This is a genomic window from Pseudomonas orientalis (assembly GCF_002934065.1).
GTDB classification, from domain to species: domain Bacteria; phylum Pseudomonadota; class Gammaproteobacteria; order Pseudomonadales; family Pseudomonadaceae; genus Aquipseudomonas; species Aquipseudomonas orientalis_A.
The window spans coordinates 2,585,398-2,643,068 of record NZ_CP018049.1 but is presented as its reverse complement, the minus strand read 5'-3'; the positions used below and the strand labels follow the sequence as shown (position 1 = coordinate 2,643,068).

Genomic DNA, 57,671 nt, shown 5'->3' with positions numbered 1-57,671 from the left:
GCCGCGATGGCGGTGGGTCAGGTGACCTGAATGCCAGCAGTGCCGCCGCCATCGCGGCCTCGCCAAGGCTCGTGCGCTCCCACAGTTGATCTGCATCGCAATCCCGATTTTGCGCTGTCCCATCGCTCATGCGCCAAAAAAAGTCATGCATCGGACCGCCCGGTTGCGAGCCTGGCGATACCGGCCTATGTTTCAAGCCATGCTGTGATTTGCTGTGCCCCGCCCTGTGCCCATCCCGCAACCCAGGTGACGACATGCCTACCCTCTCCCGCCCCGCCGTACTTGAACTGATTGGTAACACGCCGCTGGTCAAGGTCAGCCGCTTCGATACCGGGCCTTGCACGCTGTTTCTCAAGCTTGAATCGCAAAACCCCGGCGGTTCCATCAAGGACCGTATCGGCCTGGCCATGATCGACGCCGCCGAGCGCGACGGCCGCCTGTGCCCTGGCGGCACCATTATCGAAGCCACCGCCGGCAACACCGGCCTGGGCCTGGCGCTGGTCGGTCGGGCCAAGGGCTATCGGGTGGTGCTGGTGGTGCCGGACAAGATGTCCACGGAAAAAGTGCTGCACCTCAAGGCCATGGGCGCCGAGGTGCATATCACCCGTTCCGATGTGGGCAAGGGCCATCCCGAGTATTATCAGGACGTGGCCGCGCGCCTGGCCAAGGATATTCCGGGCTCGTTCTTTGCCGACCAGTTCAACAACCCGGCCAACCCGCTGGCCCATGAAACCAGCACCGCACCGGAGATCTGGGCGCAGACCCAGCATGATGTCGATGCGATTGTGGTGGGCGTCGGCTCGGCCGGCACCCTCACCGGCCTGACCCGCTTTTTCAAGCGCGTGCAGCCCGAACTGGCCATGGTGCTCGCCGATCCGGTGGGTTCGGTGATGGCCGAGTACAGCCGCAGCGGTCGGCTTGAAACTCCGGGTTCCTGGGCCGTGGAGGGCATCGGCGAGGATTTCATTCCGTCGATTGCCGACCTGTCCAGCGTGCGCCACGCCTACTCCATCAGCGATGAAGAAAGCTTCGACCATGCCCGCCAATTGCTCAAGGCCGAGGGCATTCTTGGCGGTTCGTCCACCGGTACCCTGCTCGCCGCCGCGCTGCGCTATTGCCGCGAGCAAACCGAGCCCAAGCGCGTGGTGACGTTCGTGTGCGACACCGGCACGCGCTACCTGTCCAAGGTCTACAACGACCAATGGATGAACGACGCAGGGCTGTTGCAGTACAAGCAGTACGGCGACCTGCGCGACCTGATCGCCCGTCGCTTCGAAGATGGCCGGGTGATCAGCGTCAGCCCTGACGATACCCTGCTCACCGCCTTCCAGCGCATGCGCCTGGCGGATGTCTCGCAACTGCCGGTATTGATCGACGGCAAGCAACTGGCGGGCGTTATCGATGAGTCCGATCTGCTGCTGGGCCTGCATCAGGACGCCGCGCACTTTTCCATGAGCGTGGCCAGCGCCATGACCCGCACCCCGCGCACCCTGGCTCCCAGTGCCAGCCTTGCGGACCTGCAGGCGGAGCTGGATCGCGGCCTCGTCGCCATTATTGCCGACGCCTCGGGCTTCCATGGCCTGATCACCCGCGTCGACCTGCTCAACCATCTACGGAGATCCCTTGCATGAGCCAGCCCGATAAAAGCGCGTTCGCCACCCGTGTGATCCATGCCGGACAGTCCCCCGACCCGACCACGGGCGCGCTGATGCCGCCGATCTATGCCAACTCCACCTACCTGCAAGACAGCCCTGGCGTGCACAAAGGCTTCGACTACGGCCGCTCCCACAACCCCACGCGCTTTGCGCTGGAGCGTTGCGTGGCCGACCTTGAAGGCGGCACTCAGGCCTTCGCGTTTGCCTCGGGGCTGGCGGCGATTTCCACGGTGCTGGAGTTGCTCGATGCCGGTGCGCACATCGTCTCCGGCAATGACCTGTACGGCGGCAGCTTCCGCCTGTTCGACAAGGTGCGCCAGCGCAGCGCCGGCCACCGGTTCAGCTACGTAGACCTGAGTGATTTATCGGCCTTCGAAGCGGCGCTGCAAGACGACACGCGCATGGTCTGGGTCGAAACGCCGAGCAACCCGCTGCTCAGCCTCACCGACCTCAGCGCCATTGCCCGCGTGTGCCGTGCGCGCGGCATTCTGTGCGTGGCCGACAACACCTTCGCCAGCCCGTGGATCCAGCGCCCGCTGGAGCTGGGGTGCGATATCGTCGTGCACTCCACCACCAAGTACCTGAACGGCCACTCGGACGTGATCGGCGGCATCGCCGTTGTTGGCGACAACCCGGAATTGGCCGAACGCCTGGGCTTTCTGCAAAATTCGGTGGGCGCCATCGCCGGGCCCTTCGATGCATTCCTCACCCTGCGCGGCGTGAAAACCCTGGCCCTGCGCATGGAGCGCCATTGCAGCAACGCGCTGGAACTGGCGACCTGGCTGGAACAGCAGTCGCAGGTGGCGCGGGTGCACTACCCAGGCTTGAAATCCCACCCGCAGCACGATCTGGCCAAACGGCAGATGCGCGGGTTTGGCGGGATGATTTCGGTGGACCTGAACAGCGACCTGGCGGGCGCCACACGCTTTCTGGAAAACGTAAAAATCTTCGCCCTGGCCGAGAGTCTGGGTGGCGTGGAAAGCCTGATCGAACATCCGGCGATCATGACCCACGCGAGCATCCCGGCAGCGACGCGGGCGCAGTTGGGGATTGGTGATGGGTTGGTGCGTTTGTCGGTGGGGGTTGAGGATGTGGAAGATCTGCGCGCAGATTTGGCCCAAGCCCTGGCACACATCTAAAGTCAGGCATCAATCAAATGTGGGAGGGGGCTTGCTCCCGATGGCGGTGTGTCAGTCAGCTTACTGGCAACTGACCCACCGCTATCGGGGGCAAGCCCCTCCCACATTGGTTGTGGTAATCAGCTAACGTTAGGCGGCGCGGGCGGATCTGGCCACAGGCCCACACATCTAACTTCAAACACCAATCAAACTGTGGGAGGGGGCTGGCCCCCGATGGCGGTGGATCAGTCAGCTTGTTGGCAGCTGACCCACCGCTATCGGGGGCAAGCCCCCTCCCACACTGGTTGTGCTAATCGGCCCGAGGTTAGGCGGCGCGGGCAGATCTGGCCCCAGGCCCTGGTACACATCTAAAGTCAGAAATCGATCAAATGTGGGAGGGGGCTTGCCCCCGATGGCGGTGTATCAGCCAGCTTGTTGGCAACTGACCCACCGCTATCGGGGGCAAGCCCCCTCCCACATTGGTTGTGCTAATCAGGCCTGGGTGATGTTGGCCCGTGCGCTGTGCAGCTTCTTGTAGCTGTCGATCAAGCGCAAATGCCGGTCCAGCCCTTCCAGCTTCATGCTGGTCGGTGTCAGCCCGTAGAAGCGCACACTGCCCTCGACCGAGCCGATCACTGCGTCCATGCGCTCATTGCCGAACATGCGCCGGAAGTTGGCTTCGTAGTCGGCCAGTTCCAGGTCGTCGTCCAGTTCCATTTCCAGCACCGCATTCATCGCCTGGTAGAACAGCCCACGCTCGACGGTGTTGTCGTTGTACTGCAGGAACATTTCCACGCATTCCTTGGCCTCTTCATACTGCTTCAACGCCAGGAAGATCAGCAGTTTCAATTCCAGGATGGTCAGTTGCCCCCACGCGGTGTTGTCGTCGAACTCGATGCCGATCAGGGTGGTGATGTCGGTGTAGTCGTCCAGCTCGCTTTCGATCAGACGCTCGACCAAGGCCTGCAATGCGCCCTCATCAAGGCGGTGCAGGTTGAGGATGTCTTCGCGGAAAAACAGCGCCTTGTTGGTGTTGTCCCAGATCAGGTCGTCCACCGGGTAGATTTCCGAATAATCCGGCACCAGGATGCGGCAGGCCGTGGCGCCCAGGTGTTGGTAAACCGCCATGTACGACTCTTTGCCCATGCCTTCCAGGATGCCGAACAGCGTCGCGGCCTCCTGGACATTGGAGTCTTCGCCATGGCCGGAGAAGTCCCACTCGACGAACTCGTAGTCCGACCGGGCGCTGAAGAAGCGCCACGACACCACACCGCTGGAGTCGATAAAGTGCTCGACGAAGTTGTTCGGCTCGGTGACCGCCTGGCCTTCGAAGGTCGGCTGCGGCAAGTCGTTCAAACCTTCGAAACTGCGACCTTGCAGCAGTTCGGTGAGGCTGCGCTCCAGCGCCACTTCAAAGCTTGGGTGCGCGCCGAACGAGGCGAATACACCGCCGGTGCGCGGGTTCATCAGGGTCACGCACATCACCGGGAATTCACCGCCCAGGGACGCATCCTTGACCAGCACCGGGAAGCCCTGGGCCTCCAGGCCTTCAATACCGGCGAGGATGCCAGGGTATTTGGCCAACACGTCGGCGGGTACGTCCGGCAGGGCAAACTCGCCTTCGATGATTTCGCGCTTCACCGCCCGCTCGAAAATCTCCGACAGGCACTGCACCTGGGCTTCGGCCAAGGTGTTGCCGGCGCTCATGCCGTTGCTCAGGTAGAGGTTTTCGATCAGGTTGGAGGGGAAATACACCACCTCGCCATCGGACTGACGCACAAACGGCAGCGAGACAATGCCCCGCGCTTCGTTACCCGAGTTGGTGTCGAACAGGTGCGAACCGCGCAGCTCGCCTTCGCGGTCGTAGACCTTGCGGCAGTAGGCGTCGAGGATCTCGCTCGGCAGTTCGTCGTTCGGGCCCGGCTGGAACCAGCGCTCATCCGGGTAATGCACGAACGGTGCATTGGCCAGCTCTTCGCCCCAGAACTGATCGTTGTAGAAGAAGTTGCAGTTGAGCCGCTCGATAAACTCGCCCAGTGCCGACGCCAGCGCGCCCTCCTTGGTCGCGCCCTTGCCGTTGGTGAAACACATCGGCGAGTGGGCATCGCGCACATGCAGCGACCAGACATTGGGCACGATATTGCGCCACGAGGCGATCTCGATCTTCATGCCCAGGCGCGCGAGGATCGCCGACATATTGGCAATGGTCTGCTCCAGCGGCAGGTCTTTGCCGGCGATGTAAGTGCCCGCCTCCGACGTCGAGTTCGGCATCAACAACGCCTGGGCGTCGGCGTCGAGGTTGTCCACTTGCTCGATCACAAACTCCGGTCCGGCCTGCACTACTTTTTTCACGGTGCAACGGTCGATGGAACGCAGGATGCCCTGGCGGTCCTTGTCGGAAATGTCCGCCGGCAGCTCGACCTGGATCTTGAAGATCTGGTTGTAGCGGTTTTCCGGGTCGACGATGTTGTTCTGCGACAGGCGAATATTCTCGGTGGGAATATTGCGCGTGGCGCAGTACAGCTTCACGAAGTACGCCGCACACAACGCCGACGAAGCCAGGAAATAATCGAATGGCCCCGGCGCCGAACCGTCGCCCTTGTAGCGAATCGGCTGGTCGGCAATCACCGTGAAATCATCGAACTTGGCTTCAAGCCGAAGGTTGTCGAGAAAGTTGACCTTAATTTCCATGCGGGCACACCAGAATAACGGGCTAAACAAAATGGCCGCCATTATGAAGATTTTCACCGGGAAGTCGCAGGGTTTTGCGCATGGGCTGCTGATCGGTAGCGCAATGCCAACAGCCTGCGGCCGCTGCCATCGCGTTGCGTCAGGCTAGGGCTGGCTTGAGCTCAGGCGTTGCGCCAGGCTCTTGCGGTTGATCGCCAGCTCGCTGCTGACGTCCGGCCCGTGGTAGACCATGGACGTTTCATGGTGCACAAAATCGCCCGAGCGTGCAGCGCTCAGCCAATTGAATGAACCGACACACAGCAGCTCTTCATCGGCCATTACCAGTTTGCTGTGTACCTTGTTGACCACCTGCACCTGCACTGCATGGTGTTTCAGTGCTGCAATCGCATCCTGGAAATGAACGGCCTTGGACGGGTTACCTTCGGTGTTGAAACGCAGGTCGGTATAGACCGTCACCGGCACGCCTCGCTGCACAGTGTCGCCCATTGCATCCAGGGCACCGCTTTCGCGCATCCCGCGCAACTTGACCCATGGCGTGACAATCTGCACTTGCTGGCGTGCGGTTTCCAGGGTTTGCAACAGGAACCGATCATGCTCGGCAAATTCATGCAGGTGGCTCAAGCCGGTGCGCACCGTGAGCAAATCCGCCCTGGGTTGGAAATCGAATCTGAGCTCATTTTCCGGACTGTTCAGCAGGTACTGCGCCAGCCTCCCGCGCGGCTTGCTGGCGGGTATCTGGCTGAACAGGTCCATGTCACCGAACACCAGGAAACTGTCTTTGGCGCGGGAAACGGCTACGTTCAGCATGCTGTCGCGGCGGTCGATAAAAGGACCGTCGGCGTGCTTGGAGTAGACTGCGGAAAAAATCACCACCGGCCGTTCGGCGCCCTGGAAAGAGTGCACGGTACCAACGGTGAGTTCACCGTCGCCTTTGCCGGTACGAATACCCAATGCGCTGCACGCGTCAGTGATTGCCTGGGTCTGGGCGCCGAACGGCGTGATCACTCCGAGGATTTCCCAGAGTTCCTTGCCGTAGCGCTGGGTGAGCTGCTGTTCATGGGCCTTGATCCACGCCGCGATGGTCTGGGCTTCCAGCAGGTTATGGCGGCTGCCGCCCTGCTTCTGCTGGCAGATTCCGTCGATATGCAAGTAACCCAGCCCCGGCAGTCCGCCCTCGGGTTTGGCGCCCCGCCGTGGTTGCAGCTTGCCCTTGTAGCAGAGCGCGTTGCAGTAATCGATGATCGAGTCGTAACAACGACGGTGTTCGTACAAGTAAAGGCCGCGCGCCAGGTCGCGGTCGTAATGATAGCGGCTGGTGGACTGCGCAATCGCCATGACGCTGCCACTTGCGGCGCTGCGGCCGCTGTCACAAAAGGCCTCGTACTCGTCGTCCACGCGGCTGCGCGACAACAGGCCGGCGGCGAGCAGATTGCCGATATCCACCGCAGGCAGCACCGACCAGATGGGTTCGATCTGCTGGGTGTCGCCAATTACCAGCGCTTGGCGCGCCAGGGCGAACGACGGCGCCGCCACCTCGGGCAGTACCTGACCGGCTTCGTCCACGATCAGCAGGTCGATGAAGTTCAGCGCGTAATCGCCGACCAGTCCATTGCCATCGTGGCGCTGGCAAGACAGCTCTGCGGGCAGCCGGTAAAACGTCGCGACGACGCAGGGCGTGAGCTTCATCCAGCGGCGCCAGTTTTTCTCCAGCGTCTTGCGGCCGGTTTTATTGCGGCTTTTGAGAATCAGCGGCAGCTCGTCGATGACTTCCAGCAGCCACCGCCCCTCCCAGTAATGCGTGGTCAGCAGGAACGTCTCGAAGCGCAACGAGGTGTCCGCCCAACCGTCGCAGTCTTCCAGGGTCACCTGGGCGGCGGGCTTGCCGGCTGCCTGGGGTAACCGGCCAATCACCGCCTGCCAGTTCAACAGTTCACGCTGTTCGTCACGCAGCACTTGCTCCACACGTTCGCGCTGGGTTTCGAGGGTTTTCAGGCGTTGTGCGTGATGCGCCACCGCGGCGGTCAACCGGCGCTCTATGTCATGCACATCGGTAGCGTCCTGCAGCGGTGCGTCAGCCTCATCAATGTGCAGTCTGGCCAGGCGCAGGCGCTTGGCGGCAATCGGGCCGAACCAGCCGAACAGCGTATACAGCAATGACTCATGGGCCAGGTAATGCCTGAAGTCTTTCAGGCGTGCCTTGGAATTCTCCAGTTGCTCGGACTGCGCTCGCAATTGCGCTGCAAGAGCCGTGACCGCCGCCTGTGGATCATCGCCCAGCAAGGCCTTGATGGCGTCGCGCGCCACCCGCAATCGGGCCCACCCCTGCTCGATATCACTGAGCTGCTGCAGGCGCAGGCGAATCCGGGCCTGAAGCGCGTCTACGGTGCCCTTGAGCGTGAGCTGCGACTGTCCCGCAAAAGCGATGGCGGCGCATTCCAGATAAGCTTGCTGCGCTTTATCGACATAGTCCTGCGTCTCCAGCGCCAGGTAAAAGCTCTTGGTCTGGTAGGTGCGGGCCATTTGCGCTTCCGCCGAGGCCTTCGGAAAGTAGGCGCCAAAGCTGCTGATATCGGGAAGCCAGCGCCCTGCAAAGGGCCCGGTACCTTCCGAGAAGTCCTTACCGAAGGCCTTGATGATGTTGGTGACCGCCTGATTGTTGGTAGAGCTGGCGACGATCACCGGCGGCTCGCCGCCCTCGGCTGCGGCCCTGGCCCAAAGCGACGCGACCACCGACAATAGCAACGTAGTCTTGCCGGTGCCCGGCGGCCCGTTGACCGCAAGGATATCCCCGGTGTCGCCCGCCAGCAGGTGCGCAAGGCTGTCGCGCTGGGCCGGCGCCAGCGCGTATTCGTCACCGGCATGCCCGCCTCGCCCGGCGAACAGGCTGTTGGCCGCAAGGCAGGCCTCATCGGGCGTGGGTTCACGTTGCGCAAACCGCTCGAACAACGGCGCCTCAGGTTTGCCAAGGCGCAGGTGATCGTAAAGCGCAACGATATTGCGACTGAAGCCGTCGGCCTTCTGCTCCTTGAACACGTAGCAATAGCTGGCCGGGTCGAAACCATCATCCGCGCCATTCCAGGCGTTGCACACCGTTTGGAACATCGTCTTGCAGTAGCGCAGGTAGGTGAGCCACTTGTCGCGATAGTCGTCTGGCTGCACCTCTGCGCTAGGGGCTGGCACTTCGAACTGCGGCGCGTCGTGCGCGGTTAAAAACCTGTCCAAGTCATGTTGGGCGCCGATGGTGAAATTGTCGCGGTCCAACGGCTCCAGAATATCGCGGGGGACCAGCGTGGGCCCGGTTGGATAGATGAGACCGTCACGGGTGACGGACACCCGGCAAATGATCGGTGTGATAAAGGCCGGCAGCCCTCTGCGCGCCATGCGGTGTTCCTTGCGCGAGGCGTACACAAAGGGGCGTAGCGTGACATCTACGTGGAGCCGCTGCGGCGGTTCGTCGGCGAACAGAAGGTCCACCTGCTCGACCGGCACACACCCGGCAGCCAATGCGGTCAGAGGTACGACCGAGTAGGTTTTGACATGGCTGGGAGACAAGGCGCCATTGCCGTTTTCCGCGTCGGCCAACGAGTTTCGCCAGTAGTTGGCAAGCTTCAGAGAATAGTCGTTCATCGTCCTGATTCGGTGCAGACCGTGACTCACTGTTACGGTCGGTGGCTGGAAGGTCAAAACCGAGGGTAGCGGTTCCGTGCGCAGGTGGGCAATCACCCGTGTCTCAGGTTATCGGGCTTCAGCGCGGCTGCCTGCGGTACATCCCGGTCAGATAATCCTGCGCGTCCGGCGCCGAGTTGTGATTGATCACGGCAAAGTTCTTCACCAGTTGGATGTGATACGGCCCGTTGGATTTGGGCGCCAGAGGTTCGCGCACGATGATCAGGTTGTCGGTTTCCATCGGCACCCGGTGCTGCGCCGTGATGATCACATTGGCGGTGCCGGCGTCCTTGAGCGTTATGCTCAATTCGGCGATTTCCCGGCCCTGCGCGTCGCGCTCGGGCAGGATATTCAGGTTTAGGTCACCGTCGCGGCCCAGGTAGTCATCGCGCATCTGGTAATGGCCGCTGCGCTGGTCGCGGGGCACATCGCCGAGTTTCTTGTATTCCGGTTCGCGGTCATCGGAGCGCAGGTCGATGGCCAGTTCGCGCGGGCTGCCCTTGGCGTCGCTGACCCAGGTGCCACTGTAGAGATAAGGTGCAACGGTCTGCCGGGTGATGCGCCAGATGCCGGTTTGATGGCCGTCATCGGCATACTCGTGCAGGTAGACAAACGGCTTGCCATCGTACTCGTCCTGGTCACCCACCAGCTTGATCGGGTTGCCGCTGCCGCTTTTGGTATAACGCAGCTCGCCAATCAGCACTGCGCCCTGCTGCTGATACCAGATCTGCACCGGGATCTTGCCGTTGAGCGTACCGACCAGGTACTGCGGGTCTTCGTTGACAGGCCCTTCAAGCCGTGGAGTCTCCACCCACTGGCCGTCTTTCCATTCGCCGGTGGTGCGCAGCATATAGCCGCTGGGCATGCTGGAGTTCTCGCCAAATTCGGTGGGCGGGACCTGCTCCTGGGTGTAGGCGCTGAGCCGCACCAAGTGGCCGTCGCGCATCTGCAAGCGACTGGCACGGGTCCAGCAGCAGCCTCGGTCGGATTGGGAATGGATAATGCCGTCGCTCGGGGTCACCGAAAACATGCCGCCGAAGGTTTCGTTGGCCAGTTCCGACAACGGGCCGTTGCGCCGCCATTGGGTTTGCTGCGGGTCCTGCAGGTAGACATCGTAGTGGTACTGACTGTCGTCATCGTCGCTGCTGCCGTTGCGGATCGCCATATCCTGGCGGCCATCGGCGTCGATATCCACGAAGTACAGCAAGCCGTACTGCCCCATCAAACGATAGGCATCGGTCTTGCCGTTCTGGTCCAGCGGCAGATTGCCGGCCGGGGTGTGCAACTGCTGCAGGATGTCGAGGGTGGTTTTGTCGCGCAGGGTAATCAGTGCCGGCGCCAGTTGTTGCAGGTCTTGGGGCGCGTCGGGGAACAGGACTTCCACCAGGTAGTGACCGCTGGGGTCGTTGAGCGAAAACGAACGCGGCTCAGCCAGGGCAACGGCCGAAAAGATCATGAACAGGCATACGGCGCTGACGAGCGAACGCATTCAAAGCATCCTTGCTGAAAATCGGGGCCCGCAGTGTAAAGGCAAATGCTGGCTGCATCGAACAAATCGCTGTTCTGCAACGCATAGCGGCCCACCTTCCGTTGGCAGGCCCTCAGCGTATAGGCAGTTTTTTCAGTTTTGCAGATCGCCCTCCTGCACCATTGCTCGCCAAGTCTTGACGCTGGCGCGCTCGTTCATCCGGGCATGCCAGGCATGCAGCGCCTCACATTCGGCAGGCACGGGCAGCTTGACCAACGAAGCAAAAATCAGACCGCCCAGAAGGGCAATGTCGGCCATCGAAAACGCCTCGCCCGCCACGAACGGCCGGGTTTTAAGGATAGCGTCGAAGTGGCGCATGCCCCTTACCGCCTTGTCCCCCATACGCTCGCCCCATTCAGCGTTCTGGTACAGCTCGACCTCAGGCCCCAGCCCCGGTGTGGCGTGATGGAAATAAACGCTGACCGCATCCATCAACTCGATTTCCGCGCGCCGCGTCATCATATGGATGAGGCCTTGCTCCTTGGGCGTCTTGCCGGTGAGCAACGGGTTGGCGTCCAACACGTCGAGGTATTGGGTGATGGCGGTGCACTCGGCGATCAGGGTGCCGTCCTGCAAGGCCAGCACCGGCAAGGTTCCGGAGTAGTTCAGGGCCAGGAAAGCCGGCTGTTTGTGCTTGCCTTCCCAGAGATTGATGGAGACGAATTCGGTGTGTGCCAGCAGCCCTTTTTCGGCCAGGGCGATGCGGACACGCGCCGGGTAAGGCCCGTTATACCAGTCGTAAATTTTAAGCGCCGGGTCTTGGACGCTATCGGAATGTGTGTATTGAGAAGTCATGATTTAGCTGCCTACCTGTCAAGTGGTAGGTAAAGATTGCTAGCTTTATCCGCCGCTGTCAACCACTACCTGTCAGTTGGCAGGTAAAATAATTTACGCGTAGAATCCACGCTGTCACCCACCACCGAGGACTCAATACGTGAGCGAAAACGCCCGGGAAGCCATTCTGGAAGCCGCCAAAATCGCCGCGCAGCATTTCGGCTACAGCGGCATCAACTTTCGCAGCATCGGCGAAACGGTGGGGATCAAGAACGCCAGTATCTATTACCACTTCCCCAGCAAGGCCGAGCTTGGCGCGGCGGTCGCCAAACGCTATTGGGAAGACACCGCCGGCGTGCTCGAAGCGATCCACCGCGAAACCCCTGACCCGCGCGACAGCCTGCGGCGCTACCCAGGCATTTTTCGGACCTCACTCGAAAACGGCAACCGGCTGTGCCTGTCCAGCTTTATGGCGGCCGAATACCAGGACTTGCCCGATGCCGTTAAAAAAGAAATCGTCACGTTCGCCGATATCAACGTGGCTTGGCTGGCCGCACGCCTCACTGAGCTGGAACTGGGCGATGCAGACAACTGCCAGCGCCGCGCCCGTGCGATCTACACCGCCATCGCCGGCGCACAGTTAATTGCGCGCACGCGCGCGGATATCGGTTTGTTTGATGAACTGGTCGAGAGCTATCAGGAGGCGGGGTTGCTGCCGGCGTGACGGGTTGCCAGGCATCAATCACTCAAGGCCCAGCGTGAAAAACCCCGGCATCTATCAGCAGCTCAACCAACCCTTGCGGCCATACAGTGTCATGAGTCGAACGAAGCGCCTGAGCTGACCACCAGCGGTGATCGGCCATGACCAAGGCTTCCTGTTCAGTCCAGTCGGCATTGGAGACCGCCTCACTCGTCGCATGCACCACGAAATATCGCTCGATGGCCCGCACCGTTTCGCCACTCGGCAGCATCAAGGGGAAGGTGCGTTCTGCTACATGAGATTGAACACGGCTGACCGTAAGGCCGGTTTCCTCGCGCAGCTCGCGAATCGCTGCAGCCTCGAAGGTTTCGCCCGCTTCAACGCCTCCGCCCGGCGTGGCCCAGTAGTTTCGACCAGCCAAGGCGCCTTCCTTATGCACGAACCTGAACAGCAGTACCTCGTTCAAGGGACTTATTACCAATAGGCGTGCTGCCTTGCGCTCGCGCATTTGATTGATTCCTTTCTGATTACGACTGTCACGGTGGCGATGGAGCTTGCTCGTGCTGGACGGCGCAGCTGTCCCATTCCTGGTTTATCCCGGCTGCGCAGCCATCCACTCAACAAAAGCCTCAAGCCGCTGCAAAAATGCCGCGCCCTCGGCGCTCGGGTTTCTGGCCTCAAAGAGAAAATATGCGATTTGCGCGACCCTGCCTGGATAACGCTGGGTGAACAGCGCCACATGCTCCTCCAGCGTCTGGGGCCACATCAGTACGTCGGGTGAACGCAGCGTATGTGTGGAACGGATTAACTTGCGCGCGGCTTCGCGCTGCAAGCGCAGGCGCTGTGATGTGTTCGCGGCGTGCAGGATAGTCACGCGATAGCGGGACAACACCTGCGCAAAATCACCGTTGAGCGCCAGGGCGATGTCTCGGCTTGGCCGGAATGGCTCGAACCGCAAACCGAGGTCATCGCCCCACACGCATCGGCACTGATGCTTGAGCCAGAAGCCCCAGCGATTGTGGTTCTCCGGCGCCAATACCTGCGCGCGATGGCCGATGTCGAAATCGATTTTGGTGACGCAGGAATGCCGTTGCTCCAGCGCCAGCCGCGCCAGCTCGAGTTGTTCGAGCACCGCGGCCTGGGGCGGATCACGCAGGACCAGGGTGAGATCGAGGTCGGACGCTTCGGCACTGGCATCACCCCGGGCGACACTGCCGTAAAGGTAGATGCCATCCAGCCCGAATGCGGGCTGCGAAAGCGTGGCCAGCACATCCGCCAGTAAAGACTCGAACTCGGGCTGCACGGGGACGGCGCTGACGCTGACAACATAGCCGTTGGCGTCAACACCGATAGGACGCTCAGCGCTCACAGCCGATGCACCTCGATTACCAACCCCTCCTCCTCACTTGGCACACAAAAGTGGCGAGTAATCAGGTCGAATTCGGCATCGGTGGCGGCGAAATCATGCGCGCCGCTGGCGTTGCGCGCGTGCAGTCGCGCACGGCAGGCAGCGTCATCCAGTTCCAGGTAATGCAGGCAATGCGCTGCCTGGGCGGCCTGGGCCAGGCCGAGCAGCCATTCGCGATTGGCCAGGGTATTGGCCGGAAAATCCAGCACCACATTGACGCCTGATACCAGCAAGTCGATCACCAGCGGCCCCACCACGCCGCGAATCTGCCGGGCACAAGTCAGGTAATCGGCAATCGTCTGGATCTGGCCGGGATACAGCGTAGCAAGCCAGTGGTCTTCGCTGAGCAGGACAGCGGCGTGATCGGTGGCAAGGCGGCCGGCAAGGGTGGATTTGCCGGACGCGATCTTGCCGCAGAGCAGGTGCAGGGTAGCCATGGGACGGTTCCTTTTGTCAGGCCGTGAAGCATGCCATCTTTCACGCCGATTGGCTCTGCCAATACCCATGGAACGCCAGGGCCGCGACGTTCTTGTCCTTGGCTTCGAGCATGATGTCGAAGCGATCCAGAAACTGCAGCGCGTAGTCGTTGGTCCAGCGGTTCCACATTTGCGCGCTGTGGCCGTAGAGGTCGCGCTTGGAGACCACTTTCAACAGGGCCGTCATTTCCAGTTTGTGCTCGGCATCGAACCCCAGTTCTTGCAGGCTTTCCTGAGGCTGGGAGTAATGCAGGGTCGGGCGCACGCCGCGCCAGCTGTCGATCACCCTGGCGACGCGGGGCGAGTCGGGGTCGATGTACTCGTCCTCGTTGATCCAGCAATGGTGAATATCCAGCACCACCGGCGCCAGGTCGGCGACTTGCAGGCAATGGTCCAGGCCGTAAGTCTTCTCGTCATTCTCGAAGGTGATGCAGTTACGCGCCACTTCGGACAGGCGCGCCCACACTGCGCGGGTTCCGGCCACACCCAGGCGACCGGCGATATGCACGTTGCACTTGAGGTCCTGGAAGCGGCGGCCGTAGCCCATCATGCGGATCATGTCGGCGTGGTATTCGAACTCGGCCAGGCTGTTTTCCACCACACCGGGGTTTTCCGAGCCCAGCACACAGTACTGGCCAGGATGAAACGACAGGCGGATATCCGAGGCCCGCGCCAGCTCGCCGATGGCGGCAAAGCCCTCCTGCAACTGACGCTGGATGGCGGGGTCCTGATAGTGCCCAGCGACTTTCGGATGACTGTAGAACGGCAACAGATCGCTGCTCAGGCGCAACATGCGCAAGGTCGGCGGCAGTTCGGCGACGTAAGCCAGCAGGCGCAGTTGCGCGGCGAGGTTGTGCGTGACCACCTCGACCAGTTTGTCCCGCGCCACCTGCGGCGCGACGCTGTCCATCCAGCGCAGCGTGGTGGTACGCGGATTGAATGGACCTTCGATCAGCTTCAGGGCGCTGGCGGAGGGGAGTCGTTCGGGATGCTTGTATTGGCATGCAAAGCCGATGCGGGGGTGGGTCATGGGAGCGCCTGGTGATATGCAATCGGGAAGATTATAGAGGCTTAGGCGATGAATGCCGGCGGGGGTTCATTCGGTCAATTCGGTTGAATCCTGCACGCAGAGCGGGGTCACTTATTGCAGGACAACATCGCAACAACGACGTTAGAGAGGTGGTTATGAACCTTGCAATGACACTTTTCAGCCTGTTCGCTGGTTGGCTGGCTATTGTGATGTCTATGATGTGGGGCGTGCTGCGGGTGCTGCGCTGGCACCATGATTGACACCCCGGATGGCCGCTATTTCGTGCTCAAGGGCCGACTCTGGCGGCGCACAAATCCGGCGCTGGATGAGCCCGAACGCCAGCGCTGGGTGAATGCGTTGATGGTTGCGCGTCGGGCCGTCAAGGCGGCCAAGGCAGGTGGTGACTCAAGGCAGCTCAGGCACGCGCGCGATGAAGTGCAGCGCGCCAAGGTCGCACTCGGTGAGCGCGGGCCGGTGTGGTGGGCGGATGGCAGCCCCGACTTCAATCGCTACAAGGTGGCGAACACCCCCTACGCCGACTGGTTCGATAAACATTCGGACACGAACCGTCAGTGAACTTTCTCACACGCGCCACGCTCATTTCCTATGCAAAATCATCGCACGCCTGCCGCCAGGCGTGCCGAACGATAAGGAGCTGCACCGCCCATGACTACCCTCCCCACCTATCGCTGCACGCCCGGCCCGCTGCATGCGACCTTGCTCGCCGGCAGCGTGCCGCTGTTCCTGGGCGCTCTGCTCAGTGACATTGCCTACGGCCAGACCTACCAGATTCAATGGGCCAACTTCGCCTCCTGGCTGATCGCCGGTGCGTTGGTGTTCAGTGGATTTGCCCTGTTGTTCGCGCTGGTCAATCTGCTGCGCGCCGACCGCAAGGCCGGGCGCCCTGCGGCCTACTTTCTCCTGTTGCTGGCCGCCTGGGTGCTGGGGCTGATCAATGCCTTCCAGCATGCCAAGGATGCCTACGCCATGATGCCGACCGGCCTGGTGCTGTCGGTGGTCGTCACGCTGCTGGCGATGCTGGCGACATGGATCGGCCTGACTAACCTGCGTTCGGGAGCTGCCCAATGAAAACCACGCGCACATTGACCCTGTTAAGCGCAGCGCTGTTGCTGACTGCCTGCGGCGGCGAAGGCGACAAGACCCAGGCCCACGGCCCCGACCCCAAGCTACCGGCGCAACAAAGCAGCCTGCTGCCGAGCATGAAGATCGCCGAGCCTGCCGCCTGGGGCGATCAGAAGCCCAAGGTGCCGCAGGGTTACAGCATCACCGCCATCGCCACCGACCTGGCCATCCCGCGCCAGACCCTGGTCCTGCCCAACGGCGATATCCTCGTTGCCGAAGGCCGTGGCGGCAGTGCGGCCAAGCTCAAGCCCAAGGACGTGATCGCCAGCCTGATCAAGGCCGAGGGCAATACCAAGGTCAAGAGCGGCAACCGCATCACCCTGTTGCGCGACGCTGACGGCGACGGCACCTACGAACTCAAGACCGTGTTCGCCGACAACCTCAACGCGCCCTATGGCCTGGCGTACGCCGACGGCAAACTGTACGTGGCCAACCAGGATGCGCTGGTGCGCTTCGACTACGCCGACGGCCAGACAAAGGCCAGCGGCGCCCCGACCAAAGTCACCGACCTGCCGGCGCAGATCAATCATCACTGGACCAAATCCCTGGCCGTGAGCGAGGACGGACGCCAGCTCTACGTCGGGATCGGCTCCAACAGCAACATCACCGAGCGCGGCATGGAAGTGGAAATCGACCGCGCAATGGTCTGGCAGATCGATGCCGCAACAGGCGCGCACAGGCCCTACGCAACCGGCCTGCGCAACCCGACGGCACTGACCATCCAGCCGGGCTCGGGGCAGTTGTGGACCGTGGTCAACGAGCGCGATGAACTGGGCCCGGACCTGGTGCCGGACTACCTCAGCTCGGTACGCGAGGGCGCCTTCTACGGCTGGCCCTACAGCTACTGGGGCCAGAACGTCGACCCTCGTGCGCAACCGCAGAACCCGGCCAAGGTCGCCTCGGCGGTCAAGCCGGATTACAGCCTGGGTTCTCACGTAGCCGCACTCGGCGTGGATTTCTCCATCCCGGCCATGGGCGAAAAATTCGCCGACGGCGTATTCGTTGGCGAACACGGCAGCTGGAACCGCGACAATCCGGTGGGCTACAAGGTGATCTTCGTGCCGTTCAGCAACGGCAAACCGGCCGGCGAGCCGGTCGACTTCGCCACCGGCTTTCGCGGTGACGACGGCAAGACCCGTGGGCGTCCGGTGGGCGTGACAGTCGATCCGAAAGGTGCGCTGATCATCGCCGATGATTTGGCCAACACGGTGTGGCGCGTTACGCGCAATCAATAAAAGGGACTGACAGGGGCCATCGCGCCTAATGCCAGTCAGTTAAGGCTTTTTGTAGGAGCGAGCTTGCTCGCGAAAAACTCACAGGCACCGCGTTCATTCAGAAAATACGCGATATCCTAGACGTTCTTCGCGAGCAAGCTCGCTCCTACAGAGGGCGGTGTACGCTTAACTGACTGGCATTAACCATCGCGCCCCTGTCAGCCGTCACTCTGCAACTGCGCCTCGAGCCAGGCCAGCAATGCCACGACCTCATCCCGATTACCTGCCCCTTGCTGCCTGTATACCGAAATAGCCTCTGGCAAAAATACGCTTTCGGCACAGGGCCTGACCAATGCCCCACTTTCTATCAGCCTGCTTGCGGTACGACGCCAGCCCATGGCGATACCGTGCCCTTCCACAGCGGCCTGCAACATCAGTGGGTAGCTGTCGAACGTGATGCCGCGCGCATCACGGGCCAATGACTGGCCGAACACCTTCAGCCACTCATCCCACTCCATCAGATGCGGAGGTTCGCTGCTGTGGTGCAAAAACGTGCAGGTCGACAATTCAGCCAGCGCCAGCGGTTGTTCCGGGCACAGGTAAGCGGGACTGCACACCGGGAACACTTCATCGGAGGCGGTAAACATCAGCGCATGGGCGCCACTGGCGCGCCGGGTACTTTGCAGGGCGACATCGAAAGGGTCATTGAACTGCGTGATCGGCCGCGTGCAGGTCACCACTTGGATTTCAATCTGCGGGTATTGCTGGTGGAACGTCGCCAAACGCGGCATCAACCAATAAAACGCCTCGCACAGCTGACACAGCAGCACCACCCGATTGCGCCGCGGGGACGCCCTCAGGCTGGCCGCGCCCTCACTGATGCTTTGCAACGCAAGGCTGACCACCCGCCCCAACTCGCGCCCCTCTTGAGTCAGGAACACTGCACGGTTGCGTCGGCAAAACAGCTTTACCCCCAGATTGTCTTCCAGGCCGCGTATCTGCCGGCTGACAGCCGCCTGGGTGATGTGCAACTCATCGGCCGCCCGGGAAAAACTTTCCAGGCGCGCTGCGGCTTCAAACGGCAACAGACTGGCAAGAGGCGGTAGGGTTTTTCCAAGTAGATTCATAATCTCAGGTTATGTACTCAGGACCGAGAACTCGTTTGTAGCACACCCGCGTGGCTGGGCACCATGGACCCCATCACTTCATGGACCCGCCTGATGCGCACTACCCACACCTCTTTAGTTGCCGGCGTGATATTCGCCATCGTCGCCACGCTCGGCTGGGCGCTGAATTTCATTGCGCCCTATGTCACGGGCGCCTACAGCGTCTACGACCTGATGAGCGTGCGCTTCCTGATGGCAGGTGGATTGGGGGTAGCCGGGGTAATCCTGTGCCGCGCGCAACTGCGTGCGCTGAGCCCCGGCCAATGCCTGCTCGCGGCAGTGCTGGGCGCATGGGGCTGCCTGGGTTATGGCGTATGCATCGCTGCGGGCGTGATATTCGGCGGCCCGGTATTGACGCCGGCTTTTGTAGGAATGGTCCCGGTGCTGCTGGCGCTGATCGGCAATGCCGGCCATAAGACCCTGCGCTGGCGCCTATTGGTGATGCCATTGGGCTGTATCACGGTGGGGCTGTTGCTGACCAATATCAGCAGCCTCCACCAGGCCTCGCTAAGCCGCCAATCCTGGCTGGCCGGGCTGTTTTTTTCCTTGGGCGCGGTAGCCTTATGGTTGGGCTTCAGCGTGATCAACCAGAAGCAGATGGCGCACCTGCCCGCCAACGTGACAGGCTTGTGGACCGCCCTGATGCTGACGGGCGCAGGCGTCGCAGCGCTGTTGATCCTCCCATGGACATACGCGACGGGCCTGTTGCGCTTGCCAACCCTGGGCGCTGGCTGGAGCCAGGCATGGGCGCTGTATGCCTGGAGCCTGGTGATTGCCGTGATGTCCACCGTCGTCGGTGCCTGGGCCTGGAATGCGGCAACGCGGCGCCTGCCCATGGTGCTCAGTGGTCAATTGATTGCCCTAGAGTCCTTGTTTGCCACGCTGCTCGGCCTCTGGTTTCATCAGCGTTGGCCGACCCCCATGGAAACAGCAGGCCTGGCCGCAGTGCTGCTCGGCGTAGTGATGTCAGTTCGGATCATTCTGGCCGATGAAACGTTTCCAGGCAGCGCTACAGATCAGTGATTTCCTTGTGGCGCGGCACCAGCGCCTTCATCACGCTCCACGCCACCAGGTACGCCAGGGCACAGATTGCGAACATGATCATGTAGCCGGTGTGGATGTCATTGACGGACTTGTAGTAGTCAAAGACCCAGCCGCCGATCTTGGTCATCACCACACCGCCCAGGCCGCCGGCCATGCCGCCGATACCGACCACCGACGCGACGGTCTTCTGCGGGAACATGTCCGACACCGTGGTGAAAATATTGCACGACCACGCCTGGTGCGCCGAGGCCCCCACGCCGATCAGCAAGACCGGAACCCAGAAGCTGATGTAGCCCAGCGGTTGCGCCAGCAACACCACCAGCGGGAACAGCGCGATCACCAGCATGGCTTTCATGCGGCCGTCATAGGGCGCATCGCCCCGCGCCATGAAATAGCTGGGAAACCAGCCGCCACCGATGCTGCCGACCATGGTCATGCTGTACAGCACGGCCAGCGGCATCACGATATCGGCGCCCTTCATGCCGTACTGCGCCGACAGGAACGTGGGCAGCCAGAACAGGAAGAACCACCACACGCCGTCGGTCATGAACTTGCCGAAGGCAAAGGCCCAGGTCTGGCGATAGGTCAGCAACTTGAACCATGAGACTTTTTTCGCGGTTGTGCCCGCAGGGGCTTGCGCGAACGGTTGTACGGTCTGATCACTGCGGATGTAGGCCAGCTCTTCGGCCGACAGACGCTTTTGCTGCTCCGGTTTCTCGTACACGGCAGCCCAGACCGCCACCCACACGAAACCCAGCATGCCGATTACCATGAAGGCCGCTTCCCAGCCCCACATACCGGCGATCAAGGGCACACAGATCGGTGCCAGAATCGCGCCCACGTTGGCCCCCGAGTTGAAGATGCCGGTGGCAAAGGAGCGTTCTTTCTTGGGGAAATACTCGGCCGTGGCCTTGATCGCGATGGGAAAGTTGCCCGCCTCGCCAATCGCCAGCACCGCGCGTGACAGCATGAACCCGGCAATCGACACCGGAATCACCGCCAGGCCGATGGCCGTGCTGACGGCCGCAATGCCCTCACCCATTTGCACCGAGAACGCATGCATGATCGCGCCGGTGGACCAGATGCCGATTGCCACGATGTAAGCGGCCTTGGTGCCGATCCTGTCGACAAAGCGCCCGGCGAACAGCATGGAAATCGCGTAGACAAACTGGAACACCGCCGCGATGTTGGCGTAATCGGTATTGCTCCAGCCAAATTGCGTCGACAACTGCGGCGCCAGCAGGCTGAGCACCTGACGGTCGAGGTAGTTGACGGTCGTGGCAAAAAACAGCATCGCGCAGATCGTCCAGCGATAGCTGCCGACCGCCTGGCCGACACGATGGGCACTGATGGGCTCGTTCAGATTCATGGCATCACTTTTTATTTTTGTTAGGTAGGACATATGTAACGTCATATGTCGTCGTACAACTGCGACTTTTATATCGGGCTGTTCTGACGGTGTCAATCTGAAAGATTAAAGACAGCCAGGGTCTACAGGAGAGGATGGAATGTCAGGCAGGGCCAGTTGTAGGATGACAGGCGCTAAATACCAAACTGGGGGCTTGACCGGGCACATCGTCCAGCAGACCGAACGGCTGCATGCCGATTTTTTCCAGTACCCGGATTGACGCCGCATGATCCGGTCGTACCAGGCCAAACACTTCCGGCAGACCCAGTGTGTCGAACGCCAATGCCAAGGCATCGCGTCCGACCTCGGTGGCATAGCCCTGCCCCCAGGCTTCCACAGCGAATCGATAACCGAGGTTGATGCGCCGCACGGTCAGATAGTCGAGCGGTGCAATGCCGCCGAAACCGATGATCTGCTCGGGGCTCTCACGCCGCGCAATCGCCCACCAGCCGTAGCCCTCGCTGGACCATTGCTCGATCCATCGGCCCAGCAGGCGCCGGGCGTCCTCGATACCGGCCATGGGGCCGGCAGGATTGAACAGGTTGGTCTGGGGATCGCCGAAAATGGCGAATAACCGCTCCAGGTCTTCTGGAACAGGTGCCCGGTAGACGAGGCGTGACACGCTGTCTGGCATCAGGTGGCTCCACTGGGGTAAAAAACTAATGGTTCTCAAACCCACCCAGCATAGGCACACAACTCTGCAGCGCCAAACCGCAACCACGATGCGCAGCGAGTCGCTCTTGATCTTGATCTGCTTTTGATCTCAGGCGCCCCGTTAAACCACGCTGGCCGAACGCAGGCTTGAATCCGTGGGTAACCCGGCAGGACGCCGGGTTAGCCGCACTGGGCCATGGATGGCCCATTGCGGCGGCCCACGGATTCAAGCCGGAGAGAGGGCACACCGAGCCCAGGCGAGGTGCCGAGTGGTGGGGCAAGAGCGTTTTGCTTACTTTTGCGCTTTTCAAAAGTGAGCCGCTGTAAAAGCGGAACCCATAGCAGCCGTGACCGCAGAAACGGATATGTACTCGATCTGATCCAACATCCTGGTCGGCCCTGAGGCCGCCATCGGGGGCAAGCCCCCTCCCACATTTGGGTCAGGATCGACACAACATCCTGGTCGGCTCTGAGGCCGTCATCGGGGGTAAGCCACCTCCCACATTTGGGTCAGGATCGACACAACATCCTGGTCGGCTCTGAGGCCGTCATCGGGGGCAAGCCCCCTCCCACATTGACCGAGGCGTGTCATTTGGGTAGCAGGATAGGCCATCCCGAAATTGAGTTACCCCTACTTATCTTGGTCGGCCAGACGGGTGTTCCCATCCCACCCCCCACCCAACGCCGCAATCAGTTGCACGCTCGCCACCAACCGCGACTGCAGCAAGTTCAGTACCGTGCGCTCGTTACTCAGGGCCGTTGCCTGCACGGTAACCACGTCCAGATAGGCAATCAGCCCCGCCTTGTACTGGTTCTCGGTCAACCGCAACGACTCGCGAGCAGACTCCAGCGCCTCGTTGCTGACCACCGCTTCGTCGGCCAACACCTTGAGCTGCACCATGTAATTTTCCACTTCGCGGAACCCATCCAGTACGGTCTGACGGTACTTGGCCACGGTTTCGTCATAGCTGGCCACGCTGCGGTCGACTTCCGCCGAGCGCTGGCCGCCGTCGAACAGCGTCATGGCCAACTTCGGGCCCACCGACCAGAAACGGTTCGGCAGGCTGATCCAGTCTTCATAGGTGCTGCTGGAATAGCCCCCCGCCAGGCTCAAGGTCAAGTCAGGATAATAGGCGGCCTTGGCCACACCAATATTGGCGTTGGCTGCAATCACCGAACGTTCCGCCGACGCGATATCCGGGCGGCGTTCCAACAGGTGCGACGGCAGGCCGACAGGAATCTGCGGCAGCGCCGGGATGTCCTGGCTGACGGCCAGGCTGAAATTGGCCGGCGCTTCACCGATCAGTACCGCAATCGCGTTTTCCAGCTGGGCACGCTGCCAGATCAGGTCGATCAGGCTGGCCTGGGTGGTCTTGAGCTGGGTTCGCGCCTGAGCGATGGCGTCCTTGCCGGCGACACCGGCGCGGTACTGGTTTTCGGTCATCTGCTGCGAGCGCTGGTAGGTGTCCAGCGTGGCTTGCAGCAAACGCGTCTGTTCATCCATGACGCGCAACTGCAGGTAGCTCTGCACCAGTTCCGACTGCTGGCTCAAGCGCATCGCCGCCAGGTCCGCCGAGCTGGCCTCGGCGCTGGCTTCGTTGGCTTCCAGGCCACGGCGCAATTTGCCCCAGACGTCGGCTTCCCAGCTCACGCCCAACTGCGCGTTAAGGGTGTCGCGAATACCGCTGCTGGAACTGCTCAGGCTGGCGCTGCTGCTGCCGGTGCCCTGGCTGGCGCGGGTTTTACCGACGCTCAGGTCGACGCTGGGATAAAACGCCCCGCGAGCACTGCGCACCAGTGCCTGGGCCTGACGGAAACGCGCCTCGGCCTGGGCGACGGTCTGGTTGGCGCTGTTGAGGCGCGCCACCAGGTCGTTCAGTTGGCGGTCGCCGTACAGCTCCCACCACGCGCCCCGGGCCAGGGAGTCGCTCGGGTTGGCCTGGCGCCAGCCCTGGGCTTGCTTGAATTGTGCCGGTTCGACCACGGGTGGACGCTGGTAATCGGGGCCGATGGCGCAGGCGCTGAGCAACAACGCCAACCCCACTGTAGGAGCGAGCTTGCTCGCGAAGACCGTCAACGATAACGCGCCGCGCTTGGAAGAACGCGGTGTCTGCACGTTTTTCGCGAGCAAGCTCGCTCCTACAGTTGGGTTCGCGTTGGTTGAATCATTCATAGCGCAGTGTCCAGGGCAGCATCGGTACGCACGCCGCGCCAGGCGTTGAAGCGGTGGCGCGCGCGGTCTAGATAGAGGTAAACCACCGGGGTGGTGTAAAGGGTCAGGATCTGGCTGAACACCAGGCCGCCAATGATGGTCAGGCCCAGGGGCTGGCGCATTTCCGCGCCATCGCCGGCGCCGAGCAGCAGCGGCAAGGCGCCGAGGATCGCCGCCAGGGTGGTCATCAGGATCGGTCGCAGGCGCAGCAGGCAGGCGCTGCGAATCGACTCCAGCGGGCTCATGCCGTCATGCCGCTCAAGCTGCAGCGCCAGGTCGATCATCAGGATCGCGTTTTTCTTCACCACCCCGATCAGCAGGAACAGCCCCAACAACGAGATCAGGCTGAACTCACCGCCCAGCAGGTAGATGGACAGCAACGCGCCGACGCCGGCCGACGGCAAGGTCGACAGAATCGTCAGCGGGTGGATATAGCTTTCATACAGAACGCCCAGCACCAGGTACACCGCCACCAGCGCGCCGAGAATCATGAACGGCTGGCCCTTCTGGGTCGCGGCGAACGCGTCGGCGGTGCCGGCCATCTTGGCGATCACGTCTTCCGGCAGGCCGACCTTGGCAATCGCGCGCTCGATGGCGGCAGTGCCCTGCTCCACCGTCACGCCTGGCGCCATGTCGAACGCGATGTTTTCCGAGGCGAACTGGCCTTCATGGCTGACGCGGTCATCGGCCAGGCTGTTTTCATAATGGGCAATGGTCGACAGCGGCACGCGCGCACCATCGGCGGTAATCACCTGCACCTGGTTGAGGGTAATCGGGTCCTGGGCATATTTGGGATTGACCTCCATGACCACCTGATACTGGTTGAGGCTGTCGTAGATCGTGGAAATCTGCCGCTGACTGTAGGCGTTGTTGAGCACCGAAGTGACCATGGCCATGTCGATCCCCAGACGCTTGGCCTGGTCGCGGTCGACGATCAGGGTGACCTGGGCCGCGCCGCGTCCTTCGCGGGCGTCGATGGCGGTCAGTTGCGGCAGCTCGCGCATCGCGGCCACCACTTTGGGGTACCACAGGCGCAACGCGGCCAGGTCACCGCTTTGCAGGATGTAGGAATACTGCGCGCTGGTCTGGTCGCGGCCGCCGCCGAACTGGAGGTCCTGGTCGGCCATCAGGAACAGACGCCCGCCCGGTACCAGCGGCACCTCTTTGCGCAGGCGCTCGATGACCGCCTGGGCCGAGATTTTGCGCTCGGCAATCGGCTTGAGGCGCACCAGCATCACCGCGTTGTTGGTGCCGCTGTTGCCGCCGATAAAGCCGGCCACGCTGAGCACCGCCGGGTCCTTGAGCACGGCCTGGCGGAAGATTTCCATTTTCGGCTGCATCACGTTGAATGACAGCCCGTCATCCCCGCGCACAAAACCGATCAACTGACCGGTGTCCTGCTGGGGCATGAAGGTCTTCGGCACCACCACGTACAGCGCGATGTTCACCCCCACGGTCAGCAACAGGCTGAGCAGGGTCAGGCGTCGATGGCGCAGCACCCAGTCCAGACTCGTGGCATAGGCGGCGACCATGCGCTCGTTGATGCGGTGGCTCCAGCGCTGCAGGCCGGTCATCTGCCCTTTGACATGGGGCTTGAGCCAGCGCGCGCAGAGCATCGGGGTCAGGGTCAGCGACACGATCAGCGAAACGATGATCGCCGCCGACAAGGTGATGGAGAATTCACGGAACAGGTTGGTGACGATCCCGCCCATGAACAGGATGGAGAGAAACACCGCCACCAGCGACACGTTCATCGACAGCAAGGTAAAGCCGACTTCCTGGGCGCCCAGGTACGCGGCCTTCATCGGCGGCACGCCCTCGTCGATATGCCGGGAGATGTTCTCCAGCACCACGATGGCATCGTCCACCACCAGGCCGGTCGCCAGGATCAGCGCCATCAGCGAGAAGTTGTTCAGCGAAAACCCGTACAGGTACATCACCGCAAAGGTGCCCACCAGCGACACCGGCACCGCCAGGGTGGGTATCAACGAGGCGCGGAAGTTGCCCAGGAACAGGTACACCACCAGCACCACCAGGGCCACGGCGATCAGCAGGGTCATCTCGGCTTCGTGCAAGGTGGCGGTGATGACCGGCGAACGGTCCATGGCCAGGTTGAGCTTGACGCTGGACGGCAGCACCGCCTGCAACGCCGGCAACTGCGCCTTGATCTGGCGCACGGTTTCAATGATGTTGGCGCCGGACTGGCGGTTGATCACCAGCAACACCGCCGAATCGTTGTTGAAAAACCCGCTGTTGTAGCGGTCTTCCACGCCGTCGCTGATCTTCGCCACGTCGCTCAGGCGCAGCGCCGCGCCGTTCTGGTAGCGAATCAGCAGCGGCTCGTAGTCCTTGGCTTTTTCCAACTGATCGTTGGCCTGGATCTGCCAGTTGCGCTCGCTGTCTTCCAGGGAGCCCTTGGGCCGGCGCTGGTTGGCGTTGGCGATGGTATTGCGCACGTCATCCAGAGCCACGCCATACTGATCGAGGGCCTTGGGCTCCAGCTCGATGCGCACGGCCGGCAGGGAACTGCCGCCAATCTGCACTTCGCCCACGCCCGGCACCTGGGACAGGCTCTGGGACAGAATGGTCGAGGCCAGGTCGTACAGCTGGCCCTTCTGCAACACGTCGGACGTCAGCGACAGCACCATGATCGGCGCCTGGGACGGGTTGATCTTCTTGTAGGTGGGCATGCTGCGCATGCCGCTGGGCAGCAGGTTGCGCGACGCATTGATCGCCGCCTGCACTTCCCGCGCCGCGCCGTTGATATCGCGGTCGGAATCGAAGGCCAGAATCACCCGCGTGGAGCCCTGGCTCGATGAACTGCTCATGGTGGTGATGCCGGCAATCGCGCCGAACGAGCGCTCCAGCGGCGTGGCCACGGTAGACGCCATCACCTCGGGGCTGGCGCCCGGCAAGCTGGCCGACACCACAATCACCGGGAAGTCGATCTGCGGCAACGGCGACACCGGCAGCAAATTGAAGCTGACGCCACCGAGCAACATGATCGCCAGGCTCAGCAGCATGGTGGCTACCGGCCGGCGAATGAAAGGTCCGGACAGGTTCATGGTTCAACCGGCTCCAGGCTTTGCGGCTCTTTACGCCAGCGCCGGCCAAGACGGTCGAAATACAGGTAAATCACCGGCGTGGTGAACAGCGTCAACACCTGGCTCACCAGCAACCCGCCGACCATCACCAGGCCCAGAGGCTGGCGCAATTCCGCACCGGAGCCACTGGCCAGCATCAACGGCACCGCACCGAACAAGGCCGCCAGGGTGGTCATCAGGATCGGCCGGAAGCGCAGCAGCGCCGCCTGGTAGATGGCGGTCTGCGGGTCCAGGCCCTGGTTGCGCTCGGCGTCGAGGGCGAAGTCGATCATCATGATCGCGTTCTTCTTGACGATACCGATCAGCAGGATGATGCCGATGATCGCGATCATGCCCAGGTCATTGCCGCTGAGCAGCAAGGCCAGCAAGGCACCCACCGCCGCCGAGGGCAAGGTCGAAAGAATGGTGATCGGATGGATATAACTTTCGTAGAGCACGCCGAGCACGATGTACATGGTGACCACCGCCGCCAGGATCAGCAGCAAGGTGCTCGACAGCGAGGCCTCGAACGCCTGGGCCGCGCCCTGGAACTGGGTCTGCACGCCGACCGGCATGCCGATGTCCTTCTGGGTCTGGTTGATCAGCTCCACGCCTTTGCCCAGCGCGACCCCGGGGGCCAGGTTGAACGACATCATCACCGCCGGGAATTGGCCGATATGAGCAATCGCCAACTGCGCCTGGCGCTGCTCCACATGGGCCAGGCTGGACAGCCGCACCTGGCCGCCGTCGGTGGTCTTCACATGGATCTGGTTGAGCGCGGCCGGGCCGAGGGTTTCGCCGGACTGGGCCTGCAACACCACGCGATACTGGCCGGCCTGGGTGTAGATGGTGGAAATCTGCCGCTGGCCAAAGGCGTCATAGAGCGCATCGGTGATGGTCGAGACGCTGACGCCCAGGCGCGAGGCGGCATCGCGGTCGATTACCAGGTACACCTGCAGGCCCTTGTCCTGCAGGTCGCTGGCGACGTCAGTGAGTTCCGGCAACTGGCCGAGGGCATGCACCAGCTTGTCGCTCCACAGCGCCAGCAACTCGGCATCCGGTGAGGACATGCTGAACTGGTACTGGGTACGGCTGACGCGGTCTTCGATGGTCAGGTCCTGCACCGGCTGCATGAACAGGCGGATGCCCACCAGCTTGTCGATGGCCGGTTGCAGGCGCGCGATCACCTGCACCGCGCTCAAGTCGCGCACGCCATGGGCCTTGAGGTTGATCAGCAAGCGACCGCTGTTGAGGGTGGCGTTATCACCGTCCACGCCAATGTAGGAGGACAGGCTTTCCACCGCCGGATCGGCCAGAATGATCTTTGCCAGTTCCTGCTGGCGCTGGCTCATCGCGGCAAACGAAATCGACTGCGGCGCTTCGGAAATGCCCTGGATCACCCCGGTATCCTGCACCGGAAAGAAGCCCTTGGGCACCACCAGATACAGCACCACCGTAAGGCCCAGGGTGGCGATGGCCACCAGCAGGGTCAGCGGCTGGTGCCTGAGCACCCATTGCAGCTTGCGCCCGTAGGCGTCGATCAACCAATCGATCCAGGCGCCGCTGGCCTTGTAGAAACGCCCCTGCTCCTCTTCCTTCGGCTCACGCTTGAGCAGGCGCGCGCACATCATCGGCGTGAGCGTGAGGGACACCACCAGGGAAATCAGGATCGCCACCGCCAGGGTAATGGCAAACTCGCGAAACAGGCGCCCGACCACGTCGGCCATAAACAGCAGCGGGATCAGCACGGCGATCAGCGACAGGGTCAGGGAAATCAGGGTGAAACCAATCTGTTTGGCGCCCTTGAGCGCGGCGGCCATGGGCGTCTCGCCCTCCTCGATATAGCGCGAGATGTTCTCCAGCATCACGATGGCGTCGTCCACCACGAACCCGGTGGCAATGGTCAGGGCCATCAACGTCAGGTTGTTGACCGAGAACCCCGCCAGGTACATCACGCCAAAGGTGCCGACCAGCGACAGCGGTACGGCGATGGAGGGAATGATCGTGGCGCTGACCCGGCGCAGGAACAGGAACGTCACCATCACCACCAGGGCGATGGCGATCAGCAATTCGTGCTGCACATCCTTGACCGACGCGCGGATGGTCTGGGTGCGATCGGTGAGCACCGTCACGTCCAGGCCTGCCGGCAGGTTGTCGGTGATGCTCGGCAGCAGGGCCTTGATACGGTCCACCACTTCGATCACGTTGGCGCCCGGCTGGCGCTGGATATTGAGCAGCACGGCCTGGTTTTCGTTGGCCCAGGCGGCAAGGCGCTCGTTTTCAGCGCCGTCGACGATCTGCGCCACGTCCTTGAGGCGCAACGGCGCGCCGTTGTTGTAGGCCAGGATCAGTTCGGCATATTGCTCGGGGGATACCAACTGGTCGTTGGCATCGAGCATCGACACCCGGGTGGGCCCGTCGAAGTTGCCCTTGGGCTGGTTGACGTTGGACGCGGCGATCAAGGTGCGCACATCCGACAGGTTCAGGCCATTGGCCGCCAGGGCCTCGGGGTTGACTTTGATGCGCACGGCCTGGCGCTGGCCGCCGGCGATGCTGACCATGCCGACGCCGCTGATCTGCGCGATCTTTTGCGCCATGCGCGTGTCGACCAGGTCATTGAGCTTGGGCAGCAGCATGGTCTTGGACGTGATCGCCAGGGTCAGCACCGGGGTGTCCGCCGGGTTGACCTTGTTGTACACCGGCGGCGCCGGCAAATCCTTGGGCAGCAGGTTGGTGGCGGCGTTGATCGCGGCCTGCACCTGCTGCTCGGCCACATCCATATTGATGTCGAGGTTGAAGCGCAGGGTCAGTACCGACGCCCCGCCCGAGCTGGTGGAGGCCATCTGGGTCAGGCCGGGCATCTGCCCGAACTGGCGCTCCAACGGCGCGGTGACCGCACTGGTCATCACGTCGGGGCTGGCGCCGGGGTACAGCGTCATCACCCGAATGGTCGGGTAATCCACCTGGGGCAAGGCCGAAACCGGCAACAGGCGATAAGCGATGAGGCCGGCCAGCACGATGGCGAGCATGCTCAGCGTGGTGGCGACCGGCCGCAGGATAAACAGGCGCGACAGGTTCATGCGCCGACCTTTTGCGCCTTGCCGGCGTCAGTACCGGTCTCCCCTTTCGCCGCAGGCTTGCCTTGCAGGTGTTCGGTCGGCGTGGTCGGCACTTCGTTGCTGTCGTTGACCACTTCGATTTCGCTGCCGTCCTTGAGACGGTCGGTACCTTCCATGACCACCCGATCACCCGCCGCCAGGCCTTGCTTGATCACGGTGTTGTCGCCATCGGTATCACCCACCACCAGCGGCTGGACCTTGACCTTGTTGTCGCCATCGAGCTTGTAGACAAAAGTGCCGCTGTTACCGAACTGGATCGCGGCGGACGGTGCCAGCACCACGTTGTGCAAGGTGTCGGCCAGCAAGTGCACATTGACGAACTGGTTGGGAAACAGCGCCTGATCCTTGTTATCGAAGCGCGCCTTGAATTTCAGGGTGCCGGTGGTCACGTCGATCTGGTTGTCCAGGCTCTGCAGCACGCCCACCGCCTGCTTTTTCGTGTCGCCACGGTCCCAGGCTTCCACCGGCAGCTTATTGCCGGCGTGATAACGGGTGAGGACGGTGTCCAGGGTGTTTTCCGGCAGGGTGAAGGCCACGCTGATCGGCTGGGTCTGGGTGATCACCGCGAGGGCTGTGGTGTCGTTGGCGGCGACCAGGTTGCCGACGTCGAGCTGACGCAAGCCGACGCGACCGGCAATCGGCGCGCGGATCTTGGTGAATTCAAGGTTGAGCTTGGCATCGTCGACCGCACCCTGGTTGGTCTTGACCGTGCCCTGGTATTGCAGGACAAGCGCTTCGGCGGTGTCCAGGGTTTGCTTGGCGATGCTGTCCTGGGCGTACAGGCCGCGATAGCGTTGCACATCGACCTGGGCGTTTTTCAACTGCGCCTGGTTCTGCAGCAACGTGCCCTGGGCCTGGAGCAAGGCGTTCTGGTAGCTGCGCGGGTCGATCTCGGCGAGCAAATCGCCGGCCTTGACCATTTGCCCCTCTTCAAAGGCGATCTTCACCAGCTCGCCGCCCACCCGGCTGCGCACATTGATGGTGTTGAGCGCGGTCACCGTGCCCAGGGCCTTGTAGTACACCGGGAACTCCCCCAATACCGCCGGCGCCACGCGCACCGGCACCGGGCCGGTGGAGCCGCCGAACCCTGGGCGCGCCATGCCGGTCTTGCCGGTGTGCCCGGCCGGGGCGTCCTTATGGGCCGCGCCGCCGGGCCAGAATTTCCAGCACAGGCCGGCGATAACCAGCAGCACGAGCAGGCCGAACAGCCAGCGGCGGGAGTTGCGGGGGGAGGATTGCATGGAGTGATCAACCATTGGGCGCGAGAGCTTCTTCTTTGGGAGGCTGAAAGATAAGCACTGGAGCGCATTTAGAAAAGCGCCTTTACCGGCTATTTACCTTGGGCTTACAACTTTTAAAATTCGGGTCCTGGTCTGCGGGCTGTTTCGCTAAGCTGCTGACACCCAAATAAAAACGGCCTGGACTAGGCCAGGCCGCAAGCTTGCATCATACGTGTGACTGCCTTACGACAGTCACGCGTAGAAACAGTTACTTCAAAACAGCCAGGGCTGCTTCGTAGTTTGGCTCCTGGCCGATTTCGGCAACCAGTTCGCTGTGCAGCACCTTGTCGTTCTCATCCAGCACCACAACGGCGCGAGCGGTGAGGCTGCGCAGCGGGCCTTCAACGATGTCTACGCCGTAATCCTGGGAGAACGCGGCGCTGCGGAAGTCCGACAGGCTCTTGACGTTGTCCAGGCCTTCGGAGCCGCAGAAACGCGCCTGGGCGAATGGCAGGTCCGAGGAAATGCACAACACCACGGTATTGTTCAGGTCGTTGGCCTGGGCATTGAATTTGCGGACCGAGGTCGCGCAGGTCGGGGTGTCGACGCTTGGGAAGATGTTCAACACTTTGCGCTTGCCGGCGAAGCTCGCCAGGGTCGCGTCCGACAGGTCGCCGGCGGTCAGGGTGAACTCGGGCGCCTGGGTGCCGACTTGTGGCAATTCGCCTTCAACCTGGACCGGGTTGCCTTTAAGGGTGACTTGAGCCATGAACGGAATCCTTATGCTGGGTTTTGGTTAAACGAATTCGAGAGGCCGAAGTTAACCACAAAGTGCCGACGCTACCTACCGCCAGACACAAATTGTCATGTCGCCGGGTTGTGGTTTAATTGCGCGCTTTTCGCCTGTCCCTCAAGGAAACCGCTGTTGATGAATCAGCCTGCCACCAAAGTCCTGGTCATTGGTTACGTCTGGCCGGAGCCCCGCTCCTCGGCTGCGGGCGGGCATATGATGCAAATCCTTGAGAGTTTTCTTGCGCAAGGTTGGGCCATTACCTTCAGCAGCCCGGCGACCATTGGCGAACACAAGGCTGACTTGCCGGCCCTCGGCATCGCTGAATGCGCCATTGAACTGAATAACAGCAGCTTCGATGATTTTGTTCGCGAACTGGCCCCGGACATCGTGCTGTTCGACCGTTTCATGATGGAAGAGCAGTTCGGCTGGCGCGTTGAAAAGTGCTGCCCCGACGCTCTGCGCGTACTGGAGACTTCCGACCTGCAAAGCCTGCGGGACGCCCGGCACCAGCGCTTCAAGGCGCACGTAAAGATCAATTCTGACAGCGACGACTTCAGCGCCCTGTTCGCGCCGGCGCTGGAGGACGAATTCCAGGGCATGGCCGATACCGACCTGGCCAAACGCGAAATCGCCGCGATTTACCGCTGTGACATCAGCCTGATGATTTCCGAGGTGGAAATCCGCCTGCTCACCGAACAGTTCAAGGTACCGGCCGCCCTGCTCCACTGGTGCCCGCTGATGATGAAGCCGCCCACCGCCGCTTTTGCGCCCTTTGAAGACCGCGCGCACTTTCTCAGCATCGGCAACTTTCGCCATGCGCCCAACTGGGACGCGGTGCTGTGGATGAAGCACAGCCTGTGGCCGCTGATCCGCCAGCAATTGCCGGGCGCGCAGTTGCATATCTACGGCGCCTATACGCCGCCCAAGGCCACTGCCCTGCACAACCCGGCCCAGGGTTTTCATGTAATGAACTGGGCCGAGGACGCGCTGCAGGTGATGACGGCGGCGCGTATCTGCCTGGCGCCGCTGCGCTTTGGCGCGGGGATCAAGGGCAAACTGGCGGACGCGATGCTGTGTGGCACGCCGACTATCACCACGCCCATCGGTGCCGAAGCCATGGGCGACGAACACCCTTGGCCGGGCGCCGTCGAACACAGCGCCTATGCCCTGGCCGGCGCCGCCGTGAGCCTCTATCAGGACCGCGAACGCTGGACCCGGGCCCAGGAACGCGGTCGTACACTGCTTGCCCGGCGCTACGACCAATCGGTCCACGGGCCAGCGCTGGTGGCCTGCCTGGAACACTGCCGCAGCCAGCTGGTCGCGCATCGCCGGGATAATTTCACCGGCAGCATGCTGCGCCACCATGCGCATAAAAGTACGCAGTACATGTCCCAATGGATCGAGGCAAAAAACCGCAGCCTTTAAACGCCCGAAGCTGGCAGGGTTACGCGCAACGAGGCATTATCCTACGCGGCACCCACAATAAAGCGACGGCAACATGACCCGAGCAACGCGCATCACCGACCCTTCCTACGAGCTGATGGACGACCATAACGGCCTGTCCATCATCTACCGCCAGCACGGTTTTCCCTGCCCGCTGGTGCGCTGGCACTTCCACAAGGAATACGAGCTGCACCTGATCGTCGCGAGCTCGGGCAAAGTGTTCATCGGCGACTACATCGGCAACTTCTATCCCGAAAGCCTGTTCCTGACAGGCCCCAATCTGCCGCATAACTGGATCAGCCAGGTGGAGGCCGATGAGACCGTCCCCAAGCGCGACATGCTGGTGAACTTTACCGACGAGTTGCTGGAGAACGGCAGTCAGATATTCACCGAACTCAGAAGCCTGGCGCCGTTGCTCGAACGCGCCCAGCACGGCATCGAATTCCGCTGCAAAACCACCATCGCGCAAGCCATGGAGCTGATGCAGCGCATCGAAGACACTCAGGGCATGGCGCGGCTGGGGCACTTCTTTATCTTGCTGCAAGCGTTGAGCGCCTGCGAGGACTACCACCTGCTGTCGGGCGCCACTACCCCCCAACTGGCTGATGAACACAGCATCGACCGCACCAACCGCGCGGTGGACTACATCTTCGCCCACTACGCCCGCGAGCTGCCGCTGGAAGAAGTCGCGGAGTACCTGGGGATGAAGCCAACGTATTTCTCCCGCGTGTTCAAACAGGCCACGGGGCGCACGTTCATTGAGTTCGTCAACCGACTGCGCATCAGCAAGTCCTGCGAACTGTTGGCCGATGGCGACAAGGCGGTGACGGATGTGTGCTTTGAGTCGGGCTTCAATAACATTTCCAACTTCAATCGGCGCTTTCAGCAGCTCAAGGGCATGACCCCGTCGCACTATCGGCGGCTGGCCGTGCAACGGTTGACCGAGCGGAACCAGGCCTGAGCCTTCACTCAACCACTCGTCGCTTCTGTCAACTTTGACAGCTATCCGCTCTGCTGCCAGGGGTGTGTGATTTCCTTGCCCGGTTTCATCACTGTACAAGGAGCGCTCACTATGAAAGAACCAACGTCATCCAACCTGCCCATTACCCTGTGTGAATCCCCGCCCCACGAGCCCGCATCGCCCTCCCCCGTCAACATTGATCCGCCTTATGTCAACGGCGCACTGCGGCCGAATCTGGATGCTGAGGTAGGATTGGGCATTCGACAGATCGATCCGTGGTTGATTGTGAATTTCGAAAAATGGTTCAACTTCAATGTCGGGGATATCTATAAATTTTTCTGCGGCAGTACCAGCTACGCCCTGGGTGCAGGCGAGGTCTACCCGGAAGATTTGTACAAGGACCGTGTGCAGTTGGTCATTCCCGCATCGCTGGTGCCCGAAGGCACGATTTATCCCTGCTTCGGTGAAGTGACCAGAGTGGCCAGCGACACGCCCAGCACATCCCCACCTCAGACGTGGTTCACCAAAACCACGCGGCCAGGTGGCCGCAGCATCTACCCATGGTTCCACTCGAACCTGGTGATACACCTGCCTGATGATCTCAAGGACAAGACGTTAGACCCCGTGCGTGCCGAGGCGGGTGTGGACTTGACCTGTGACGTTTATCCGTTCTGCACGGTAGGCGACACCATTGAAGTGTGGTGGAACGGTATCGCTGTTTTTCAAAAAATCGATCAGCAACACGTTCTTGGCACCAAGCCGATCATCGTGCATGTACCTAAAGAAACGATTATTTCAGGGGGCAGCGGCGCAGTTTCCATTCTCTTCCGGGTGTTTGACCGCGTACTCAACTATTCCGGGGAAGACCCCCAGTGGTCGAAGGTGGTCAAGCTGGAGGCCGACCTTGAACCCGGCCTGCTTGATCCGCCGCACTTCGTGGTGGGCGGTAAGTCAGTCGACGAGCTGAATTTCGACACCCAGGGAGACGAGGTGTTTAGCGCGGAAATGGTCGTTCCGCGTACGCTACCCGCGCTCTACACTGGTGGTCCGTCCACACCTACACCAACAGGCGCGCTGATCCACGTCAAACTGACCCAGTTCTACCGCGATGGCTCATCCAACGTCGTGACGCTGCCGGCATTTGCTGCGCGTATCGGCCTCTCGTCCTCCATCGTGTTGGACAACAAGTACCTCGAAGACGTGATCGATGGACAATTGCGCATCGAATATACCCTGACGACGTCCAGTGGCGTGTTTCTGCGCGATTCTCGACGCTTGGGTATTCGCGTGTTCGGCACGAAAAAAATGATGCCGCCAATGCGAATCGAGCAAGACGAGGGCGGCCTGATTGACCCGGAACACCCTTTCATCAAAGCCATTTTCCCGGTCTACAGCCCTTACGCAGCCAACAACAGCGTGACCTTTCGCATGGAAGCACCGCGACCTGGTGGTGGACTGATTGAATACGAAGAAACCGTAAAAGCAGGTGCGCCGCCGCCACCTGACCGCTATCGCACCGTACTGCAGGAGGACTTTGCGCCCTTCATCGGCGTGGGACCGGTCAAGGTCTACTACCTCGTCAATGACCATCAAATGCGCACGCTTGGCCCAGGCGTACAGACGGTGCGCAAGTCCGAAGTATTGGAAGTCATATTCGGATCGGTCGTCGCTGAGTTGCCTGCGCCGCTATTGCAGTATGTCGACGTGTTCGACAACCTGGACCCTGCCAGCGTGATCGGAGGTCAGCTCAAGCTGACGCTGCCCTACATACGCACGGTCCCTGGGGACAAGTTCCTCTGGACATGGCTGGGCGCCAACGCCAGCGGAACCACTGGAGGGGAAGTCGAGCTCTTTTCCGATACGGCCGGCAAACCGGTGGTGGAACTGGTGGACGAAGCGTTCGTCATTGCCAATGACAATAAGGAAATCCGCCTCAGCTACACCTTGGTTCCCAAGGACGGCAGCCGACGTTATTCGCAGCGCCGCACCATTACCGTGGGCCAGGCGCTGACCCTCAAGCGTCCCGAGGTCTCGCAGGCCACGCGCTATCCCGACCAATTGGCGGCGGTGGCCGCCATAAACGGCGCGACTGTCGTCGTCGATTACCCGCAGATGCTGCCGTCCCACCAGGTTCGCTGCTGCTGGACCGGCATTGCGGGCATCGGCACTTATTGCGATACCCAATACGGCAGCTCTTCGAAAGTCCTGCACTTTCATATCGACCCGGAGGTGGTGGGCGCCAACATCCGGGCCCAGGGACACGTCATCCAGGTGCAGTACTTCGTTATGCGGGGCGAGCACGAGACCCCTTCGCCGGTGCTGGCCCTGGAGTTGTTGCCACCGCCACTGCCTGAACCCTATATAGAAGGCCACTCCTATGATGGCGTGCTGAATCTCGGTTCATTGAACGGTACCGAACGCGCGATTGAAGACCACTGGCACTTCAGTCATCGGTTCCAGCGAATGTGGTTCGAGATGTCCGGCACCTACGCTGACGGTTATCCCTTCTACCACGCCTTTTACACAGCAGACCTGGTGACACAGGACGGCGAATTGAACGGTATTCGTCCGCCGGCACCGTTCGCTGAATTGCGCAAGCTCAAGGACGGTTCCCCACTGATCATGCGCTTCGGGGTAACGTTCGACCGCAGCGCCGAGCTGGCCAATGCAGTCTGGTTCAAGGAGCGGCGCTATACCATTCAGGCCTTGCCCGCGCAGTTCCCGGTGCCGACGCTGATCGAGGCAACCGGCTCCGGCACACTGGTCACCCTGGCCCCCTTGAACGCACAGTACGGGGCGCATGTGCAGGTGTCCTACAGCCCGATGTATACCAGCGACGTCATCTTCGTGGAGATCGTGGGTAAAACTGCTGCCGGCTCGGCAGTGATCGGGCCGAAGTATGGCGAAACCGATGGCAGCGTCAACGTCGACGTGCCCGCTCCAGTGATCGCCGCGAATATCGGCAACACGCCTACGCAGTTCACGATCAGGTATACGGTGACACGAGGGGGGGAAACCCGGCCCTCGGTACTGCTCACGGTCAATCTTGAAAGCTTGCCGGTGACCGAACTGAAAAAAACCGTGATTCGTATCGATCAAGCCTCTGCCAGTGGCGTGATCGATGTGGATGCCCTGCCCGGCAACGCCACCGCAAGGGTGACGACCTTCCCATTCATTGCCCCACACCTGCCCGTATGGCTGTATTTGTACGGTGTCAGAGCCGACGGTACGCCGCATAACCTGCCCCTGATGAATGGTTCCATCAAGGCCGAGGTCGACGCAGCCTGGATCAGCCAGGGTTATCACCTGGAAACCGTATTGATCGACTACCTGCGAGACCTTGGCAATCGCAGCCAAGTGACCCTGCAATTCAAAGCGGCGCTCAATGGCGTAAGGGATGAATTGCAAGCGATTGAATTTCCACCCACCCGTTACACGCTGCAAAGCGCGATGATCAAGGAGTGCACGACGTTCAATGACAATTACATGAACTACTGGCTCAGTGAATGGCCGGACGCCGGCATTCGACGCGAGTCCAATGGCAACTATTTCTGGCAGTCGACACCGACTACCGGCAGGGGCGTCAGTCTGTACAAAGTGCTGACGCCTGCTACCGAGGGCTACTATCGCGTCAGCTTCCGCTACAGGATCAACAAGTTTGCCGCGATTGGGGCGCCGACCTTTGTCGAGATTCACCTGGGCACGTTGAAATGGACGCAAAACGTGCCCACGTTGAATACCTGGCTCAGCGTCAATGTGCCGCTCGGTTATTTGCCCGGCAAACCGTTCGAGGCCTCCGTTTCGGTCAGAAACCCGACCACCGGCGGGGTGTATGACATCGATGATATCTGTATCACACAGACGCCGTATCCGACCGTGATGTAGATGTAAAAAAGGGATCGGTACCTGGGTACCGATCCCTTTTCAATGCCTTGGTGTGGCGTGAAAATGTCAGGACAGGCAGTCCCGTCAGGGTCTCACACAGGATTGCTTGGACTCATCGAACTCTAACCCGGTCGGGCAGTTATAGGCATATTGAATCCACCGTTGAATGCTGTTGTTATAGACACACCGATGGAATCCACCTACCACATTCGTGCTTTTAAAATAGCCTGCTTTGGTACATAACGGTTCTCGTGAATCCAACGCCGATCCGGTGCTACACGCACTGAGAAAACCTGCAATCATCAGGCCTAATAGCGCTTTATTGGTTTTGAGGTTTACACGTAAAAGGTTCATGAACATCTCCAGTTGGGTGTATGCCTGGCCATTAACCCCCCGTTGTTTTTCTGCGTCTACTGTCAGAATTAACAGGTGAACGCTTTATGACGCTGCGCAAGCGTTGTACCCATGCAGTGCAAAAAAGTATCAGTCCCAGTGCTCCCAAGGATTTGTCACCGGCGCATTTGAGGGCTGTAATCAACGCACACTCTTCCTGACTCCCTGTGGGAAGACACAACAACAATAACCGTCCTTCTGTAGCCCCCTTGGGCGCGGAAATGGAGTGCGCGATGAAGTTCACAGCAAAAGCTCTGCTTGTCTCTACCTGCATGATGACCTGCATGACCCTCAGCGCCGTCAGCCTTGGCGCGCAAACTTTGACCATAGCCACTGTCAACAACAGCGACATGATCCGCATGCAAAAGCTCTCGAAAACCTTTGAGGCCGAGCATCCCGAGATCAAGCTGAACTGGGTGGTGCTTGAAGAAAACGTGCTGCGCCAACGCCTGACCACCGACATCGCCACCCAGGGCGGCCAGTTCGACGTACTGACCATCGGCATGTACGAAGCGGCACTGTGGGGCGCCAAGGGTTGGCTCGAGCCGATGAAGGACCTGCCTGCTTCCTACGACCTCGACGATGTGTTCCCCTCGGTGCGTGACGGCTTGTCCGTCAAGGGCTCGCTGTACGCCCTGCCGTTCTACGCCGAAAGCTCGATCACCTATTACCGCACCGACCTGTTCAAGGACGCCGGGCTGAGCATGCCCGAGCACCCGACCTGGAGCCAGATCGGCGAATTCGCGGCCAAACTCACCGACAAATCCAAAGAGCAATACGGCCTGTGCCTGCGCGGGAAAGCCGGTTGGGGCGAGAACATGGCGCTGATCACCACCCTGGCCAACGGCTACGGCGCGCGCTGGTTCGATGAGAAGTGGCAACCTGAATTCAACGGCCCCGAGTGGAAGGACGCGCTGAATTTCTACGTCGACAACATGAAGAAATCCGGCCCGCCGGGTGCCTCCAGCAACGGCTTCAACGAGAACCTGGCGCTGTTCAACAGCGGCAAATGCGCGATCTGGGTGGACGCCAGCGTGGCCGGCTCGTTTGTCACCGACAAAACCCAGAGCAAGGTGGCCGAGCACGTCGGGTTTACCTTCGCCCCGCACGAGAAGACCGACAAGGGCACTTCGTGGCTGTACTCCTGGAGCCTGGCGATTCCGACCAGTTCCAAGGCCAAGGACGCCGCCAAGGTGTTCACCAGTTGGGCCACCTCCAAGGAATATGGCGCTTTGGTCGCCAAGACCGACGGCGTCGCCAACGTCCCGCCAGGCACGCGCAAGTCCACCTACAGCGACGAGTACATGAAGGCCGCGCCGTTCGCCAAGGTGACCCTGGAATCGCTGAAAGTGGCGGACCCGACCAAGCCCACCGAGAAGCCTGTGCCCTACATCGGTATCCAGTTGGTGACCATTCCCGAGTTCCAGGCGATTGGTACCCAGGTCGGCAAGTTCTTCTCCGGTGCGTTGACCGGTCAGCAGACCGTGGATGCCGCGTTGACCGCGGCGCAGACCACCACCGAGCGTGAAATGAAGCGGGCTGGTTACCCCAAATAACCCAGCCTCACCACCGTCAAATGTGGGAGGGGGCTTGCCCCCGATAGCAGTGGATCAGCCAACTGATTCATCACCTGATACACCGCTATCGGGGGCAAGCCCCCTCCCACACTGACCGCGCTCCGATTCGTATCCGACTGGTCTTGATCCTATGAATACACCCGTCAAAAACCGCCTGGCCAACCCCGGCTGGTTCCTCGTCAGCCCCTCGGTGGCCCTGTTGCTGCTGTGGATGATCGTGCCGCTGGGCATGACCCTGTACTTTTCGCTGATCCGCTACAACCTGCTCTACCCCGGCGAAAACCAGTTCGTGGGGTTGGAAAACTTCACCTACTTCGTCACCGACTCGGGCTTTCTGCCCGGCGCCACCAACACCCTGTTGCTGGTGGGCAGCGTGCTGTTGATCAGCGTGGTGTTCGGCGTCTTGATCAGTGCGCTGCTGGAGGCCAGTGAGTTCCTGGGCCGCGGCATCGTGCGGGTAATGCTGATTTCGCCATTTTTCATCATGCCCACCGTCGGTGCGTTGATCTGGAAGAACCTGATTTTCCACCCGGTGTCGGGGATTCTCGCCGCCGTGTGGAAGTTCTTCGGCGCCGAGCCCGTGGACTGGCTGGCGCACTACCCGTTGCTGTCGATCATCATCATTGTGTCGTGGCAGTGGCTGCCCTTTGCGATCCTGCTGCTGATGACCGCCATGCAGTCTCTGGACCAGGAACAAAAGGAAGCCGCGCGCCTGGACGGTGCCGGCGCCATCGCGATCTTCTGGCACCTGACCCTGCCCCATCTGGCCCGTCCGATTGCCGTGGTGGTGATGATCGAAACCATCTTCCTGCTGTCGGTGTTCGCCGAAATCTTCACCACCACCAACGGCGGCCCCGGCTACGCCTCGACCAACCTCGCCTACCTGATCTACAACCAGGCGCTGGTGCAGTTCGACGTGGGCATGGCCTCGGCCGGCGGCTTGATTGCCGTGGTCATCGCCAATATCGCGGCGATCATCCTGGTGCAGATGATCGGCAAAAACCTGACTGACAAGCCTTGAGGGCCGCGCCATGACGCTTCAACAATCCCGCCGCCTGCAAAGCCTGTTGCTCGGCACCCTGGCCTGGGCCATCGCGATCCTGATCTTCTTCCCGATCTTCTGGATGGTGCTGACCAGCTTCAAGACCGAAATCGACGCGTTCGCCACGCCGCCGCAGTTCATCTTCACGCCGACGCTGGAGAACTACCTGCACATCAATGAGCGCAGCAACTACTTCAGTTATGCGTGGAACTCGGTGGTGATCTCCTTCAGCGCCACCGCCTTGTGCCTGCTGATCTCTGTGCCGGCCGCCTACTCCATGGCGTTCTACGAAACCCAGCGCACCAAGGGCACGCTGCTGTGGATGCTGTCGACCAAGATGCTGCCGCCGGTGGGCGTGCTGATGCCGATCTACCTGCTGGCCAAGAGCTTTGGCCTGCTCGACACGCGCATTGCGCTGATCATCATCTACACCCTGATCAACCTGCCGATCGTGGTGTGGATGGTGTACACCTACTTCAAGGACATCCCCAAGGACATCCTCGAAGCCGCCCGCCTGGACGGCGCCACGCTGTGGCAGGAAATGGTCCGCGTGCTGCTGCCGATCGCCAAGGGCGGCCTGGCGTCGACCGTGCTGCTGTCGCTGATCCTGTGCTGGAACGAAGCGTTCTGGTCGCTGAACCTGACGTCCTCCAGCGCCGCGCCGCTGACTGCGCTGATCGCCTCCTACTCCAGTCCCGAAGGCTTGTTCTGGGCCAAGTTGTCCGCCGTGTCGACCCTGGCCTGCGCGCCGATTCTGATCTTCGGCTGGATCAGCCAGAAGCAGTTGGTACGCGGTTTGTCCTTTGGCGCCGTCAAATAATAATTCCAAGCGGAGGGCCCATCATGGCCAACCTGAAAATCAAGAATCTGCAAAAAGGCTTCGAAGGCTTTTCCATCATCAAGGGCATCGACCTGGAAGTGAACGACAAGGAATTCGTGGTGTTCGTCGGCCCGTCGGGCTGCGGCAAATCCACCCTGCTGCGGCTGATCGCCGGCCTGGAAGAAGTGACTGAGGGCACCATTGAACTGGATGGCCGCGACATCACCGAAGTGACCCCGGCCAAGCGCGACCTGGCGATGGTGTTCCAGACCTACGCGCTGTACCCGCACATGAGCGTGCGCAAGAACATGTCGTTTGCCCTGGACCTGGCCGGTGTCGACAAGAAAATCGTCGAGAGCAAGGTCAATGAAGCGGCGCGCATTCTGGAGCTGGGCCCGCTGCTGGAGCGCAAGCCCAAGCAGCTCTCCGGCGGCCAGCGCCAGCGCGTGGCGATTGGTCGGGCGATTGTGCGTAACCCGAAAATTTTCCTGTTCGACGAACCGCTGTCCAACCTCGACGCTGCCCTGCGCGTGCAGATGCGCCTGGAACTGGCGCGCCTGCATAAAGAGCTGCAGGCGACCATGATCTACGTGACCCACGACCAGGTCGAAGCCATGACCCTGGCCGACAAAGTCGTGGTACTCAACAGCGGTCGCATCGAACAGGTCGGCTCGCCGCTGGAGCTGTACCACCAGCCGGCCAATTTGTTCGTGGCGGGTTTTCTCGGCACGCCGAAGATGGGTTTCCTCAAGGGCAAGGTCACGCGTGTCGAAGGCCAGGGCTGTGACGTGCAGCTCGACGCCGGCACCCTGATCAGTCTGCCGCTCAGCGGCGCCAGCTTGAGCGTGGGCAGCGCGGTGACCCTGGGCATTCGCCCCGAGCACCTGGAAATCGCCGCGCCGGGCCAGACCACCCTGACCGTCACCGCCGACGTCGGCGAGCGCCTGGGCAGCGACACCTTCTGCCATGTCATCACCGCCAACGGCGAGCCGCTGACCATGCGCATCCGTGGCGACATGGCCAGCCAATACGGCGAAACGCTGCACCTGCACCTGGACCCGGCGCACTGCCATCTCTTCGACACCGACGGCGTGGCCGTCACCCGCCCCCTGCGCGCCGCCGCCTGATTTCGCGAGTATTACGTCATGAAGCTGAATAAACACACCCTCACCCAGTTGGCCGCCGACGTGAAACTGCCCACCTATGCCATCGCCAGCACATCGCAAGGCATCGCGCATATCGGCGTCGGCGGTTTCCATCGGGCGCACCAGGCGTTTTACACCGACGCGCTGATGAACAGCGGCGAAGGCCTGGACTGGAGCATCTGCGGCGTGGGCCTGCGCGCCGAAGACCGCAAGGCCCGCGACGACCTGGCCGGCCAGGATTATCTGTTCACCCTGTATGAACTGGGCGACACCAACGACACCGAAGTGCGCGTGATCGGCTCGATCAGCGACATGCTGCTGGCCGAAGACGGCGCCCAGGCGCTGATCGATAAACTGGCCGAGCCGGCCATCCGTATCGTGTCGCTGACCATCACCGAAGGCGGCTACTGCATCGACGACAGCAACGGCGAGTTCATGGCCCACCTGCCGCAGATCCAGCATGACCTGGCGCATCCGAACGCACCGACAACCGTGTTCGGTTTTCTCTGCGCCGCCCTGACCCAGCGCCGCGCCGCCGGCACCCCGGCGTTCACGGTGATGTCCTGCGATAACCTGCCCCACAACGGCGCCGTCACGCGCAAGGCGCTGCTGGCGTTCGCCGCGCTGCACAATGCCGAGCTGCATGACTGGATCCAGGCCAATGTGAGCTTCCCGAATGCCATGGTCGACCGCATCACGCCGATGACCAGCACTGCCCACCGCCTGCAATTGCATGACGAGCACGGCATTGACGATGCCTGGCCGGTGGTGTGCGAGCCTTTTGTGCAATGGGTGCTGGAAGACAAATTCGTCAACGGGCGCCCGGCCTGGGAAAAGGTCGGCGTGCAGTTCACCGCTGACGTGACGCCTTACGAGGAAATGAAGATCGGCCTGCTCAACGGCAGCCACCTGGCCCTGACGTACCTGGGGTTTCTCAAGGGCTACCGGTTCGTGCACGAAACCATGAACGACCCGCTGTTTGTCGCCTACATGCGCGCCTACATGGACCTGGACGTCACACCGGACCTGGCGCCGGTGCCGGGCATCGACCTGACCGATTACAAGCAGACCCTGGTGGACCGCTTCTCCAACCAGGCGATTGCCGACCAACTGGAGCGGGTGTGTTCGGATGGTTCGTCGAAGTTTCCCAAGTTCACCGTGCCCACCCTCAACCGCTTGATTGCCGATGGGCGTGAGACCGAGCGCGCGGCGCTGGTGGTCGCAGCCTGGGCGTTGTACTTGAAGGGCGTGGATGAGAACGGCGTGAGCTACAAAATCCCGGATCCGCGTGCCGAGTTCTGCCAGGCGATGGTGAGTGACGACGCGCTGATCAGCCAGCGTTTGCTGGGGGTGGAAGAGATTTTTGGTACGGCTATTCCCAACTCACCCGAGTTTGTGGCAGCGTTCGAGCGGTGTTATGCAGGTTTGCGCGATCACGGCGTCACTGAAACCCTGAAGCGGTTACTGAAGAAACCGGCTTAAAACTGTGGGAGGGGGCTTGCCCCCGATGAGGGTGTGTCAGTTAATAAATCGTTCACTGACCCACTGCTATCGGGGGCAAGCCCCCTCCCACATTGACCGCATTGACAACTCCAACAATAAAACTGCTGAGCACTCAATCATGACCCAGCAAAACCTGTTCCTCGGCATCGACTGCGGCACTCAGGGCACCAAGGCCATCGTCCTCGACGCGTCCAGCGGCAAGGTTCTGGGCCTGGGCGCCGCCGCGCACACCCTGCTCAGCGGCGCCAACGGCCGGCGTGAGCAACACACCCAGGAATGGCTGGACGCCTTCACCCAAGCTTTCCACCGCGCCTTGCAACAGGCCGGGGTGGACGGCCAGGACATCCTCGGCATCGGCGTGTCCGGCCAGCAACATGGCCTGGTTCTGCTCGACGCCCAGGGCCAGGTGCTGCGCCCGGCCAAGCTATGGTGCGACACCGAGACCGCCGCCGAAAACGAGCGCCTGTTGCAGCACCTGGGCGGCGAAAGCGGCTCGCTGGAGCGCCTGGGCGTGGTCATTGCGCCGGGCTACACCGTGTCGAAACTGCTGTGGACCCGCGAACAGCATCCGGACCTGTTTGCGCGCATCGCCCATATCCTGTTGCCCCATGACTACCTCAACTACTGGCTCACCGGGCGCGCCGTCGCCGAATACGGCGATGCTTCAGGCACCGGCTATTTCGACGTGCGCCGCCGTGAATGGGACGTGGCGCTGCTGCAGCACATCGACCCCAGCGGGCGCCTGCAAGCGGCGCTGCCCGAGCTGATCGCCGCCGACCAGGCGGTGGGCACAATCCTGCCAGGCATCGCCGAGCGCCTGGGCATCAACCCCCAGGCCATCGTCGCCAGCGGCGGCGGTGACAACATGATGGGCGCCATCGGCACCGGCAATATCGCACCGGGCGTGATCACCATGAGCCTGGGCTCATCGGGCACCGTCTACGCGTTTGCCGACCAGCCCAACGTCAGCCCCCAGGCGTCGGTCGCCACCTTCTGCTCCTCCAGCGGCGGCTGGTTGCCGTTGATCTGCACCATGAACCTGACCAACGCCACCGGCGTGGTGCGCGAGCTGTTCGAGCTGGACTTGAACACCTTCAACGCCCTGGTCGAACAGGCCCCCATCGGCGCGGACGGGGTGAGCATGCTGCCGTTCCTCAACGGCGAACGGGTGCCCGCCCTGCCCCAGGCCACCGGCAGCCTGCACGGCCTGACCATGACCAACCTGACCCGCGCCAACCTGTGCCGCGCGGTGGTCGAAGGCACCACCTTCGGTTTGCGTTACGGCCTGGACCTGCTGCGCCAGACCGGCTTGCAGAGCCTGGGCATCCGCTTGATCGGCGGCGGTTCGAAAAGCCCGCTGTGGCGGCAGATGGTTGCCGATATCATGAACACCGAAGTGGTGTGTACCGAACAAAGCGAGGCCGCAGCCCTGGGCGCGGCGATCCAGGCGGCGTGGTGCCAGTCCGGCGAATCCCTGGCCAGCCTGTGCGACAAATGCGTGAGCCTTGACCCGGCCAGCCGCACCCTGCCGGTGCCGGCCAATGTCAGGGCCTATCAACAGGCCTACGAGCGCTATCAACAGCTTGTGGCAACCCTTTAAGAGCGAGCGACTATGTATCTGGTGTGCGGTGAAGCGCTGTTTGATTTTTTTTGCGAGGAGGATGTCGATGGGCAGGCCGCCAAGCTCAATTACAAGGCCATTGCCGGCGGTTCGCCGTTCAACGTCGCGGTGGGTCTGCGCCGCCTGGGTATCGAGTCCGGGTTCTTTGCCGGGATCTCCAATGATTACCTGGGCCGGCGCTTGCTGCAGGTGCTCAAGGACGAAGGCGTGAGCGAAGACTTCGTGGTGCCATTCGAGGCCCCGACCACCCTGGCCATGGTGGCCGTGGGCGCCAATGGTTCACCGCAATACAGCTTTCGCGGCGAAGGCTGCGCCGATCGGCAGTTGCAGTTGAGCCATCTGCCGCCCCTGGGCGATGAGATTCGCGGGCTGCATGTGGGCTCGTTTTCGCTGGTGGTACAGCCGATTGGCGACACGCTGCTGAACCTGGTCAAGCGCGAAAGCGGCAAGCGCCTGATCAGCCTCGACCCCAACGTACGGCTGAACCCGCAGCCAGACATCCAATTGTGGCGCGACCGCGTGACGGAGCTGGTCAAGCATGCGGACCTGATCAAGGTCAGCGATGAAGACCTGCACCTGCTGTACCCCGAGCAGTCCCCGGAAAGCGTGCTGCAAGGCTGGCTGCAGCACCGCTGCCAGTTGGTATTCCTCACCCGTGGCGGCGATGGCGCCAGTGTGTTCAGTCGCCGGCATGGCAACTGGTCGCAACCGGCCGTCGACATCGTGATGGCGGACACGGTCGGCGCCGGCGACACCTTCCAGGCGGCGTTGATTGCGTGGTTGACCGAGCAGCAATTGGATTCGGTTGAGGGGCTCCAACAGCTCAGCCGCGAACAGATCGACGCCATGCTCGGCTTTGCGATTCGCGCCGCGGCGCTGACCTGCACGCGCACCGGGCCGGACCTGCCCTACCGCAGCCAGTTGGGCTGACCGCCCCACAGGCCATGCCCTGCGTGGCCTGTTACCTTTTATCCGAAAATCTTGCCATCCACGAGGCCTGTGCTACACCGAAGAACAGCAGTAATAAAAACAAAACGTAGGACGCGTCATGACCAAGGCATCTGGTTTCCCAACCCGAGCCGTTATAGCTGTCGGCATACTTTCACTGCAGTACTTCACTCCCCAGCCCGCGCACGCCGCGTGCGCTTTCAGCCCCGGACCCGGTGACGACGCATACGTTTGCGACAGCGGCGCCAGTAACGGCGGGCTCTCCGATCTTCAAGGCAACAACCGTCTGACGCTGCCTGCCGGTGGTACGGGAATCATCAACGGCCCTGTCACGTTCGGCGCGGGCGCCGATCGCATCCTGATCGATGCCGGCAGTATCCTGGGTGCTGTGCAACAAGGCGCCGGCATCGATGACTTCGTCATGAACGGCGGGCGGATTGCTTCCCTGGCCCAGGGTGATGGCCTTGATACCTTCCTGATGATCGACGGCGTCATCGAACGGGAATTCGTCGACGGTGACGTGGCGCGGCAAACCGGCGGCACGATTGGCCGGGTCGACATGAAACTGGACGATAACGTCTACGAGATGACCGGCGGCGAGATCCTCGGCAACCTGGTCACCGGGTTCGAAAAGGACAGGGTCGACATCTCGGGAACAGCCAGCGTAGGCGGCAATATCAGCACCAGTGGCGGCGATGACATCATCCGGGTGAGCGGCGGCGTGATCAAAGGTGAAATCCGCGCCAGTTTCGGCAACGACACATTCACCTGGAGCAATGGCGGTGAGGTCCAGTCTTCAGTCTTGATGGGCGATGGTGACGATAACGCCCTGCTCAGCGGTCTCACTGAAAGCCGGTTGGCCGCCACGCCGTCGATTGACGGCGGCCTGGGCAATGATCAATTGACGTTCGATAACAGCACTTCCAGTACGCCCACCCGCTATGTCGGCTGGGAAACGGTCAATCTCAACAACGCCTCGCGCTTTGATCTGGCCAGGGACTTTTTCCTCGGTGACAGTGCGAGCAACACCGGTACGTTCAACATCGATGGCAGCAGTACCCTGGCAGTGAGCCAGGGCGCAATCCGCCCCTACACGGCGGGCCAGCTGGCGACGCTGAACAATGCCGGCACTATCGACATGACCACCGACAACAGCGCGAACAGTTCATTGACGGTGCATGGCAACTATGTGGGCAATAACGGCCAGCTGTGGCTGCAAAGCGTCCTCGGTGATGACAACTCCGCGACCGACAAGCTGGTGGTGTCCGACGGAATTATCGGCGGTCACACGCAACTGGGCGTCACCAATCTGGGCGGTGCAGGCGGGCTGACTCAGAACAGTGGCATCGAGGTGGTCCAGGCCCTCAACGGTACGACCAGCAGCGCAGATGCCTTTGCGTTGAAGGGCTCGGTGTCTGCCGGCGCCTATGAATATCGGCTGTTCAAAGGCGGCGTGACCGCCGGCACGGAAAACAACTGGTACCTGCGCTCGTCGGTGGTGGCCGTGCAGCCACCCGTCGTGCCTCCGGTACCGCCCACCCCGCCGGTGGTGGTGCCTGTTGCACCGGTTACACCGACACCTCCCGTCGTCGACCCCGATGAACCAGCGGTGGAGCCGCCGACCGCGCAACCGGTCGCGCCGATCGAGCCTGCGGCGCCACCGCCGAGCCAGGTCGCGGCAGCCGCTTCACCGCAATCTGCCGCCGGCAGCCCGGCGCTGCCAACGGCCGTGGTCGGTGCAGAGCCCATCCCGCTGTATCGCCTGGAGGTGCCGGTGTACTCGGTGGTGGTCCCGGCCGCGCAAGTCATGACCCGGATGGCCCTGGGCACCTTTCATGAGCGCCAGGGCGAGCAAAGCCTGCTCACTGAAACGGGCGCGGTTGCGGCCGGCTGGGCGCGGGCTTATGGCGGTGACTTGAACAAGAGTTGGTCGGGCACCGTATCGCCGAGCTTTGACGGCAACATCAAGGGCTATCAGGTGGGGCATGACCTCTACGCTGCGCAAACCAGCGGCGGGCAATTGCAGCGCTTCGGCCTGTTCATCGGGCAGAGTCGCTTGCGCGGCGACGCGAAGGGCTTTGCCGAAGGCTTTCAGGACCGGCGCTCTGGACGGGTCAAACTCGATGGAGATAACGTCGGCGCCTACGGGACCCTCACCGACCCCAAAGGCTGGTACATCGACCTGGTCGCCATGGGCACACGCCTGGACGGTGAAAACAAATCCGAGCGTGGCGTGCGGATGAACACCAAGGGCCATGCCCTGGCGCTGTCCGCCGAAGCGGGTTATCCGATCAGCGTCTCCAAACATTGGGTGGTGGAACCGCAAGTCCAGGTGATACGCCAGACCATCGACGTGGACAACCAGAACGATGGTATCTCCAAGGTATCGTTCGATTCCCAGGAGTACTGGACCAGCCGCCTTGGCGCCCGCGTCAAGGGCCGCTACCTGATGGGCAATACGCCCGTCGAGCCGTACGTGCGCGCCAACGTCTGGCATGCGTTCGGCGGTCGCGACACGGTGACTTACGATGATGTGGACCGCATCAAGAGCGATCACAAGTCGTCCACCGCTGATGTCGGTCTGGGAGTTGTCGCCCAATTGTGCTCAGCGGTGAGCGTCTACCTGACAGCGGACTATACCGCCAATCTTGATGGCAACGCCCAGCGGGGTATGGGCGGCACCGCAGGGGTGCGGATGCGCTGGTGACGAACGTGTAATCCGGGGGCCTGGTCATTCCAGGCCCACAGGTTAACGCTGGACCAGCACAACACTAAAAACCCCGCCCTCCTGCTCGCCGCAGGACCGGCGCATGGCTCTGCTTGAGGTCCTCACGAAGCTCGGTGATCAGGTTGCAAATGGCGCGACTGCTATCGAGTCTGTCAGCGTTGATGCCTTTGACCTCCAACTCCACGCGATCACGGTCGCGATCGTCGTACACCTTGATCGTCAGTGACGCATCTTCGGCTTTGGTGCATTCACACCGCTTGGGCAGGAAACTTCCTTCAATAATGCTGCGAAGCTCTAGTTCCGAAAGCATGGCTAACCTCTCCTTGTTTGAGACTGCCAACAGTTTTTATAGGGGTCCGGCAGGCACTTGCCTGCCACGTCTTGCCGGCCTTGGAAGACGCCTTCAACTAATGAGCCTACTCGGCAAAATCCATTGCGGTTGTAACCTTTCTTCATAAGCTCAGCGCTTGCTTATACGCCGTACATACGCCAGCTCACATCATCGTCGAACCGCGCCGATTAAACGTTTAACCGAGGGTCTCGCGTCGGACGCGACTGGCGTGGCCGTTTTTTCGGCAACATATGGCAAACAATCAACCCGCCCACCAGCCGTCGAGCGGGACTTTCGAAAAACATACGAAACATATACGCTTCGTATATAAATCCCCCACAGTGAAGCTTATGGGCATCGTCAAGATCACCGACCAACTGCACGAACAACTGCGCCTGGCCAGCGCTGCGATGGACCGTTCCATCAACGCCCAGGCCGAGTTCTGGATCAAGATCGGCCTGCTTGCCGAGCTCAACCCTCAGTTGCCCTACAACGACCTGATCAACAAATTGTTGCTGGACAAACCCGACCTGATCAGGGGGCGCAGCCAATGATCAAGACGCCGCAACAGCTTGCGCTGATGCGCGAGTCCGGGCGCCTGCTGGCCCAGGTGTTCAGCATGCTCGATGGCTTTGTCGCCGCCGGCCGCTCCACCCTGGAACTGGACAACGCCGTCGAAACCTTCATCCGCCAGGTGTTGCAGGCCCGCCCGGCCAGCCTCGGGCAATATGACTACCCCTTCAGCATCAATACATCGATCAATGAAGTGGTGTGTCACGGCATGCCGAGCGCGAAGCAAATCCTTAAGGATGGCGACATCATCAACATCGACATTACCCTGGAAAAAGGCGGCTTTATCGCCGACTCCAGCAAGATGTACATGATCGGCACGGTGACGCCCAAGGCGCGACGCCTGGTAGAAATGACCTTCGAAGCGATGTGGGCCGGCATCCGCCAGGTCAAGCCCGGCGCGCGCCTGGGTGACATCGGCCATGCGATCCAATGCCATGCGCAGGCCAACGGCTACAGCGTGGTGCGTGAATACTGCGGCCATGGCATCGGCCGGGACATGCACGAAGAACCGCAAATCCTGCACTTTGGCAACCCCGGCACCGGGCTGGAACTGCGCGAAGGCATGGTGTTCACCATCGAGCCGATGCTCAACCAGGGCAGCGCCAAAGTACGCAGCCTCAAGGATGGCTGGACGGTGGTGACCAGGGACAACAGCCTGTCGGCGCAGTGGGAACATACGGTCGCGGTGACGGCGGATGGCTTTGAGGTGTTGACCCTGCAACCAACCGCCTGACCCGATCGTTCCTACGCTCCGCGTGGGAATGCCGCCCTGGACGCTCTTGAAGTCGTGACGCAGAGCGTCACAGGATGCATTCCCACGCAGAGCGTGGGAACGATCAACCGGCTCAGGCCACCTGCTTGACGGAGGCCTCGGCTTCCAGCTCACGCACCAGCGGCAACACGCGCTTGCCGAAGTACTCCACTTCTTCCTGGAAATGCAGGAAACCAGCCAGCACCAGGTCCACGCCCACGGCCTTGAGCGCGACGATGCGCTCGGCGATCTGCTGTGGTGTGCCGATCAGGTTGGTCTTGAAGCCGTCGTTGTACTGCACCAGATCTTCAAAGCTGGACTTGGCCCAATTGCCCTCGCCTTCCGGTGACGCTTTGCCCGCTTGCCTGGCGGCATCACCAAAGGCGTTGACCGCTTCCGGGTCGGCTTTGTCGATAATGTCCGCCAGCACGGCCCGCGCTTCTTCTTCAGTGTCGCGAGCGATCACGAAGGCGTTGACGCCGATCTTTACCGAATGATTATTGGCGGCGGCCTTGGCACGGATATCGTCGACCTGGGCCTTGATGCCTTCGGGGGTGTTGCCGTTGGTGAAGTACCAGTCCGACACTCGCGCCGCCATGTCGCGCGCGGCCCTTGAACTGCCGCCCTGGAACACTTCGGGCTGGCCCAGTGGCTTGGGCCTGAGGGTGTAATTGTTGAAACGGTAAAAGTCACCCTTGAAGGTGAAATCGTCCTGTGTCCACACACCTTTCAAGGCGCGAATGAATTCTTCGGAGCGACGATAGCGCTCATCGTGCTCCAGCCACGGTTCGCCGATGGCCTGGAACTCGCCCTTGAACCAGCCACTGACGATATTCACCGCGATGCGACCGTTGGTGAGCTGGTCGATGGTCGCCAACTGCTTGGCCGCCAGCGCCGGTTGCCAGGGACCCGGCAGGATCGCCGCAATCACCTTGAGGGTGGTGGTCGCCGCGAGCAGCGCGTGGCTGAACGCCACTGACTCGTGTTGGTTCTCGGCGCCGTAGCCGGCGGTGAAGCGAATCTGGGTCAGGCCATATTCGAAGCCGGCGGCTTCGGCCAATTGCGCCAGTTTACGGTTGTAGTCGATGCCCCAGTGGGTGCGCTGTTCGATCTTGCTGACCACCAGCCCACCGCTGACGTTGGGCACCCAATAGGCAAATTTCACGGCATCTTGACTCATCGGGGGGTACCTCGCACAAAGGAATGTAGGAGGGCTTGAGCAGCAAGCGTGCCAGCCATGGATAGATGCCCTGGCCTTGGGGGTTGTGGCGCAAAACCTGGGGTGACGCGAGGCTGCGCGACTGTCTTGGATGGATGCGTTTTGTGCAAACACTGTTGCTGGAGCAACAACGACTGGCGGTCCCTCGCCGTAAACACGGGCCGCTGCGCCCGGCACGGACTGTGCAAACCCCCAGGGACTTGATCACAGCCCAGGAGCCGCACCCATGACCGAGCAACACGTCATCAACCCGCTGTCCACCGGCGTCGACTACCCCGCCCTGGCCGAACGTTTCCGTCCCATCTTCCAGCGCATCGCCGACGGCGCGGTGGAACGCGAACACAGCCGCACCCTGCCCCATGAGCCGATCCGCTGGTTGAAGGAAGCCGGTTTTGGCGCGGTGCGGGTGCCGGTGGAATATGGCGGCGGCGGCGCGTCGCTGCCGCAGCTGTTCGAACTGCTGATCGAACTCGCCGCCGCCGATTCCAACGTGCCCCAGACCCTGCGCGGGCACTTTGCGTTTGCCGAGGACCGCCTGAACGCGCCGCCGAGTGCGGGTCGCGACCTGTGGTTCAAGCGCTTTGTCGACGGCGACATCGTCGGCTGCGCCTGGACTGAAATCGGCAACGTGGCCATCGGTGATGTGATCACCCAGGTCAGCCCCGACGGTGACAACTGGAAACTCAACGGTGAAAAGTTCTACAGCACCGGCAGCATTTTCTCCGACTGGATCGATGTATACGCCCAACGCAGCGACACCGGCGGCGACGTCATCGCCGCCACCCGCACGCGCCAGCCCGGGGTGGTGCAAAGCGATGACTGGGACGGCTTTGGCCAACGCACCACCGGCAGCGGCACCACGCGCTTTACCGATGCCGTGGTCGAGGGGCAAAACGTGATCGACTTTGCCACCCGTTTCAAATACCAGACCGCGTTTTATCAACTGGTGCTGCTCGCCACCCTGGCCGGCATCGGCCGTGCGGCGCTCAATGACGTCGCCCAGCAGGTACGCACGCGCACACGCATCTACAGCCACGGCAATGCCCCGCATGTCAGCCAGGACGCGCAGGTGCAACAAGTGGTAGGCGAAGTCGCCGCGCTCGTGTATGCAGCCCGTGCCAGCGCATTGCAGGCCGCACTGCCGGCGCAACGGGCCTATCTGGCACGCTTCGGTGGCGATGAGGTGGCCGAACGCGAAGCCAACGTGGCCGCCGAGATCGAGTCGGCAACGGCCCAGGTGGTGGTGTCGGAATTGATCCAGCGGGCCACAAGCCAACTGTTCAACGCCCTGGGCGCCTCGGATGTGCGTCAAGGCAAGGCCCTGGACCGTCACTGGCGCAATGCGCGAACAGTCTCATCGCACAACCCGCTGATCTACAAAGCACGGATCGTCGGCGACTGGGTAATCAATGGCACCGAGCCACCGTTTGTCTGGCAGATCGGCAACGGCCCGGCCAAGGCCTAAGGCCCGTAGGAGCGAGCTTGCTCGCGAAAAACTCACAGGCACCGCGTTCATTAGCAGCCGTAACCGCAGAAACGGATATGTACTCGGTCCGACCCAACACCCTGGTCGGCCCAGAGGCCGCCATCGGGGGCAAGCCCCCTCCCACATTTGGACCGAGGTGTGTCAGATGGATACCCGTCGGATGAGAGGCCGACAAAGCCCCACATCGGGACCGCCGTCCATCCTAGAACGCCAGTTTGTAACCCACCGCCATCAACATCACCGCCAGGCACGGACGCAGCACTGCATCCGGAATCCTGCCGGTCATGTGACTGCCCAGATAAATCCCCGGCAGCGAACCCATCAGCAGAAACCCCAACAGATGCCAATCCATATTGCCCATGCTCGCATGACCCAACCCCGCCACCAGCGTCAGCGGCACCGCATGGGCGATCTCGGTGCCCACCAGACGGCGCGTGGCGAGAAACGGATACAGAATAAACAGCGCCACGGTCCCCAGCGCGCCGGCGCCGATGGACGTCAGCGCCACCATCGTGCCGAGCACCGCGCCCGTCACCACCGTCAGCGCATTCAGATTGCGCGGGCGCATGTGGTAGTCGTCACCGGCATGGCGCTGGGCGAACGCGAGCAAGCGTTGCTTGAACAGGATCGCCAGTGCCGTCAACAGCAGCACCACGCCCAGCGCCTGCTTGATCACCGCATTCATCGCGCTGGGGTCGGTGTGCAGGCTGGCGAGAAACCACAGGGTCAGCAACACCGCCGGCACGCTGCCCAGGGTGAGCCAGCCGGTAATGGTCCAGTCGATGTTCCTGTTCCTGCTGTGCACCAGCACCCCACCGGACTTGGTGATGGCGGCATACAATAGGTCAGTGCCCACGGCAGTGGCCGGATTGATGCCGAACCACAACAGGATCGGCGTCATCAACGAGCCCCCACCGACGCCCGTCATGCCCACGATAAAACCTACAATCAGGCCGGCAACCACGAAACCCACATTACCCACATCCATTACAACTACCTGCGGCCTTATAAATTTCTGGCGGCAGGATAGCGATTTTTCTTATAACGACTTATACCAATATGATCTGACTTTATGCCTTTTAAGCCAGATAAGGACGACCCAAGCGATGGCCGCGCGTCAAACTGCCTTGATCAATCGACGGTGGGCAACCACACGCGAAACCGCGCCCCACCCAGCGGTGAAGCCTCGGCGGTCAAGGTGCCGCCCTGGGCTTCCAGGGCGCGTCGGCTGATGGCCAGGCCCAGGCCGAAACCACCGGTGGCGCGGTCGCGGCTACGGTCCAGGCGATAGAACGGCTCGAAGATGCGTTCGCGCTGGTCCGGCGGGATGCCGATACCGTCATCATCCACGCGAATTTCACAGCCCTTGGGGCACACCTTGACGCCGACCTGGATGCGCTTGTCGCAATACCGCGTGGCGTTACGCAACAGGTTCTGCAGGGCGCGGGCGGTCAGGCGCGGGTCGAGGCTGAAGCGTTCCACGGCGCAGTCGAGCGCCACATCGATGACGATGTCGGGGTTTTCCAGTTCATCGTCGACACTGCCCAATACGCTGTCGATAAATTCATCCAGCACCACCTCCACGCGCTCGGGCAACTGCGCCGGGTTTTGCAGGCGGCTGTAGGACAGCAATTCCAGCACCAGCTCATCCAGCTCGCGAATATGCGCCACCAGGCCCTGCAAGCGTTCCCGGCTGGCCGCAGGCAAATCTTCCGATAGCGCCAGGGCCAGGCCGAAATCCAGGCGAGTCAGCGGTGTGCGCAGCTCGTGGGACACCGCGTTAAGCAGGTCGCGCTGCTGGTTCAACAGATGCTCAATGTCATTGGCCATGGCGTCGAACACCGCCGCCAGGCTGCCGATGCTGGAACTGGGCGGAATCTGCGTGCGTTCGCCCAGGTTGCCCTTGCCCAACTGCGCGGCGGTGCTTTTCAGACGCTCCAGGTCGCGCCAATGGGGCCGCAACCACACCAGCAGACAGGCCAGCAGCGCGGCGCCGACCAGCACGTTCATCGACCAGTACAGCAGGTTCATGTCAAGCGGGTCCGGCGGGATGATCAGTTTGACCGCGAACTGCTCGTTGATCGGCGAGCTGACTTCCTCCATCCAGCCCCACTCACCCAGGCGGATCACCGGTTTGCCCTGCTCGAGCAAGCGCTCCTCGGCCGGCGTGTAGCGCGCGTCCTGGCGCAGCAGCAATTGCACCTTCAACGGCGCGAAGTCGCGGCTCAGTTGCTCGGTGACCTGCGACCAGCGTTCCACCGGCGCGCGCAGGTATTGCTTGACGATAAGCGTTTGCAGGCCACGGGACTGTTCGACGTTGTAGTCCATGTAGCGGTGTTCGAACAGCTGGATCACCAGCTTGGGGATCAGGAAAATCGCCGCACTGTAGGTGACGATGGTGATCAGGTAGAGGCGCAACAGGACACGAAACATGGCTCAGCATTCCCACTCGGAACGGCTGAACAGGTAGCCCTTGCCCCACACCGTCTTGATCTTGCGCGCTTCACCGGCGTGGTCGTCGAACTTGCGGCGCAGCTTGGAGATGGCCACGTCCACCGAGCGGTCGGTGCCGTTGAACTCGATACCGCGCAGACGCTGCAGGATCTGGTCGCGGCTGAGCACTTCCCCGGCATGCCGCGCCAGCACCACCAGCAGGTTGTACTCGCCGCTGGACAACTCCACCGCCTGCTCGCGCCAGGTGACGCTGCGCTCGGACAGGTCGATGCACAGATTGCCCATGATGATGCGGTCGCTGGCCACCTGCGGTTCCGACAAACTGCTGCGGCGCAGCAAGGTGCGCACACGGGCGAGCAGCACGCGGGGTTCACAGGGTTTGGTCACATAATCGTCGGCGCCCATTTCCAGGCCCAGCACCTGATCGTGGCTGTCGTCACGGGCCGTGAGCATCAGGATCGGCAGGCCCGCGGAGTCCGCGCGCAGCAGACGGCAGACCTGCAGGCCGTCGAGGCCGGGCAGCATCAGGTCGAGGATCACCAGGTCCGGCGGGTTCAGCCGCGCCCGTTCACGGACCAGGTCACCACGGCTGAGCACGCTGACGTGGTAGCCATTGCGCTCCAGATAGCTGGCAATCAGCTCGGAGAGTGCGGCGTCGTCTTCCACCAGGAGGATGTTGGGCATGAAGG

Annotated in this window: 43 protein-coding genes; 21 read left to right on the top strand and 22 right to left on the bottom strand. The window is 61.7% G+C overall.

Annotated elements, in window-relative coordinates; translation table 11 throughout:
* Positions 1-254 precede the first annotated feature (254 nt).
* Entirely contained in the window at positions 255-1,631 is a 1,377-nt protein-coding gene (locus tag BOP93_RS11800) for a pyridoxal-phosphate dependent enzyme (protein ID WP_104502751.1), read from the top strand.
* Complete coding sequence (locus BOP93_RS11795) at positions 1,628-2,794, top strand: cystathionine gamma-synthase (RefSeq protein ID WP_104502750.1); 1,167 nt, start codon at positions 1,628-1,630, stop codon at positions 2,792-2,794. Before BOP93_RS11800 ends, BOP93_RS11795 begins: the two co-directional genes overlap by 4 nt.
* A gap of 471 nt (positions 2,795-3,265) precedes the next feature.
* Here BOP93_RS11795 and BOP93_RS11790 read toward each other — a convergent pair whose 3' ends face one another.
* The 4 genes from BOP93_RS11790 to BOP93_RS11775 all read right to left on the bottom strand — a co-directional run bounded on the left by BOP93_RS11790 (position 3,266) and on the right by BOP93_RS11775 (position 11,453).
* Positions 3,266-5,464 (bottom strand): OsmC domain/YcaO domain-containing protein, encoded by a 2,199-nt coding sequence (locus BOP93_RS11790; protein ID WP_104502749.1) that lies wholly within the window; start codon positions 5,462-5,464, stop codon positions 3,266-3,268.
* 144 nt (positions 5,465-5,608) lie between these two features.
* Positions 5,609-9,091, bottom strand: a complete 3,483-nt coding sequence (locus BOP93_RS11785; RefSeq protein WP_104502748.1) for an AAA domain-containing protein — start codon at positions 9,089-9,091, stop codon at positions 5,609-5,611.
* A 118-nt stretch (positions 9,092-9,209) separates the two neighbouring features.
* Complete coding sequence (locus BOP93_RS11780) at positions 9,210-10,619, bottom strand: XAC2610-related protein (protein WP_104502747.1); 1,410 nt, start codon at positions 10,617-10,619, stop codon at positions 9,210-9,212.
* Between the two features lie 132 nt (positions 10,620-10,751).
* Positions 10,752-11,453 (bottom strand): glutathione S-transferase, encoded by a 702-nt coding sequence (locus tag BOP93_RS11775; RefSeq protein ID WP_104502746.1) that lies wholly within the window; start codon positions 11,451-11,453, stop codon positions 10,752-10,754.
* 139 nt (positions 11,454-11,592) lie between these two features.
* Between BOP93_RS11775 and BOP93_RS11770 the strand changes: the two genes are divergently transcribed.
* Complete coding sequence (locus tag BOP93_RS11770; RefSeq protein WP_104502745.1) at positions 11,593-12,156, top strand: TetR/AcrR family transcriptional regulator; 564 nt, start codon at positions 11,593-11,595, stop codon at positions 12,154-12,156.
* A gap of 22 nt (positions 12,157-12,178) precedes the next feature.
* Here BOP93_RS11770 and BOP93_RS11765 read toward each other — a convergent pair whose 3' ends face one another.
* The 4 genes from BOP93_RS11765 to BOP93_RS11750 all read right to left on the bottom strand — a co-directional run bounded on the left by BOP93_RS11765 (position 12,179) and on the right by BOP93_RS11750 (position 15,046).
* Entirely contained in the window at positions 12,179-12,640 is a 462-nt protein-coding gene (locus tag BOP93_RS11765) for an NUDIX hydrolase (protein WP_104502744.1), read from the bottom strand.
* Positions 12,641-12,724: 84 nt separating this feature from the next.
* Positions 12,725-13,501: a nucleotidyltransferase domain-containing protein gene (locus tag BOP93_RS11760; RefSeq protein ID WP_104502743.1), complete on the bottom strand. Its 777-nt coding sequence runs from the start codon at positions 13,499-13,501 to the stop codon at positions 12,725-12,727.
* Positions 13,498-13,977: an AAA family ATPase gene (locus BOP93_RS11755; protein WP_104502742.1), complete on the bottom strand. Its 480-nt coding sequence runs from the start codon at positions 13,975-13,977 to the stop codon at positions 13,498-13,500. The genes BOP93_RS11760 and BOP93_RS11755 overlap by 4 nt, the downstream gene beginning before the upstream one ends.
* 40 nt (positions 13,978-14,017) lie before the next feature.
* Complete coding sequence (locus tag BOP93_RS11750) at positions 14,018-15,046, bottom strand: UV damage endonuclease UvsE (RefSeq protein ID WP_104502741.1); 1,029 nt, start codon at positions 15,044-15,046, stop codon at positions 14,018-14,020.
* 252 nt (positions 15,047-15,298) lie between these two features.
* Between BOP93_RS11750 and BOP93_RS11745 the strand changes: the two genes are divergently transcribed.
* The 3 genes from BOP93_RS11745 to BOP93_RS11735 all read left to right on the top strand — a co-directional run bounded on the left by BOP93_RS11745 (position 15,299) and on the right by BOP93_RS11735 (position 17,424).
* Entirely contained in the window at positions 15,299-15,622 is a 324-nt protein-coding gene (locus tag BOP93_RS11745; protein ID WP_104502740.1) for a hypothetical protein, read from the top strand.
* A gap of 90 nt (positions 15,623-15,712) precedes the next feature.
* Positions 15,713-16,135, top strand: a complete 423-nt coding sequence (locus BOP93_RS11740; RefSeq protein ID WP_104502739.1) for a DUF2231 domain-containing protein — start codon at positions 15,713-15,715, stop codon at positions 16,133-16,135.
* Entirely contained in the window at positions 16,132-17,424 is a 1,293-nt protein-coding gene (locus BOP93_RS11735) for a PQQ-dependent sugar dehydrogenase (protein WP_104502738.1), read from the top strand. The genes BOP93_RS11740 and BOP93_RS11735 overlap by 4 nt, the downstream gene beginning before the upstream one ends.
* A gap of 197 nt (positions 17,425-17,621) precedes the next feature.
* Here the strand turns inward: BOP93_RS11735 and BOP93_RS11730 are convergent, their stop codons facing one another.
* A complete protein-coding gene (locus BOP93_RS11730; protein ID WP_104502737.1) occupies positions 17,622-18,530 on the bottom strand; it encodes a LysR substrate-binding domain-containing protein in 909 nt (302 codons plus the stop codon).
* 93 nt (positions 18,531-18,623) lie between these two features.
* Here BOP93_RS11730 and BOP93_RS11725 point away from each other — a divergent pair, with 93 nt between their 5' ends.
* Complete coding sequence (locus BOP93_RS11725) at positions 18,624-19,592, top strand: DMT family transporter (RefSeq protein WP_104502736.1); 969 nt, start codon at positions 18,624-18,626, stop codon at positions 19,590-19,592.
* Here the strand turns inward: BOP93_RS11725 and BOP93_RS11720 are convergent.
* From BOP93_RS11720 to tpx, 7 genes are all read right to left on the bottom strand, one after another.
* Entirely contained in the window at positions 19,579-20,982 is a 1,404-nt protein-coding gene (locus tag BOP93_RS11720; protein WP_104502735.1) for an MFS transporter, read from the bottom strand. The genes BOP93_RS11725 and BOP93_RS11720 overlap by 14 nt on opposite strands.
* Positions 20,983-21,124: 142 nt before the next feature.
* Positions 21,125-21,655: a GNAT family N-acetyltransferase gene (locus tag BOP93_RS11715; RefSeq protein WP_104502734.1), complete on the bottom strand. Its 531-nt coding sequence runs from the start codon at positions 21,653-21,655 to the stop codon at positions 21,125-21,127.
* 651 nt (positions 21,656-22,306) lie between these two features.
* Positions 22,307-23,848 (bottom strand): efflux transporter outer membrane subunit, encoded by a 1,542-nt coding sequence (locus BOP93_RS11705; RefSeq protein WP_157943493.1) that lies wholly within the window; start codon positions 23,846-23,848, stop codon positions 22,307-22,309.
* On the bottom strand, positions 23,845-26,952 hold the full coding sequence (locus tag BOP93_RS11695) for an efflux RND transporter permease subunit (protein ID WP_104502731.1): 3,108 nt from the start codon (positions 26,950-26,952) through the stop codon (positions 23,845-23,847). Before BOP93_RS11695 ends, BOP93_RS11705 begins: the two co-directional genes overlap by 4 nt.
* Positions 26,949-30,050 (bottom strand): MdtB/MuxB family multidrug efflux RND transporter permease subunit, encoded by a 3,102-nt coding sequence (locus tag BOP93_RS11690; RefSeq protein ID WP_104502730.1) that lies wholly within the window; start codon positions 30,048-30,050, stop codon positions 26,949-26,951. Before BOP93_RS11690 ends, BOP93_RS11695 begins: the two co-directional genes overlap by 4 nt.
* Positions 30,047-31,345 carry an MdtA/MuxA family multidrug efflux RND transporter periplasmic adaptor subunit gene (locus BOP93_RS11685; protein WP_104502729.1) on the bottom strand — a complete coding sequence of 433 codons (1,299 nt, stop codon included), beginning with the start codon at positions 31,343-31,345 and terminating at the stop codon, positions 30,047-30,049. Before BOP93_RS11685 ends, BOP93_RS11690 begins: the two co-directional genes overlap by 4 nt.
* Before the next feature lie 232 nt (positions 31,346-31,577).
* Positions 31,578-32,078 carry a thiol peroxidase gene (gene tpx / locus BOP93_RS11680; RefSeq protein ID WP_065893188.1) on the bottom strand — a complete coding sequence of 167 codons (501 nt, stop codon included), beginning with the start codon at positions 32,076-32,078 and terminating at the stop codon, positions 31,578-31,580.
* Between the two features lie 159 nt (positions 32,079-32,237).
* On the opposite strand from tpx, the gene BOP93_RS11675 reads away from it, so the two are divergent.
* The 3 genes from BOP93_RS11675 to BOP93_RS11665 all read left to right on the top strand — a co-directional run bounded on the left by BOP93_RS11675 (position 32,238) and on the right by BOP93_RS11665 (position 38,391).
* Entirely contained in the window at positions 32,238-33,527 is a 1,290-nt protein-coding gene (locus BOP93_RS11675; protein WP_104502728.1) for a glycosyltransferase, read from the top strand.
* Between the two features lie 73 nt (positions 33,528-33,600).
* Positions 33,601-34,506 (top strand): AraC family transcriptional regulator, encoded by a 906-nt coding sequence (locus BOP93_RS11670; protein ID WP_104502727.1) that lies wholly within the window; start codon positions 33,601-33,603, stop codon positions 34,504-34,506.
* 111 nt (positions 34,507-34,617) lie between these two features.
* Positions 34,618-38,391 carry a hypothetical protein gene (locus BOP93_RS11665; RefSeq protein ID WP_104502726.1) on the top strand — a complete coding sequence of 1,258 codons (3,774 nt, stop codon included), beginning with the start codon at positions 34,618-34,620 and terminating at the stop codon, positions 38,389-38,391.
* A gap of 84 nt (positions 38,392-38,475) precedes the next feature.
* Here BOP93_RS11665 and BOP93_RS28165 read toward each other — a convergent pair whose 3' ends face one another.
* Positions 38,476-38,694, bottom strand: coding sequence for a chitin-binding domain-containing protein (locus BOP93_RS28165; RefSeq protein WP_420220246.1), 219 nt, complete (start codon positions 38,692-38,694; stop codon positions 38,476-38,478).
* 362 nt (positions 38,695-39,056) lie between these two features.
* On the opposite strand from BOP93_RS28165, the gene BOP93_RS11655 reads away from it, so the two are divergent.
* From BOP93_RS11655 to BOP93_RS11620, 8 genes are all read left to right on the top strand, one after another.
* Complete coding sequence (locus tag BOP93_RS11655) at positions 39,057-40,340, top strand: ABC transporter substrate-binding protein (RefSeq protein WP_420220245.1); 1,284 nt, start codon at positions 39,057-39,059, stop codon at positions 40,338-40,340.
* Positions 40,341-40,491: 151 nt separating this feature from the next.
* Positions 40,492-41,382, top strand: coding sequence for a carbohydrate ABC transporter permease (locus BOP93_RS11650; RefSeq protein ID WP_104502723.1), 891 nt, complete (start codon positions 40,492-40,494; stop codon positions 41,380-41,382).
* A 10-nt stretch (positions 41,383-41,392) separates the two neighbouring features.
* The gene (locus BOP93_RS11645) at positions 41,393-42,223 is read left to right on the top strand and encodes a carbohydrate ABC transporter permease (protein WP_104502722.1); all 831 of its coding nucleotides are present in this window, start codon (positions 41,393-41,395) and stop codon (positions 42,221-42,223) included.
* 23 nt (positions 42,224-42,246) lie between these two features.
* Complete coding sequence (locus tag BOP93_RS11640) at positions 42,247-43,350, top strand: ABC transporter ATP-binding protein (RefSeq protein ID WP_104502721.1); 1,104 nt, start codon at positions 42,247-42,249, stop codon at positions 43,348-43,350.
* 18 nt (positions 43,351-43,368) lie between these two features.
* Positions 43,369-44,850, top strand: coding sequence for a mannitol dehydrogenase family protein (locus tag BOP93_RS11635; RefSeq protein WP_104502720.1), 1,482 nt, complete (start codon positions 43,369-43,371; stop codon positions 44,848-44,850).
* 139 nt (positions 44,851-44,989) lie between these two features.
* Positions 44,990-46,471, top strand: coding sequence for a xylulokinase (gene xylB, locus BOP93_RS11630; protein ID WP_104502719.1), 1,482 nt, complete (start codon positions 44,990-44,992; stop codon positions 46,469-46,471).
* Positions 46,472-46,483: 12 nt separating this feature from the next.
* Positions 46,484-47,422: a carbohydrate kinase family protein gene (locus BOP93_RS11625; protein ID WP_104502718.1), complete on the top strand. Its 939-nt coding sequence runs from the start codon at positions 46,484-46,486 to the stop codon at positions 47,420-47,422.
* Positions 47,423-47,540: 118 nt separating this feature from the next.
* A complete protein-coding gene (locus tag BOP93_RS11620; RefSeq protein WP_104502717.1) occupies positions 47,541-50,147 on the top strand; it encodes an autotransporter outer membrane beta-barrel domain-containing protein in 2,607 nt (868 codons plus the stop codon).
* 64 nt (positions 50,148-50,211) lie between these two features.
* On the opposite strand, the gene BOP93_RS11615 is transcribed toward BOP93_RS11620, so the two are convergent.
* The gene (locus tag BOP93_RS11615; protein ID WP_104502716.1) at positions 50,212-50,478 is read right to left on the bottom strand and encodes a DUF1652 domain-containing protein; all 267 of its coding nucleotides are present in this window, start codon (positions 50,476-50,478) and stop codon (positions 50,212-50,214) included.
* A 371-nt stretch (positions 50,479-50,849) separates the two neighbouring features.
* Between BOP93_RS11615 and BOP93_RS11610 the strand changes: the two genes are divergently transcribed.
* Together BOP93_RS11610 and map are read left to right on the top strand one after the other, a co-directional pair.
* On the top strand, positions 50,850-51,053 hold the full coding sequence (locus BOP93_RS11610) for a ParD-like family protein (RefSeq protein ID WP_065887356.1): 204 nt from the start codon (positions 50,850-50,852) through the stop codon (positions 51,051-51,053).
* Positions 51,050-51,805: a type I methionyl aminopeptidase gene (gene map, locus BOP93_RS11605; protein ID WP_104502715.1), complete on the top strand. Its 756-nt coding sequence runs from the start codon at positions 51,050-51,052 to the stop codon at positions 51,803-51,805. The genes BOP93_RS11610 and map overlap by 4 nt, the downstream gene beginning before the upstream one ends.
* Positions 51,806-51,917: 112 nt before the next feature.
* Here map and sfnG read toward each other — a convergent pair whose 3' ends face one another.
* Complete coding sequence (gene sfnG, locus BOP93_RS11600) at positions 51,918-53,003, bottom strand: dimethylsulfone monooxygenase SfnG (protein ID WP_104502714.1); 1,086 nt, start codon at positions 53,001-53,003, stop codon at positions 51,918-51,920.
* 265 nt (positions 53,004-53,268) lie between these two features.
* Here sfnG and BOP93_RS11595 point away from each other — a divergent pair, with 265 nt between their 5' ends.
* A complete protein-coding gene (locus BOP93_RS11595; protein ID WP_104502713.1) occupies positions 53,269-54,507 on the top strand; it encodes an acyl-CoA dehydrogenase family protein in 1,239 nt (412 codons plus the stop codon).
* Positions 54,508-54,730: 223 nt separating this feature from the next.
* Here BOP93_RS11595 and BOP93_RS11590 read toward each other — a convergent pair whose 3' ends face one another.
* The 3 genes from BOP93_RS11590 to BOP93_RS11580 form a co-directional block, all read right to left on the bottom strand.
* Complete coding sequence (locus BOP93_RS11590; protein WP_104502712.1) at positions 54,731-55,516, bottom strand: sulfite exporter TauE/SafE family protein; 786 nt, start codon at positions 55,514-55,516, stop codon at positions 54,731-54,733.
* A gap of 143 nt (positions 55,517-55,659) precedes the next feature.
* On the bottom strand, positions 55,660-56,961 hold the full coding sequence (locus tag BOP93_RS11585) for an ATP-binding protein (RefSeq protein ID WP_104502711.1): 1,302 nt from the start codon (positions 56,959-56,961) through the stop codon (positions 55,660-55,662).
* Between the two features lie 3 nt (positions 56,962-56,964).
* Positions 56,965-57,666, bottom strand: coding sequence for a response regulator transcription factor (locus tag BOP93_RS11580; RefSeq protein ID WP_065893164.1), 702 nt, complete (start codon positions 57,664-57,666; stop codon positions 56,965-56,967).
* Between the last annotated feature and the right edge of the window lie 5 nt (positions 57,667-57,671).

Excerpts from the sequence above, each read along its gene's own strand:
- BOP93_RS11800 (WP_104502751.1), top strand. The coding sequence starts at position 255 with ATGCCTACCCTCTCCCGCCCCGCCGTACTTGAACTGATTGGTAACACG.
- BOP93_RS11795 (WP_104502750.1), top strand. The coding sequence starts at position 1,628 with ATGAGCCAGCCCGATAAAAGCGCGTTCGCCACCCGTGTGATCCATGCC.
- BOP93_RS11790 (WP_104502749.1), bottom strand. The coding sequence starts at position 5,464 with ATGGAAATTAAGGTCAACTTTCTCGACAACCTTCGGCTTGAAGCCAAG.
- BOP93_RS11785 (WP_104502748.1), bottom strand. The coding sequence starts at position 9,091 with ATGAACGACTATTCTCTGAAGCTTGCCAACTACTGGCGAAACTCGTTG.
- BOP93_RS11780 (WP_104502747.1), bottom strand. The coding sequence starts at position 10,619 with ATGCGTTCGCTCGTCAGCGCCGTATGCCTGTTCATGATCTTTTCGGCC.
- BOP93_RS11775 (WP_104502746.1), bottom strand. The coding sequence starts at position 11,453 with ATGACTTCTCAATACACACATTCCGATAGCGTCCAAGACCCGGCGCTT.
- BOP93_RS11765 (WP_104502744.1), bottom strand. The coding sequence starts at position 12,640 with ATGCGCGAGCGCAAGGCAGCACGCCTATTGGTAATAAGTCCCTTGAAC.
- BOP93_RS11755 (WP_104502742.1), bottom strand. The coding sequence starts at position 13,977 with ATGGCTACCCTGCACCTGCTCTGCGGCAAGATCGCGTCCGGCAAATCC.
- BOP93_RS11750 (WP_104502741.1), bottom strand. The coding sequence starts at position 15,046 with ATGACCCACCCCCGCATCGGCTTTGCATGCCAATACAAGCATCCCGAA.
- BOP93_RS11745 (WP_104502740.1), top strand. The coding sequence starts at position 15,299 with ATGATTGACACCCCGGATGGCCGCTATTTCGTGCTCAAGGGCCGACTC.
- BOP93_RS11740 (WP_104502739.1), top strand. The coding sequence starts at position 15,713 with ATGACTACCCTCCCCACCTATCGCTGCACGCCCGGCCCGCTGCATGCG.
- BOP93_RS11735 (WP_104502738.1), top strand. The coding sequence starts at position 16,132 with ATGAAAACCACGCGCACATTGACCCTGTTAAGCGCAGCGCTGTTGCTG.
- BOP93_RS11730 (WP_104502737.1), bottom strand. The coding sequence starts at position 18,530 with ATGAATCTACTTGGAAAAACCCTACCGCCTCTTGCCAGTCTGTTGCCG.
- BOP93_RS11725 (WP_104502736.1), top strand. The coding sequence starts at position 18,624 with ATGCGCACTACCCACACCTCTTTAGTTGCCGGCGTGATATTCGCCATC.
- BOP93_RS11720 (WP_104502735.1), bottom strand. The coding sequence starts at position 20,982 with ATGAATCTGAACGAGCCCATCAGTGCCCATCGTGTCGGCCAGGCGGTC.
- BOP93_RS11715 (WP_104502734.1), bottom strand. The coding sequence starts at position 21,655 with ATGCCAGACAGCGTGTCACGCCTCGTCTACCGGGCACCTGTTCCAGAA.
- BOP93_RS11705 (WP_157943493.1), bottom strand. The coding sequence starts at position 23,848 with ATGAATGATTCAACCAACGCGAACCCAACTGTAGGAGCGAGCTTGCTC.
- BOP93_RS11695 (WP_104502731.1), bottom strand. The coding sequence starts at position 26,952 with ATGAACCTGTCCGGACCTTTCATTCGCCGGCCGGTAGCCACCATGCTG.
- BOP93_RS11690 (WP_104502730.1), bottom strand. The coding sequence starts at position 30,050 with ATGAACCTGTCGCGCCTGTTTATCCTGCGGCCGGTCGCCACCACGCTG.
- BOP93_RS11685 (WP_104502729.1), bottom strand. The coding sequence starts at position 31,345 with ATGGTTGATCACTCCATGCAATCCTCCCCCCGCAACTCCCGCCGCTGG.
- tpx (WP_065893188.1), bottom strand. The coding sequence starts at position 32,078 with ATGGCTCAAGTCACCCTTAAAGGCAACCCGGTCCAGGTTGAAGGCGAA.
- BOP93_RS11675 (WP_104502728.1), top strand. The coding sequence starts at position 32,238 with ATGAATCAGCCTGCCACCAAAGTCCTGGTCATTGGTTACGTCTGGCCG.
- BOP93_RS11670 (WP_104502727.1), top strand. The coding sequence starts at position 33,601 with ATGACCCGAGCAACGCGCATCACCGACCCTTCCTACGAGCTGATGGAC.
- BOP93_RS11665 (WP_104502726.1), top strand. The coding sequence starts at position 34,618 with ATGAAAGAACCAACGTCATCCAACCTGCCCATTACCCTGTGTGAATCC.
- BOP93_RS28165 (WP_420220246.1), bottom strand. The coding sequence starts at position 38,694 with ATGATTGCAGGTTTTCTCAGTGCGTGTAGCACCGGATCGGCGTTGGAT.
- BOP93_RS11655 (WP_420220245.1), top strand. The coding sequence starts at position 39,057 with ATGATGACCTGCATGACCCTCAGCGCCGTCAGCCTTGGCGCGCAAACT.
- BOP93_RS11650 (WP_104502723.1), top strand. The coding sequence starts at position 40,492 with ATGAATACACCCGTCAAAAACCGCCTGGCCAACCCCGGCTGGTTCCTC.
- BOP93_RS11645 (WP_104502722.1), top strand. The coding sequence starts at position 41,393 with ATGACGCTTCAACAATCCCGCCGCCTGCAAAGCCTGTTGCTCGGCACC.
- BOP93_RS11640 (WP_104502721.1), top strand. The coding sequence starts at position 42,247 with ATGGCCAACCTGAAAATCAAGAATCTGCAAAAAGGCTTCGAAGGCTTT.
- BOP93_RS11635 (WP_104502720.1), top strand. The coding sequence starts at position 43,369 with ATGAAGCTGAATAAACACACCCTCACCCAGTTGGCCGCCGACGTGAAA.
- xylB (WP_104502719.1), top strand. The coding sequence starts at position 44,990 with ATGACCCAGCAAAACCTGTTCCTCGGCATCGACTGCGGCACTCAGGGC.
- BOP93_RS11625 (WP_104502718.1), top strand. The coding sequence starts at position 46,484 with ATGTATCTGGTGTGCGGTGAAGCGCTGTTTGATTTTTTTTGCGAGGAG.
- BOP93_RS11620 (WP_104502717.1), top strand. The coding sequence starts at position 47,541 with ATGACCAAGGCATCTGGTTTCCCAACCCGAGCCGTTATAGCTGTCGGC.
- BOP93_RS11615 (WP_104502716.1), bottom strand. The coding sequence starts at position 50,478 with ATGCTTTCGGAACTAGAGCTTCGCAGCATTATTGAAGGAAGTTTCCTG.
- BOP93_RS11610 (WP_065887356.1), top strand. The coding sequence starts at position 50,850 with ATGGGCATCGTCAAGATCACCGACCAACTGCACGAACAACTGCGCCTG.
- map (WP_104502715.1), top strand. The coding sequence starts at position 51,050 with ATGATCAAGACGCCGCAACAGCTTGCGCTGATGCGCGAGTCCGGGCGC.
- sfnG (WP_104502714.1), bottom strand. The coding sequence starts at position 53,003 with ATGAGTCAAGATGCCGTGAAATTTGCCTATTGGGTGCCCAACGTCAGC.
- BOP93_RS11595 (WP_104502713.1), top strand. The coding sequence starts at position 53,269 with ATGACCGAGCAACACGTCATCAACCCGCTGTCCACCGGCGTCGACTAC.
- BOP93_RS11590 (WP_104502712.1), bottom strand. The coding sequence starts at position 55,516 with ATGGATGTGGGTAATGTGGGTTTCGTGGTTGCCGGCCTGATTGTAGGT.
- BOP93_RS11585 (WP_104502711.1), bottom strand. The coding sequence starts at position 56,961 with ATGTTTCGTGTCCTGTTGCGCCTCTACCTGATCACCATCGTCACCTAC.
- BOP93_RS11580 (WP_065893164.1), bottom strand. The coding sequence starts at position 57,666 with ATGCCCAACATCCTCCTGGTGGAAGACGACGCCGCACTCTCCGAGCTG.